Genomic DNA, 54785 nt, shown 5'->3' on the forward strand with positions numbered 1-54785 from the left:
GTGAGGAGCGCCGCCATCGCGTCAGGCGGTTATTTTATAATGGCTCGATTGCCCTTTCCGATTTCTCTCTTTTTCGGCGGATTTTCCGTGAAGTTTTTCACTGATTACACAAACCTTGTCCTGATCGCGATCGTCCTCATCTCCGGTGGGTTGCTGCTGTGGCCGACTATCAGCCGGCGCGGCCGCGGTGGCCTGTCGGCCGCAGCAGCCACGCAACTGATCAACCGGCGCAATGCGGCGGTGATCGATCTGCGTCCGTCGGCCGACTTCGCCAAGGGGCATCTGCCCGCGGCGCGGCACCTCGAATTCGCCGAGTTGCAAGCAAAGGTCGCGCAACTCGTGAAGAATAAGAACAACCCCGTGCTGCTGGTGTGCCAGACCGGCCAGCAGTCGAACAAGGCAGCGCGTATCGTGCAGGATGCGGGATATGCGGAAGTCCACGTTCTGGAAGGCGGCGTCGACGCCTGGCAGAAAGCCGGCATGCCAGTTGTGAAACAAGGAGTAGCCAAGTGAATAAAGTCATCATGTACAGCACGCAGGTGTGCCCGTATTGCCAGATGGCCGAACGTCTTTTAAAGTCGCGCGGCGTCGAGAATATCGAAAAAGTACTGATCGACAAGGATCCGGCCCGTCGCGAGGAAATGATGACCCGGACCGGTCGCCGCACGGTGCCGCAGGTGTTCATCGGCGAGAAGCATGTCGGCGGGTACGACGACCTCTCCGCGCTCGATCGCGCGGGCGGTCTGACGCCTCTGCTCGAAGCCGCCTGAGTTCTCGCGCCTTCGGCGCGCAAACCGGCGGGAGAAACGCAAGCCGGCGCATCATCGTCCCGCGAAGGGCGGGCGGCGCGCCGCAACTATCTGGCGGTCCGTGAGCTCATGGGCCGCCGCTACGCATATCTATCAGGGAATCACTTCATCATGTCCGACGACAATAACCAGCCGTTCTTCAACATCCAGCGCATCTATCTGAAGGACATGTCGCTCGAGCAGCCGAACTCGCCGGCGATCTTCCTCGAGCAGGAAATGCCGTCGGTCGAAGTAGAAGTCGACGTCAAAGCCGAGCGTCTCGCGGACACCGTGTTCGAAATTCTCGTGACGGGCACCGTGACGGCCAAAGTGTCGGACAAGGTCGCGTTCCTGATCGAAGCGAAGCAGGCCGGCATTTTCGATATCCGCAACATTCCGGCTGAGCAGGTCGATCCGCTCGTCGGCATTGCGTGCCCGACGATTCTGTTTCCGTACCTGCGTTCGAACATTGCCGACGCGATCACGCGCGCTGGTTTCCCGCCGATCCACCTCGCCGAAATCAACTTCCAGGCGCTCTACGAGCAACGCCTCGCGCAGATGGGCGGCCAGGACGGCGCAGCGCAAAACGGCGTCACGCATTAAGTGTCGCAGGCAGTGCCGGCTATGAAGGTTGCTGTCCTCGGAGCCGGCGCGTGGGGCACGGCCCTCGCCGGCCACTTGGCCGTCAGGCACGACACGCTGTTGTGGGCGCGCGAGCCCGCGCTGGTCGCAGATCTCTCCGCTTCGCATGAAAACGCCCGCTATCTGGCGGGCGTTGCTTTGCCATCGGCGCTTCGCTACGAAGCGGATCTGAATGCAGCGCTCGACCACGCGCTGGCCGACGACGCGTTATGCGTCGTAGCCACGCCTGTGGCCGGGCTACGCGGCCTATTCCGGTCGATGCGCGATGCGGGCAAAGTGCCCGCGCATGTCGTGTGGCTTTGCAAAGGCTTTGAGGCGGATTCGCAGTTGTTGCCGCATCAGGTGGTCGCGGCCGAGTTGCCGGAACATGGCAGCAATGGCGTCCTGTCCGGTCCCAGTTTCGCGCGCGAAGTCGGGCAGGGCTTGCCGGTCGCGCTGACCATCGCGAGTGCTTCGGCGGCCTGCCGCGAACGCACGGTGGCCGCGTTCCATCACGGCGCGATGCGCATCTACACCGGCGACGATATCGTCGGCGTGGAAGTGGGCGGTGCGGTGAAGAACGTGCTGGCTATTGCGACCGGCATCGCGGATGGCCTCGGTCTCGGTCTGAATGCGCGTGCGGCGCTGATCACGCGTGGACTCGCTGAAATGTCGCGACTCGGCGTGACGCTCGGTGGACGCGCCGAAACGTTCACCGGTTTGACCGGCTTGGGCGACCTGATTCTTACCGCGACGGGCGACTTGTCGCGCAATCGCACGGTCGGCGTGCAACTCGCCGCGGGCCGTTCGCTTGCCGATATTCTCGGCGGACTCGGCCACGTGGCCGAGGGCGTGCGCTGCGCACAAGCGGTGCTTTCCATCGCGCGTACTCATGCAATCGACGTGCCGATCACGCAAGCGGTATGTGCCGTGCTGTTCGATGGCGTAGCGCCCCGCGACGCCGTCAGCGCCCTGTTGCGGCGCGATTCGAAGGCCGAATAAAGCCGACCGAAGTTCTCTCGCGTTCTCTATCAGCCGTTGCGGCGCGTAACAACGCTGAACGGCTGCCTGCTCTCGCTGTCCACTGTCTATCGACCTTTCGGATCAGCGAGGTTCACATGCTCAGTATCGATCGTTGCACGCTCGAAGCGCGCGTGGCCGACATCACGACGCTCGATGTGGATGCCATCGTCAACGCAGCCAATACTTCGTTGCTGGGCGGAGGCGGCGTGGACGGCGCGATACATCGGGCGGCCGGCAAGGAATTGCTGCACGAATGCGAAACGCTGGGCGGCTGCGCGACCGGCGACGCGAAGCTCACGCGCGGCTACCGTCTGCCGGCGCGATATGTGATCCACGCGGTGGGCCCGGTCTGGCGCGGCGGTACGCACGGCGAGGCCGATTTGCTGGCTTCGTGCTATCAGCGCTCGCTCGAGGTGGCGCGCGAGGCGAACTGCGCGAGCATTGCGTTCCCCGCAATTAGTTGCGGCATCTACCGCTTTCCCGCCGATCAGGCAGTGCGGATCGCGATCGAAACGGTTATCGAAAATCTGCCGCGCATGTCGCAACTGGAACAGGTAATCTTCGCGTGCTTCGACCACGCGATGTTAGAGCGCTATCAGGCGGAGCTGAAGCGCCGTCAGGCGCCGCCTTCGAAGCCCGTTTGACGCCACGCTTCGAACACCACGATCGCGACCGTGTTCGACAGGTTCAGGCTGCGGTTGCCCGGACGCATCGGCAGCCGCACGCGCTGTTCGTTGGCGAATTGCTCAAGCACCGAGTCGGGCAGACCGCGCGTTTCCGCGCCGAACACGAACCAGTCACCCGATTCGAACGCGTGCTCGTGAAAGCGGCCCGAGCCGCGCGTAGTGAACGCGAACATGCGAGCCGGATCCGGCGATTCTTTCGCGATGAACGTGGCCCAGTCGGCATGCACATTCATTTGTGCGTATTCGTGATAGTCGAGACCGGCGCGGCGCAGCTTCGCGTCGTCGAGCGGAAAGCCGAGCGGCTGGATCAGATGCAGCCGTGCGCCCGTGTTGGCGCACAGGCGGATTACGTTGCCGGTGTTCGGCGGAATTTCCGGTTCGACGAGAACGACATTGAACATAAAGTGACCAGATAGAAGCTAGTTTTTCGGTGTGCGCAGCGCGATGAAGTTCGTAACGCGCCGCGCGCCGGCTGCCTTCAGCGTATGCGCGAGCGCTTCGAGCGTTGCGCCGGTCGTCATCACATCGTCGACGATGCCGACGTGCAGTCCTTCTACTTTCCGGGCAAGCTCGAATGCCCGCCCCACGTTGATCCGACGCGCATCCAGATGGAGCCGCGACTGCGGCGCCGTATCGATCACCCGGCGCAGCAGCGTCGCCTCGCCAGGCACCTTCAACGCGCGAGCCAGCGGTTTGCCGATCTGCCATGCCTGGTTGTAACCGCGCTCGATCAGCCGCCGGTCGGCGAGCGGTACTGGAGCGATTACATCGGGACAGTCGGACGGATCTTGCCAGGCGTCTTGCGCAAGACGCGCGAGCCGCCGCGCGAATTCGGGCGCGAGCATCAACTGCGCGCGAAACTTCAGGCCGACCGCGAGCACGTCGAGCGGCGGCCGGTAGTCGGCAAGCGCGAACGTTGCATCGAACGGCGGCTTTTCGGCGATGCAGTCCGCACAACAATAAGACGCATGGCCTTCTCTTCGCGCGAACGGCAGCGGCACTGCGCATACACGGCAACGCAAGGCGCCGTCATTCCAATAGGATTCGTCGCAAAAGGCGCATATCGTGCCGTGCGACAAATTGCCGCACAACGCGCAGCCGTTCGGCATTATCGCCTGCATTGCGTGCGGCCAAGCCGAATGCACGCCGCGCACGAATCGCGCGAACCGGCGGTCTGAAGACGAAAAATATGCTCGGAAGGACATGCACTGACGGCCGCAAAGGCCTTTCACGGTGAAGCGAAGGAAGCGAACGAGTATACTTCGGGCTCCACGCCAGCACGACATCCATGTCCCCAACTCCCGCTCAATCAGGCCGTCCGGCCTACGATTCCCGGCGCCTCAGGCGGATTTTCGACCGCCGTGCAACGACTTTCGACGACGTCGCCTTCCTGCCGCGCGAAATCGCGCAGCGCATGCGCGAGCGTCTCGATTACATCAAGGTCGCGCCGGCGAGCGTGCTCGACGCGGGTTGTGGTGCAGGCGAAGACATTCCGGCATTGCGTGAGCGCTTTCCTGAAGCGCCGGTGTTCGGCTCCGACCTGTCGCACGGCATGCTCACGCGCGCGCTGCGCCACGATTCGGGCGACACGAGCTGGCGGCGCTTCTTGCCGGCCTCGCTCGGCAAGGCGCTTGGCGCACGCGGCCCGCGCTTCGCGCAGGCCGACTTTTCCGCGCTGCCGTTTGCGGCGGGCGCATTCGAATTCATCTGGTCCAATCTCGCGCTGCACTGGCACTCGCGGCCCGATCTGGTGTTTCCCGAGTGGCAGCGCGCGCTGAAGGTCAACGGGCTGCTGATGTTCAGCACGCTCGGTCCCGATACGCTGAAGGAATTGCGCGGCGCCTATGCCGAGGTCGAAGCGGCGCATGGCGTCCCTTCGCGCAAGCATGTGATCGAGTTCGTCGATATGCATGATCTTGGCGACATGCTGGTCGAAAGCGGTTTTGAAATTCCCGTGATGGATCAGGAAACCATCACAATCACCTATAAGTCGCCCGAGTCGCTGCTTGCGGATGTGCGCCGTTGGGGCGCCTATCCGTTCCAGCGCGAAGAGTCGTCGGGCGCAGCGGCACGCCGGTTGCACAGAGCGTTGCTGGCAGCGCTCGAAGCTCGTCGGCGCGAAGACGGCACAATCGCTCTGACCTTCGAGGTGATCTATGGACACGCATGGAAAGCGGTGCCGCGCACGACTGCGGAAGGGCACGGCATCGTGCGAATAGAAGATATTGGGCGAGGCTCGTCAGGGAATCGCTAAAGCGGTAAAGAGGACATCTGTTATGTCTGAAATTACCGTTTCCAGACATGCCCAAAAGGTGCGGCAAAACGGCGCGGAGGCTTGTCGCGCCTGGCTTGGGAGGCAGTCCGGGCTTGCTTGTGGATGCTTTGGATCGCGCCTATAATGCGTCAGTTTGTCGCCCGGAGTTCCCACATTTGGGGCGGCAGGCCCGAGGCACTGGGCTGCAAGATGAGTTGACGCGGTGGCGGTCGGGTGGCCGGAACACGAGGTCGCGGTCGGCAATCGCAGGCGGTCGTTGTGAGGATCGGCAGGAGGCAGCGATGGAAGCATCAGATCTGCTGGCGGATTCAGAACCGGTCCTGAAGGACTGGACAATGAAACGCAACTGCTCGGTGTCGCCGCGGCAGTTCGTATGTTTCTACGTGTCGCTTGCGTTGTTCTCGTTGGCAATTGCTTTCATGCTGGTTCTGGTCGGCGCCTGGCTGGTGTTGCCGTTCACCGGCATCGAATTGCTGGCGGTGGGCGTCGCCTTTGCCATATATGCGCGTCATGCTGTCGATTACGAACGCATCCGGTTGTTCCAGAACCGGCTCGTGATCGAACAGGTGAGCGCCGAGCAGGTCACGCAGTTCGAGTTCAATCCGCGCTGGGTGCGGATCGAGGCTGGCGCAACACCGCGTGATCGGATCAGGCTGGTCTCGCGCGGCGAGACGATCATGATCGGGCAGCATCTCGCGCAGCACCGGCGCGCGCAGTTCGCCGGCGAATTGCGCATGTGGCTCGCGCGTTGTTAGAAGCGTCGAAGCATGCGGCGTTCAAGGGGAGCGCGGCCAGGCCGTCACGGGGTCAGCGGGCCAGCGGGGTCGAGGGTTTGAATGGAAATTTTGGGTAAGGAAGCTATGAAAACAATCAAGCGAGCGCTCATGGGCGTGCTGGCGATGAGCGGACTGCTTTTCGCCGGTGCCGCCCTGGCAGTGGGCGATGTTCCGGGCGGCCCCGCCGTCAACGAGATCAATCTCCAGCCGCCTGCGACGAAAATCGCTGAGGAGCTCTACAGCCTCCACACGTTCATGCTGATTCTTTGCACGGTGATTTTCATCGGCGTGTTCGCTGTGATGTTCTATTCGATCTTCGCTCACCGCAAATCGAAAGGGCATAAGGCTTCGAATTTCCACGAAAGCACCACCGTCGAAATCATCTGGACGATCGTGCCGTTCGTGATCGTCGTGTTGATGGCGCTGCCGGCGACCAAGACGGTCGTCGCGATGAAGGACACAACCAACGCCGACGTCACGATCAAGGTCACCGGCTACCAGTGGAAGTGGGGCTACGACTACGTGAAGGGTCCGGGCGAAGGCATCAGCTTTCTCTCCACGCTCGCCACGCCTCGCGCCGAAACCGATGGCCGTCAGCCGATTTCAACCACGTACCTGCAAGAAGTCGACAATCCGCTCGTCGTGCCGGTCGGCAAGAAAATCCGCATCATCACCACGGCGAACGACGTGGTTCACTCCTGGTACGTGCCGGCCTTCGGCGTGAAGCAGGACGCGATTCCCGGCTTCGTGCGCGACACGTGGTTCAAGGCTGACAAGATCGGCACCTTCCGCGGCTTCTGTACCGAACTTTGCGGCAAGGAACACGCGTTCATGCCGGTCGTGGTCGAAGTGCTCTCCAATGACGACTACGCGAAGTGGGTCGACACGCAGAAGAAGAAAATGGCCGCGGGTCAGGACGACCCGAACAAGACTTATACGATGGCCGAGTTGATGGAGCGCGGCGGCAAGGTGTACGCGGCGAACTGCGCAGTCTGCCATCAGCCGACGGGCAAGGGCGCGGGCGCATTCCCGGCGCTCGACGGCAGCAAGGTCGCCAACGGCGCGATCGCCGAGCATGTCGGCATCGTACTGAAGGGCAAGAACGCAATGCCTTCGTGGGCGCCTACGCTGAACGACGTCGAGATCGCTTCGGTCATCACGTTCGAGCGTAACTCGTGGGGCAACCACACCGGCGATATTCTCCAGCCGAAGCAGGTCGCAGACGCCCGCAACGGCAAGATGCCGGAAGGCGGCAACCATCTGGCCGACGCAGGTGCGGCGGCGAGCGGCGCGCAAGCGGCATCGGGCGCGGCGGCAGCTTCGGACGCATCGGGTGCGCAAGCAGCGGCGGCGGGTTCCGAAAGCGCGACGGCATCGCAAGTCGCGCTGCCGGCAAGCGTCTACTTCGACACAGGCAAGAGCACGCTGCCGGCCGACGCGAAAGCTGCGGTCGAAGCAGCCGCGGCCTACGCGAAGGCACATCCGGACGCGAAGTTCACGCTGTCTGGCTTCACCGACGCCACCGGTTCCGCCGACACCAACGCGAAGCTCGCAAAGAGCCGTGCCGAAGCCGTGCGCGACGCGTTGAAAGCAGCCGGCATCGCCGAAGACCATATCATTTTGAAGAAGCCGGAAACGATCACGGGCGGCAGCGACGCGAAAGAAGCCCGGCGTGTTCAGATCAGCCCGGCTGCCTGACGTGTCATGGTCAGCACCGCAGTATTCGCTTTAGGAGATTGTCATGTCTAGCATCGGACACGATGTAGTCGCGGGCCACGAGCACGTGCACGGCGACCATGCCCACGAAACGCCGCATGGCTGGCGTCGTTGGCTGTTCGCAACCAACCACAAGGACATCGGTACGCTGTACCTGATCTTCTCGTTCACCATGTTCCTCTCCGGGGGCGTGATGGCGCTGATGATCCGTGCCGAGCTGTTCGAGCCGGGACTGCAAATCATGCGCCCCGAGTTCTTCAACCAGTTGACCACCATGCACGGCCTGATCATGGTGTTCGGCGCGATCATGCCGGCCTTCGTCGGCTTCGCGAACTGGATGGTGCCGCTGCAAATCGGCGCGTCGGACATGGCGTTCGCCCGCATGAACAACTTCAGCTTCTGGCTCCTGCCGGTGGCGGCTGTTCTGCTCGTCGGTTCGTTCTTCTCGCCGGGCGGCGCGACCGCCGCGGGCTGGACGCTCTACGCGCCGCTGTCCACGCAAATGGGCCCGGGCATGGACTTCGCAATATTCGCGATCCACCTGATGGGTGCTTCGTCGATCATGGGCGGCATCAACATTGTCGTGACCATCCTGAACATGCGCGCGCCCGGCCTCACGCTCATGAAGATGCCGATGTTCGTCTGGACGTGGCTCATCACCGCGTACCTGCTGATCGCCGTGATGCCGGTTCTGGCTGGCGCGATCACGATGGTGCTGTTCGATCGCCACTTCGGCACGTCGTTCTTCAACGCGGCAGGCGGCGGCGACCCGGTCATGTACCAGCACATCTTCTGGTTCTTCGGGCACCCCGAGGTGTACATCATGATCTTGCCGGCGTTCGGGATCGTGTCGCAGGTGATTCCGGCGTTCTCGCGCAAGCCGCTGTTCGGCTATAGCTCGATGGTGTACGCCACGTCGTCGATCGCGATTCTGTCGTTCATGGTCTGGGCGCACCACATGTTCGCAACCGGCATGCCGGTGACGGGCCAGTTGTTCTTCATGTACGCGACGATGTTGATTGCGGTGCCGACCGGCGTGAAGGTGTTCAACTGGGTCGCGACGATGTGGCGCGGTTCGCTCTCCTTCGAAACGCCGATGCTGTTCGCGGTTGGCTTCCTGCTGGTGTTCACGTTTGGCGGCCTGTCGGGCCTGATGCTCGCAATGGCGCCGCTCGACATCCAGTATCACGGCACTTACTTCGTGGTCGCGCACTTCCACTACGTGCTGGTGGCCGGTTCGCTCTTCGCGCTGTTCTCGGGCTGGTACTACTGGGCGCCGAAGTGGACCGGCTGGATGTACAACGAAACGCGCGGCAAGATTCACTTCTGGGCGTCGATGTTCTTCTTCAACCTCGCGTTCCTGCCGATGCACTTCGTGGGTCTCGCAGGCATGCCGCGTCGTTACGCCGACTACCCGGCGCAGTTCACCGACTGGAACCAGGTGATCTCGATCGGCGCGTTCGGCTTCGGTCTCGCGCAGGTGTACTTCCTGTTCGCGGTTGCGCTGCCTGCATATCGCGGCGGCGGTGACCACGAAAAGGCTGGCGACAAGCCGTGGGACGGCGCCACGGGCCTCGAATGGACCGTGCCGAGCCCGGCTCCGTTCCACACGTTCGAAAACCCGCCGACCGTCGAGTGATCGTCGTTTAGCGAGGTGGCCGGTTCCGACGACGCGATCGCGTCGTCGCGGGAATCGGACAGCAGCGAAAGCGGGGCAATGGCAGTAACGAGGCATTCAGAAATCCGAGCATGACGCGCAATTCACAGGAAAGACGTACACCGGAGCAGATTCGAGCGAGCAACAGGCGGATAGGTCTAGTGCTGCTCGCGATCGCAGCGGTATTTTTCGCGAGCGTCATCATCAATCAGGGTTGGTTTTCCTGACGAAAGCGGGCCAGTTCGGGTTTGCAGGTTTGTTGAGGATTGAGATGTCGACGCAACCGCCGGCTCAGGCCGATCGCTCTTTTAACCGTTCGATGCTCGTCAAGCTGTTCGTCGTCGCGTTGATGATGTTCGGTTTTGGTTTTGCGCTGGTGCCGATGTATCGCGCGATCTGTCAGATCACCGGCATCAACAACCTGGTGCAGCGCGATGCGACGGTGCGCGAGGCGAAGAATACGCAGATCGACATGAGCCGCACGATTTCGATCGAATTCGATGCGAACGCGCGCGGCCCGCTCGGTTTCAAGCCGGAGCAGCGCAGCCTGGACGTGCATCCGGGCGAAGTGACGACAGTGTTGTACGAGGTAAGCAACGAGCAGGCGCGCACGATTCAGGCGCAAGCCATTCCGAGCTACGCGCCGAAGCAGGCAACCGAGTACTTCAAGAAGATCGAGTGCTTTTGCTTTACGCAGCAGACGTTGACGGCAAATGAGACAAAGCGGATGCCGGTCGTGTTCGTCGTCGATCCGAAGTTGCCGAAGGACGTGAAAACGATCACGTTGTCGTATACGTTTTTCGAGTTGAACACGCCGGCAACGGCGAAGGTCGGAAGCGCGGCGCTCCCGGCCGAAACGGCGGCAACTGCTGCCAATCCCGCCTGACGGCTCAGGCCGCGGGCGAAGGAAGATAACAATGAGCGATAACAGCGGCGGCCCGCGCAAAAGCAGTTTTGGCCAGTCGATGCGGGCGGTGTTCTGGTCGTTTTTCGGCGTGCGCAAGCGGCGCGATCTGGAAGCCGATGCCACGCAACTGAACCCGCTGCACGTGATTATCGCGGCGTTGATCAGTACCGCCATTTTCATCGGCGTGCTGATTCTGGTGGTGCGCGCGGTGGTGGGCTGACGCTGCTGGCAAGGCGCGCGCACGATGCAGTACCGGGCGTAGCAGCGCCCACGAATTAGAGTGAAGCGGTGCGGTACACACGCGCCGCCGAAGATACAGCCGGAGCTTTCCGGAACAACTGGACTGAAGTGGAGAATCAAGAATGAGCGGTCAAAACGAGAGCCCGTACTATTTCGTACCGCATCCGTCGCGGCATCCGATCAGCGCCGCCGTGGGGTTGCTGGTCATGCTCGCATCGCTTGCGGCGTGGATCAACGAACATGAACTGGCGCCGATCGGCGTTGTCGTCGGTCTGTTGTGGCTGCTCTTTACGCTGTGGCACTGGTTCGGCGACGCGATTGCCGAATCCGAAGGCGGCATGTACGGCAAGAATGTCGACAAGTCGTATCGCTGGAGCATGAGCTGGTTCATCTTCTCCGAAGTGATGTTCTTCGGCGCTTTCTTCGGCGCCCTCTTCTACGCACGCGCAATCGCGTTGCACGAACTGGCGAGCCTCGACTACAAGCTGATCTGGCCTGATTTCTCCGCGGTGTGGCCGAACAACGGTCCCGCGTCGCTCGTGTCGACGTTCAAGTCGATGACGCCGTGGCCGGTGCCGACCATCAACACGGCGCTGCTGCTCTCTTCCGGCGCCACGCTGACGGTCTCGCACCACGCACTGCGCGAAGATCATCGCAAGAAGGCGATGATCTGGCTGGCGGCTACGCTAGTGCTCGGCGTCTGCTTCCTGTTCCTGCAGGGCTTCGAATATTTCCACGCGTACAACGAACTGAACCTGACGCTGGCTTCGGGCGTGTACGGCTCGACGTTCTTCCTGCTGACGGGCTTCCACGGTTTTCACGTGTTCCTCGGCGGCACGATGCTGGCGGTGGTGCTGGTGCGGATGATTCGCGGCCACTTCACGGCGGAACACCACTTCGCGTTCGAAGGCGCGGCCTGGTACTGGCACTTCGTGGACGTGGTCTGGCTCGGACTGTACGTGGTCGTCTACTGGCTATAAGGCCGGTGGGACCGCGCCGGGGCCGGCTACGCCGGAACGTGCGCGGGCCGTCGCGCAGCGTGCTTCGGGACGCGGCGCACGAGCAGTGAGCAGGATTGATGCAGCGCCGCCCTCGACCCTGTCAGGGCGGCGTTTTGTTTAGGGCAGCGATGGTTCAGGGCAGCGATGCTTGCGCCGGGCTCAGCGCCCGTACGGAATGCCAGTCGAGTGAATCCAGCCCATCCAGTACGCAAACAGGATGAAGAGGAATAGCGAGATCGAAAGCCCGACGCGCGTGGCGAGCGACCAGACCATCCGCTTGGTTTTGCCCTTGTCATGCATCATGAAGTACAGCGCCGACACCATGCTGGCGATGATCAGGACAAAGGCGATGGGAACGAGAATGTGCATGGAATCTGCTGAAACGGAGAAGCGCGAAGGCAAGATAAGTATTATCTCACCGCGCGCCAGCGTTTGCCCTGCGTTCCCCGCGGCGCTCAACGCAGGCATGGAGTGTCGTCGATGAAAATCCGGCTCGTTCCCGCGTTGCTGATCCTGATCGTGGTCGCGGTGACCTTGCGGCTCGGTTTCTGGCAGCGTGACCGCGCGCATCAGAAAGAAGCGCTCGAGGCGCGCATCACGCAGTTCGAGAACGCGCCTGCGCAACCCGTCACCGGCGCGCCTGTGGCATTGAAAGACATCGAATTTCATCGCGTGAAGGCGCGCGGCACGTTTGTCGCGGACAAGGTCGTGTACCTCGATAATCGTCCGTATAACGATCAGCCGGGCTTTTATGTCGTGATGCCTTTTCAACTCAGCGACGGCGGTTATGTGCTGGTCAATCGTGGCTGGTTGCCGCGCAACATCAGCAACCGCGAGACGATCGCGCCGTACACTACGCCGCGGGGCGAAGTCGAGATCGAAGGCATTGCGCGAGCGGATGCGTCGCGCGCATTTGAACTGGGGCAGGGCGGGTCGGCCGCGCATCAGTCGATCCGCCAGAACCTCGATATCGCCGCGTACGCCGCCGAAACGGGACTGCCCTTGCAATCGTTCGTGATTCAACAATTGAGCGACGACGGCGACAAGCTCGTGCGCGACTGGCCGGCTCCAACCAGCGGCGTGGAGCGCAACTACGGCTACATGTTCCAGTGGTGGGGCATGGCGGCTGCGGCTTTGGCCTTCGGCCTGTACGCCGCGCGCCGCGCCGCCAGAAAACAGCAGGCGCCCAGCGTGTAATGCAGCGCGTGCCCGGCGCGGCTCAGCATGAGTCAGGCGAGCCGCACAATCATTGAAAGAGGTTATGTAGTGTCGACGCCATCTCCCCGTTCGCCGCAAGCCGGCAAACCCGCCACCGCGAAACCGATGCCTGGCCAGCCTAATGGCAAGGGCTCCTGGGAGCGCGGCCGCTGGATACTGCTGCTGCTCGCGATCGTCTGCGCCGCGCCCATCGCCGTGTCGTATTTCATGTACTACGTGGTGAAGCCGAGCGGCGGCAGCACGAGTTACGGCATGCTCGTCGAACCGCAACGGCCGATTCCCGAGTCGCTCGTCGTCACCGGCGAAGACGGCAAGCCGCTCAAGCTCGCCACGCTGCGCGGCCGCTGGCTGCTGATCTCGGTCGACGACACCGCCTGCGACAAAGCGTGCGCGACGAAGCTCTACTTCATGCGGCAAATCCGCGCGGCACAGGGCCCGGAACGCGAGCGCGTCGTAGAAGTGTGGCTTCGCACAGGTGCGGGCAACGTGGCTGACGTGATACAAAAGGCCTATCCCGATACCAACATGCTGCTTGCCGATCCGGCGCAGGTGTCGGCGTGGCTGCCGGCCGACAACGGCACCAAGGTCACCGACCATATCTACATGGTCGATCCGAACGGCAATCTGATGATGCGTTTCCCGAAAGATCCGAACCCGAGCAAGATCAAGGGCGACGTGACCAAGCTGCTGAAGTGGTCCAGCATCGGCTGATGCCGCAACCAGGGTAAGAGACGATGTTCGTACTGCAATTGGGCCTGATCGGCTTGTGTATCGCGTTGTTGCCGCTGTCCTACGTGTGGGTCAAGGCCGACGACAACAAGTTCCGCAAGCTCGTGTGGCTCACCACTTTCCTCACGCTCGACCTCGTGATGTTCGGCGGCTTCACGCGTCTGACCGATTCGGGGCTCGGCTGTCCGGATTGGCCCGGCTGTTACGGCACGTCGTCGCCGTTTATCGCGCACGCGGCAATTACCGCCGCGCATCAGGCGATGCCGACCGGCCCCGTCAGCATGACGAAGGCCTGGATCGAGATGATCCACCGCTACTTCGCGATGGCGATCGGCGTGCTGATCATCGCGCAGACGGTCATTGCATGGACCGCGCGTATCAAGCGACGTCCGCTGCACGTGTCGCCGTGGTGGCCAACTTCGCTGCTGCTGCTGATCCTCGTGCAAGGCGCGTTCGGCGCGTGGACCGTGACGATGAAACTACAGCCTGTCATCGTGACGACGCATTTGCTGCTCGGTCTCGCGCTACTGGGCACGCTCGGCTGGCTCGCCGCGCGGCAGACGCCGCTGCCCGCATACGAGCCCGAAGCCGCGCGCTGGCGCGCGGCCGCGATCGGGGGCCTCGTCTTGCTGATCACGCAAATCGCGTTGGGCGGCTGGGTCAGCACCAACTACGCAGTGCTCGCCTGCACGGATTTTCCGACCTGCAACGGCCAATGGGTTCCGCCGATGGACTTCGCCCACGGCTTCCATTTGTGGCGCGCGCTCGGCATGACCAGCAACGGCGACATGATCACGCAAGATGCGCTGGTAGCGATTCACTGGACGCATCGTACGTTCGCACTCGTGGTGGTCGCCTACCTCGTGTGGTTCGCGCTGAAACTGCGCCGTTTCGAGTCGCTACGGCGTCCGGCGACCGGCGTATTGCTGGTGGTGCTGATCCAGTTCATCACCGGATTGTCGAACATCGTGCTGCAATGGCCGCTGCCTATTGCGGTAGCTCATAACGGCGGCGCGGCGATCCTGCTGCTTCTGCTCGTTATGTTAAACTTTCGAATCGCTTATAGCCGTCCCGGCCGCGCCGTGTTTCCCGCGCGCGATGCCGCGCCAGCGTGACTCCACATGGACAGCACAACACTTCCCCAAACGCCCGGCAGCCGGATCTCGCAGTACATTGCGCTGACGAAGCCGCGCGTCACGCAACTCGCTGTGTTCTGCGCCGTCATCGGCATGTTCCTGTCGACGCCCGGCATGGTGCCCTGGACGGTTCTGATCGGCGGCACCGTCGGCATCTGGCTGTTGGCCGGTGCGGCGTTTGCAATCAACTGCCTCGTCGAACAAAAGATCGACGCGAAAATGCGGCGCACTTCGTGGCGTCCGTCGGCACGCGGTGAAATCACCACTACGCAGATTCTGCTGTTCTCGGCCGTGCTCGGCGGCCTCGGCATGTGGACGCTGTTCACGTTCGCCAATCCGCTGACCATGTGGCTCACGCTCGCTACGTTCGTTGGCTATGCCGTTATCTATACGCTGCTGCTTAAGCCGGCCACGCCGCAGAACATCGTGATCGGCGGTGCGTCAGGTGCCATGCCGCCGGCGCTCGGCTGGGCCGCCGTCACCGGTCAGGTGCCGGGCGACGCGTGGATTCTCGTGCTGATCATTTTCGTATGGACGCCGCCGCACTTCTGGGCGCTCGCGCTGTATCGCCGCAAAGACTATGAAAACGCCGGCTTGCCCATGCTGCCGAACACGCACGGCGAGAAGTACACGCGGCTGCACATTCTGCTTTACACAGTAATCCTGTTCGCGGTCACGATGATGCCGTTTATCTCCGGCATGAGCGGCGTGGTGTACCTTGCCGCGGCTGTGCTGCTCGGCGCAGTGTTTCTCGCCTACGCGTGGAAGATCTACCGCGAGTACTCCGACGATCTGGCGCGCCGAACCTTCCGTTATTCGATCGTCTATCTGTCGCTGCTGTTTGGTGCGCTGCTGGTCGACCACTATGTGCGCGTTGTGATCGGCGCGTAATACCATGCTCAATTCCCGCTTCGCGCGTGCGGCGCGTGCTGCTGTGATTGCCTGCGCGCTCGGCAGCGCGTTGTTCATGGCGGGCTGCGGCAAGCAGCAGCCAGCGTTCCAGAACCTCGACCTTACCGGCAATACACAATTCGGGAGCAACTTCTCGTTGCCCGATACGTCCGGCAAGATCCGCACAATGGCGGACTACAAAGGCAAGGTGGTGGTGCTGTTCTTCGGCTACACGCATTGCCCGGATGTTTGCCCGACGACGATGGCCGAGCTGTCGCAAGCGCTGCAACAACTAGGCCCCGAAGACGCGAAGCGCGTCCAGGTGTTGTTCGTCACCGTCGACCCCGAGCGCGATACAGCGGCGCTGCTTGCTCAATACGTGCCGGCGTTCAATCCGACCTTCGTCGGTCTGCGCCCCGCTGACGAGGCGCAATTGAAGAAGGTGACGAAAGACTTCCGCGTCTACTACGCGAAGGTGCCCGGCAAGACCCCCGACAGCTACACGATGGATCATACGGCGGCGAGCTACGTGTTCGACACCGACGGCAAGCTGCGCCTTTTCGCGCGCGACGGTCAAGGCGCCGCGCCGTGGGTCCACGACATCAAGTTGCTGCTCGACTGACGCGGTGGCCGCTTAGCGAGAGCGGGATCGATGCTGAGCGGATGCCGCATCAATGCCGCGCGAAGGTGGCACACTAGCCGCACAAACTCAAACCGGTATCGGCAGATTCAATCCTGGCGCGAGCCGTGTGGTCTTGAACTCCGTCACCTCATAACGCGCGAGCTTCTGCACGGCGAAGGGATCGGTTGCGAGGATTGCATCCAGCCTGTCGCGTTCGATGCGCACCGCCAGAATGATGCCGCCATCGCGCGGCACTTTCGGCCCAGCGGCGACGAATACACCTGCTTCGAATTGCGTCGTCAGAAACGCACGGTGCGCATCGAGCGCGTCGTCGATGCGCTCGAGCGGGGCGGTGTAGATCAGGTTAATTACATACATAGGCGTCCTCGCAGGCAATTGAACGTACCGCACGCAGTCGCGGCAACGTTTCGAATTATCGTGCACAGCGCGGCTTTTCACCGCCAATCCCGCTGCGCATACCCATATGTGATTGCGGTATTTCACATCTCGCGCGGCATATGAGACGATTTACGGTCCAGCCGGCTGCGCGCTGTTATCCCGCTGCTAACCGGGGTCATCAGTGCCCGCCTCCGGCTATCACCCGAATCCATTGCAAACGGACTCGATTAGAAACAGCGAGAATTACATGCAGCGCAGAAACATCCTCAAAGCCCTCTCCGCAGTGATCGCCGGCGCGGCGATCGTCACCAGCTTCGGCGCCTATGCCGACGACAAAGTCATCAAGGTCGGCACCATTGGCGGGCCGGATGCGCAGATCTGGGAAGTCGTCACGAAGGTGGCGAAGCGTGAAGGTCTGAACGTGAAGGTCGTCGAATTCAACGACTACGTGCAGCCGAACGCCGCGCTCGACGCCGGCGATCTCGACGCCAACAGCTTCCAGCATCAGCCGTATCTCGACAGCCAGATCAAGCAGCGCGGCTACAAGATCGTCAACGCGGGCCTTACCTATATTTCGCCGCTCGGCATCTACTCGAAGAAGCTGAAGTCGCTGAAGGATTTGCCGCAAGGTGCGAAAGTCGCGGTGCCGAACGATCCGTCGAACGAAAACCGCGCGCTGCTGCTCCTGCAAGCGCAAGGCGTGATCAAGCTGAAGGCCGGCGCCGGCACGAACGGCAATAACGCGACGGCGCTCGACGTCGCTGAGAATGCGAAGAAGATCAGGCTGGTCGAACTCGATGCAGCGCAATTGCCGCGCTCGCTGGCCGATGTCGACGCAGCCGCGATCAACACGAACTTCGCGCTGGCCGCCGGTTTGCAGCCGACCAAAGACGCGATTGCGCTCGAGGACATTCACAGCCCGTACGCGAACCTGATCGCGGTGCGCACGCAGGACAAGGACAAGCCGTGGGTGAAGAAGCTGGTTGCTGCGTATCAGTCGGAAGACGTGCGCCAGTTCATCAAGACGCAGTTCAAGGGTTCGGTGGTGCCGTCGTTCTGATGCGGCGGCCTACAAGCCTAGCTCCCATCGCTCGATCATCAGGTCCTTGCCGAAACGGCGCTCCGGCGCCGTGCTGACGAGCTGGAAACCGGCGCGCTTGCACAGGCGCCGCGGTTCTTCCAACGCGCTGGCCGTGGTCAGCGTCAGTCTCGTGTAACCCGCGCGCCGCGCGAACCGGGTCGCTTCGGTCATCAAGCGCGTGCCGATGCCAAGGCGCTGCAAATCCGGTTCGACCCACAAGAGGCGCACGCCGGCCACGGTCGTCGACACTGCGACGATGCACACCGCGCCCACCGCCATACCGTTCTGATCGGCGACGACGCACATTTCGCGAACGGTATCGTTGCGCTGTGTATAGTCCGCTACCACGCGCGCGAGCAACCCTTCGAACGACCCGTCCCAACCATATTGCGCCGCGAACCACTGCGCCTGCCGATGCACGAGCCAGCCGCATTCGCCGGGGCGCGGCGCGCGCAGTTCAATGGCGTCCTGCTGCGGCTTGTCGCCAAGCAGCCTTTCGATGACGTTCATCGCGGCAATCAACTGTTCCTGCGAGGCCGCGCTTAGGCCGCCCAGCAAATCCAGCACTTCTTCGACGGCCGCCGAGTCGAGCGGTGCATAGGCCGCGTGGCCGCTAGCCGTGAGCGCGATCAGCGACTGACGCGCGTCCGTCTCGGACGGGCGCCGGGTGATCAGATCGCGTCGCTCGAAATTAGTGAGTAAGCGGCTCAGGTAACCGCTGTCGAGTCCGAGGGCGCGGCCGAGCGCCGACGCCGTCTGCGCGTGTCCGCGCGACAGTTCGTGAAGCACACGCACTTCTGTCAACGAGAAAGTGCTGCGGGCCAGGTGTTCGTGCAGAGCGCCGATAAGCCGGGTGTAAAAGCGATTGAAATGGCGGACTGCCTGAGCCCGTTGCAGCGCCTCCGAATCGGTCAAATGCTGATCTCCGGATTTTTATGGATTCGCATACCACTATATTGGAACGCGCCCTCATTAACAAAAGCTGCGCGCTCGGGCGTGCGCCGGACTGGTATCAAAGAGGTACGAATGCTCAACCCGGCGGACAGCGTTACTGGTTCGCAATTGGGCCGTCGGTACGCTCGATTCTCGCAAATACGGGTAAATCCTGGGCTCGTAAAACCTGTCAATGAGGCGGCTCCATCGGCGTGTCAGGCTTGTACCATAAGGCATTTCGCAAGATTGTCCCGGGATGGAACCAGTTCGTTGACTGGTATTATATTGGCTATATAATGGGCTCTCGTTTTTGCAGGCCGAACTTTTCGCGACTGCCGCCGGAGCGCCATGAAAACTCGCTGGTCCGCACTGATGCCTGACGCGCTCAACGTCACGCCGCTGTATTTGCAGCTCGCGCGCAATCTGGCGACCGCGATTCATTGCGGCGAGTGGTCGGCGGGGGAGGCGCTGCCTTCGGAGCGCACGCTCTCGGACGCAATCGGCGTGTCGCGCATTACCGCGCGCAAGGCGATCGAATTGTTGGTCGAGCAAGGCCTGATCCGGCGTGCGCGCGGCGCGGGCAGCTTCATCACGCCACGCGTCGAAGACCCGTTGTCGCGGCTCACCGGCTTCACCAAGAAGATGCAACAGCGCGGCTTTCGTCCCGATTCGGTATGGCTCGAGCGCGATATCCGCGCCGCCCATCGCGACGAACTGGTGCATCTCGGACTGTCGCCCGGTGCGGCGGTGGCGAGCCTGCGCCGGCTGCGCCGCGCGGACGGTATCGTGATGGCGGTCGAGCATTCGGCGCTTCCCGCCGCGATCGTTCCCGATCCGCAGGCAATCGGCGTCTCGCTCTATAGCTATCTGGAGCAACGCGGCGCGGCGGTCGTGCGCGCGTTGCAGCACTTTCGCGCAGTCAACGCTTCAAGCGAGATCGCTTCACTGATGGATATCGAACCGCGCTCGGCGCTGCTTGTCATTACCCGTATCGGTTATAGCGCCGATCAGCGCGCAATCGAGTTAACCGACACCTATTGCCGCGACGACTACTACGACTTCGTCGCTGAATTGCGGACCTGAGGGCCGCATCCGGGTACACCGCGCCAGCCGCGCGAGTTGCGCTCAGCCGCCGCGCCGTCGAACGCAAAATTCAGCCACGCCCTGTATCACGCCTTGCAAGAGAGACTCATGCTGACCGGAAACATACTCACCACCGACGGGTGGATTCACGGCACGCTCGAATACGAACACGGCCGCATCACGGCGCTCACCGGCGAGCGCGTCGATCCTGCGACGAACGACGCGCCGTACATCCTGCCAGGCTTCATCGATCTGCACGTGCATGGCGGCGGCGGCGCGGACGTGATGGAAGCCGGCGACGCCATCGAAACCATCACGCGCACGCATGCGCGCTATGGCACGACGAGCCTGCTCGCCACCACGATGACCGCGCCGCGCGACGAACTGATGAGTGTGGTCGCCGGTCTCGGCGACGTCGCGCGCGTGCGCACGCCAGGCTGTTCGCGTGTGCTCGGCGTACATCTGGAAGGGCCGTACATCAACCCCGGCAAGCTCGGCGCGCAGCCGGACGCCGCCGTCTCCGCGGTGATGGACGAAGTGCTCAAGTATCTGTCCATCGCGCCGATTCGCGTGGTCACGCTGGCGCCCGAAATTGCCGGCCACATGGAGATCATCTCCGAGATGGCGGCGCGCGGCGTGCGCGTGCAGCTCGGCCATTCGCTCGGCACTTACGACGACGCCGTGGCCGCGCTCAAGCACGGCGCGTGCGGCTTCACCCACCTGTTCAACGCGATGTCGCCGCTGCATCACCGCAATCCGGGTCTCGTCGGCGCAGCGCTCGCGCACGCCGAGTTCGCCGAAATCATTCCCGACTTGCTGCACGTCCATCCGGGAGCGATCCGCGCCGCATTACGCGCGATTCCGCGTCTCTACGTCGTGACGGACAGCACGTCGGCGACCGGCATGCCCGATGGCGAATACCGCCTCGGCAGCCAACACGTCACGAAGTGTCTCGGCGGCGTGCGTCTCGCCGATGGCACGCTCGCCGGCAGCACCCTGACGATGGATCAGGCGCTGCGCAATCTGGTGTCGATCGGTCTGCCGATCGCCGATGTATCAAACCGTTTGTCGCGCTACGCCGCCGACTATCTCGGCATCGAAGACCGCGGCCGCATCGCGCGCGGTGCATGGGCCGATGTGGTCGTGTTCGATCGTGAACTGGCGTTGAGCGCGACATACGTCGAAGGAGAAGCAATTGTCGAATATGCTTAAAGAGGCGCTGGCGTCCGCAGAAACGGTCGCCGCGCAACTCATGGACATGTCGCGCGTCGAGGCATTGGCGGCCCGCCTCGCACAGCAACCGCGCCACGTTGCATTGACGGTCGCGCGCGGCAGCTCGGATCACGCGGCGAGTTACTTCGCATCCCTGACGATGAGCCGGCTCGGCGTGCCGGTCGCCTCGCTGCCGATGTCGGTCGCGACGCTGCAACAGGCGCCGCTACAGGTTCGCGATCAGCTCGCGCTCGCGTTCTCGCAATCGGGCAAGAGTCCTGATCTGGTCGGCACCATGCAAGCGCTGCGCGAGGCCGGCGCGTTGACTGTTGCCGCAGTGAATGCACCGGATTCGCCGCTCGCCGACGCGTGCGAGTGGCATCTGCCGCTCGTCGCCGGTCCGGAACTGAGCGTCGCGGCCACTAAAAGCTATATCGCAATGCTGTCGATTGCGGCCCAACTGGTTGCGCATTGGCAGCGTGATCCGGAACTGCTTACTGCGTTGAAAACGCTGCCCGACGCATTGCAGAGCGCCGGCAAGCTCGACTGGTCGAAGGCTGTCGACGAACTGCGCGACATCGAGCGCATGATCGTGATCGGGCGCGGTCTCGGTCTTGCCATTGCACAGGAAGCGGCGCTGAAGTTGAAGGAAACCTCCGGCATTCAGGCCGAAGCGTTTTCGAGCGCGGAAGTGCGTCACGGTCCGATGGAACTGATCGACCGCGACTATCCGCTGCTGGTGTTCGCACCGCGCGGCCCGGAGCAGGCGGGCCTGCTGCAACTCGCGCGCGACATGCAGGCGCGCGGCGCCCGCGTATTGCTCGCCGCTCCGTCCGACGTACCCGAGGCGACGCTGCCGCTCGCTACCACCGCTCACGCGGCGCTCGATCCGATCGCCGCCATCCTGTCCTTTTACGTGATGGCTGCGGGCCTTGCAGCCGCCCGCGGGCGCAATCCCGACGCGCCGCGCCATCTCAACAAAGTCACCGAAACTCACTGACGAGAAATCAGATGCGACGTGTCGAGGAGTCCCGTTTAATGAGCCATTCTGAAGGCCATATTGTTTTGCTCGCGCCGATGACCGGTCCGGTCGTGCCGCTCGCGAACGTGCCCGACCCGGTGTTTTCGGGCGGCATGTTCGGCGACGGCATCGGCGTCGATCCGCTCGAAGGCCGACTCGTCGCGCCGTGCGACGGAACCGTCACTCACCTCGCGCGCACAGGCCACGCCGTGACGCTGGCAACCGCGGAAGGCGCTGAGATTCTGCTGCATATCGGTATCGACACGGTCGAATTGAACGGCAAGGGTTTTGCGCCGATGGTCGAGCAGGGCGCCCACGTGCATGCCGGCGACGTGCTGATCGAGTTCGATCAGGATCAGGTTGCGTTGCATGCGCCGAGCCTTGTTTCTGTCATCGCGATTGCCAACTCGGACGCGTTCGAAATCGTCGAACGCGCGCAGGGCGGCATGCTGAAAGCGGGCGAAACGCCGCTATTGCTGCTGCGTCCGCGTGACGGCGCAGCGGCCGACGCGTCGCGTCAGATGAGCGCGACGAGCGTGACCGAGGAAGCGCGCGCGCAAGTCACGCTGGTTCACGCGGGCGGCCTGCATGCGCGGCCGGCAGCGCGTGCGCGCGAAGCGGCGCGCGCTTTCGATGCACGCGTCGAAGTGCGATACGAGGGGCGCAAGGCGGCAATCGAAAGCGTGGTCGGTCTGCTTGGGCTCGGCGCGGGTCAAGGTGCGACGGTCGAATTGCTCGGTGTGGGCCCGCAAGCCAAAGTCGCGGTCGATGCGATCGCCCAGGAATTGACGCGTGAAGCGCACGGCGAAGTCGAAGAGAAGCCGGCGCGGCAGATTTCTCCGGCGCCGCAAACGGTCGCGCCCGCCGCAGGCGAAGCGCTCGCGCCGAGCACGCTCGCGGGCGTATGTGCGGCGCCCGGCGTCGCTGTCGGCAAGCTGGTGCGCTGGGACGACGCGGAAATCGATCCGCCTGAACAGGCGAGCGGCACGTCGGCTGCGGAAAGCCGTCTGCTCGATAAGGCGATTGCCACTGTGGACGCCGATCTCGGCACGACGGTGCGCGATGCGTCGCAGCGCGGCGCGGTGGGTGAGGCTGGCATTTTCGCGGTGCATCGCGTGTTGCTCGAAGATCCCGCGCTGCTCGATGCCGCGCGCGATCTGATCAGCCTCGGCAAAAGCGCGGGCTTTGCGTGGCGCGAAGCGATCCGCGCACAAATAGGCATCTTGATCAATATCGAAGACGCGTTGCTCGCCGAACGTGCCGCCGATCTGCGCGACATCGAAAAGCGCGTGCTGCGCGCGCTCGGTTATACGAATGCCGCGGCGCGCACGCTGCCGGCCGAAGCCGTGCTCGCGGCTGAAGAGTTCACGCCGTCTGATCTGTCGTCGCTGGATCGTTCGCGTGTCACGGCGCTCGTGATGGCGCGCGGCGGCGCGACGTCGCACGCGGCGATTCTCGCGCGCCAGGCGGGCATTCCCGCGCTGGTGGCCGTCGGGGACGCGCTGCATGCGATTCCCGAAGGCACGCAGGTCGTGGTGAACGCGACCACCGGCCGGCTAGAATTTGCACCGACCGAGCTGGATGTCGAACGCGCGCGTCTCGAGCGCAGCCGTCTTGCGGGCGTGAGCGAAGCGAACCGCCGCACGTCGCAGCAAGCGGCGGTCACGGCCGATGGCCGCGCGATCGAAGTCGCCGCGAACATCGCCACGCTCGACGACGCCAAAACGGCCGTCGAAAACGGCGCGGACTCGGTTGGCCTGCTGCGTACCGAACTGCTGTTCATTCACCGCGCGGCCGCGCCGACCACGGACGAGCATCGGCAGAGCTATCAAGGCATTGTCGATGCATTGAGTGGCCGCACCGCGATTATCCGCACGCTCGACGTCGGCGCGGACAAGGAAGTCGATTACCTCACGCTGCCGCCGGAACCGAATCCTGCGCTCGGCTTGCGCGGCATTCGCCTCGCGCAGGTGCGCCCCGACTTGCTCGACGATCAGCTGCGCGGCCTTCTTGCGGTGAAGCCGTTTGGCGCCGTGCGCATTCTGCTGCCGATGGTGACCGACGTCGGCGAGCTCATCCGCATCCGCAAACGTATCGACGAGTTCACTCGCGAGTTGGGCCGCACCGAGCCGATCGAAGTGGGCGTGATGATCGAAGTGCCGTCAGCGGCGCTGCTTGCCGATCAGCTGTCGCGACACGCCGATTTCCTGTCGATCGGCACCAACGACCTGACGCAATACACGCTCGCGATGGATCGCTGTCAGGCCGATCTCGCCGCGCAGGCCGACGGTCTGCACCCGGCTGTGCTGCGTCTGATCGCGGCGACCGTGCAAGGCGCGAACCGCCACGGCAAATGGGTCGGCGTTTGCGGTGCGCTCGCGGGCGATCCGCTTGCGATGCCGCTCCTCGTCGGCCTCGGCGTGACCGAGCTTTCTGTGGACCCGGTGTCGGTGCCGGGCATCAAGGCGCGAGTGCGCAATCTGGATTATCAACTGTGCCGTCAACGCGCCCAGGATGCGCTGGCGCTCGAATCGGCGCAGGCGGTAAGAGCAGTAAGCCGCGAAACCTGGCCGTTGGACTGAAATCCCGCACGGCCCGCAACGCTACATAACTCAACGACGTCCGTCGACAACGAGACAAGGATTGGAGGTATCAATGGATGGGAATCCGTTTTTGAAGATTCAGCGCTTGGGACGCGCGCTGATGCTGCCTATCGCGGTGCTGCCGGTTGCCGGCCTGCTGCTGCGGCTCGGCCAGCCCGATGTGTTCAACATCAAGATGATCGCCGACGCCGGCGGCGCGATCTTCGACAACCTGCCGCTGCTTTTCGCCATCGGCGTGGCGGTCGGTTTCGCGAAGGACAACAACGGCGTGGCGGGTCTCGCGGGCGCGATCGGTTATCTGATCGAAGTCGCCGTGATGAAGGACATCAACGACAAGCTCAACATGGGCGTGTTGTCCGGGATCGTGGCGGGTATCGTCGCCGGCTTGCTCTACAACCGGTACAAGGACATCAAGCTGCCCGACTACCTCGCGTTCTTCGGAGGGAAACGCTTTGTGCCGATTGTCACGGGCGTGGTCTGTCTTGCGCTCGGCATTGTGTTCGGCTACGTGTGGCAACCGGTGCAGAGTGTGATCGATACAGCCGGCCATTGGTTGACCACGGCTGGCGCGCTCGGCGCGTTCGTGTTCGGCGTGCTGAACCGGCTGCTGCTCGTTACGGGTTTGCATCACATTCTCAATTCGCTGACGTGGTTCGTGTTCGGCACGTTCACGCCGCCGGGCGGCGCCGCGGTGACGGGCGACCTGCATCGCTTCTTCGCGGGCGATCCGACTGCCGGAACGTTCATGACGGGCTTCTTCCCGGTGATGATGTTCGGCCTGCCGGCCGCGTGTCTCGCAATGTTCCATGAAGCGCCGAAGGAGCGCCGTGCGATCGTCGGCGGCCTGCTGTTCTCGATGGCGCTCACGTCGTTCCTCACAGGCGTCACTGAGCCGATCGAGTTCAGCTTCATGTTCCTCGCGCCGGTGCTGTACGTGATCCATGCGCTGTTGACGGGTCTGTCGCTCGCGATCTGCTCGGCGCTCGGCATTCACCTCGGCTTCACGTTCTCCGCAGGCGCAATCGACTACGTGCTGAACTACGGCCTCTCGACGAAAGGCTGGCTGGCGATTCCGCTCGGCATCGCGTATTCGGTGGTGTACTACGGCCTGTTCCGCTTCTTTATCCGCAAGTTCAACATGGCGACGCCGGGCCGCGAACCTGCCGCTGCCGACGAACAAGCCGATTCGTGCGCGGCAGGCGGTTTAGTTTCGCCTGCTGCCGGCGCTGCCGTGCCGCGCGCGCAGCGTTACATCGCGGCGCTAGGCGGCGCGTCGAATCTGTCGGTGGTGGATGCGTGCACGACGCGTCTGCGTCTGTCCGTGGTGGACTCCAGCAAGGTATCCGAGAGCGAGTTGAAGACGATCGGCGCGCGCGGCGTGCTCAAGCGCGGCGCGACCAATGTGCAGGTGATCATCGGGCCGGAAGCGGACATCATCGCTGATGAAATTCGCGCTGCGATTGGGCAGGCTGGCAGCGATGCCGGTGCTGCGAGGCCGGCTGTTTCTGCTGTTGCTCCGGCTGCGGTTTCCGCTTCGACTGCGGTTGCCACGGGTGGTGCGTCGAGTGCCGCATCCGGTGCCGTAAGCGGTCCGCTCGATCCCGATCCGTTGCGCTGGCTCGCGGTGTTTGGCGGTGCAGGGAATGTGATGTCGCTCGACGCCGTCGCGGCTACGCGTCTGCGTATCGTCGTGCGCGATCCGTCGGCGGTGGATCGTCAGCGCCTCGCCACGCTCGACACGGCGTGGGTTTCGGCGGATACGTTCCATATCGTCGTCGGCGATGCGGCGCGGCGTTACGCTGAGACGTTGGCGACACGCATGCCGGCAAGCGGCGGCGCGGCGCCTTTGCCTGCGTGAGATCCAACGAGCGTGGCGGTGAAGCGCTTTATAGTGCTTCACCGCCACGCCGTCATGCGGTAAGGCCCTCAAGTGAACGGCGCAATGCGGCGCAAACGATTCGTTAGCGTGCCTTACGCCGAACCACATCGCGCGAGTGGCGCGATTCGAGCTACATCACGTGGATGACGGCAAACGCCAAGCGCTATGCTGATTCCCAGCCTTCAGCTGAAATCTCACATCGCAAGCTATTGTTAAACGCCAGGACGCCGCCGATCATGCCGGCTACCGGCGCGCGATCCACAATGGAGGCAACTCGTGGCTGGCGGGCCTTCCCCTGACGCGCCGACTGCGAGCAGCGCATAAAAAAGCCCCGCCGTCTTGCGAGGGCAGGGCTTTGCGGCTTGCAGCAAGCGCGCCGGATTAACCGGGCTTGCAGCGCGCCGATGAAACCGTCCGACAGAGACTTACGCGTATTCAGTCAGCGCACCGCGCATTTTCTTCATGGCGCTTGCCTCGATCTGGCGGATACGCTCAGCCGACACGCCGAATTCGTCCGCCAGTTCGTGCAGCGTCGAGCCGCCCGAACCGTCGTCTTCCACCTTCAGCCAGCGCGCTTCGATGATGCGGCGGCTGCGGGCGTCGAGTGCCTCAAGTGCCGTCGCGATACCGTCGCTTTGCAGCTTGTCGCGTTGACGCGAGGCCAACACAGCAGTCGGCTCGCTGTGCGAGTCGGCGAGATATGCAATCGGCGCGTACGACTCTTCGCCGTCTTCAACCTGGCCTTCGAGCGCAATGTCGCCGCCCGACAGGCGCGTTTCCATTTCGGCCACTTCTTCGCGCTTGACGTTCAGCTCCTTGGCGAGACCTTCGATCTCGTCCGGCGTGAAAGCGCCCAAGCCCTGCTTGTGGCTGCGCAGGTTGAAGAACAGCTTGCGCTGCGCCTTGGTCGTGGCGACCTTCACCGTGCGCCAGTTGCGCAGAATGTATTCGTGGATCTCGGCCTTGATCCAGTGCATGGCGTACGACACGAGCCGTACGTTCTGCTCGGGATCGAAGCGCTTCACAGCCTTCATCAGGCCGATGTTGCCTTCCTGAATCAGGTCGGCGTGCGGCAGCCCATAGCCGAGATAGTTACGCGCGATCGAGACGACCAGCCGCAGATGCGACAGCACCAGACGGCGCGCGGCCTCGAGGTTGTCGTGCTCGCGGAATTCTGTGGCGAACTGGCGTTCTTCTGCCGGCGTCAGCATCGGAATCCGATTTACGGCCTGGATGTAGGCGTCGATGTTGCCCAGTTGTCCGGGCAGCAGGGAGGAATGCGAGAGCGCCAGCGCACCTGCCGGAGCGGCCTTAGCCGACGACGGGCTCAGAGTACTCGGAAGGGTCAATGCATGGCTCACGTTGAAAACTCCTTTGGAATCAGGCGAAAGCTTGTTCAGGTAACGACTCCAGCGTTGGATGTTAGCACTCTCGTTTCCCGAGTGCTAATACTTAGAGCCCATAGGGGCTTCCAAGTTCCGTAATTTCCTATTGAATTAAAGTTTCAATAGCCATCATACGCGCCTTCCGCGACGGATGCAGGGCCCGTACAACTTACCTGACAAAGCGCCTTCAGAGTTATTTTCGACCGATTTTTTCGGTTTTTGATGTGAGTAATTGCGAAAATTTAAATTTCTTAACAGGAACCACTTATTCCTGATTAACCTTAGAATAAGCAAGACTGTTACAGATTGTTCAACCGTTGCTGCTTGGGTCTCAGATGAACAACAAAAAGAATGTCTTGCGTGGTCTGGCTCTAAAAAGCGCGTCTGCTGCTCTGCTACTCGGTATTTCCGGTCTCGCGGCGGCCGACCAGTTTGGGATTCAGGTCGCCGGAGGCCTCGGGGATCACCATGTCAAAAAACTGGACCTCGGCCTCGTGTGGGACCCCAATCTCACGTGGTGGCAGATTGGTGACTGGCACTTCGCGCTGATCGGCGAGGCGCACGTGGCCTGGTGGCATACGAACGAAGGCAATGTGCATGAGAACATCGGCGAGATCGGTGTAACGCCTATTATTCGCTTCATCAAGGGAACGGGATCGATCCGGCCTTTCGTCGAGGCGGGCGCGGGCGTGCGTCTGCTGTCCAGCCCGAGAATTTCTTCGACCTTCACGCTTTCCACCGCGTTCCAGTTTGCCGATATGGCTGGCGTGGGCGTGCAATTCGGCGGCCACCAGCAGTACCAGGCGGGCTACCGCTTCCAGCATGTTTCGAATGGCGGTATCAAAGAGCCGAATCCTGGTATAAATTTCCACCAGCTATATCTGCAATATAACTTCTGACGACCGTGGCCGCGTCCGGCTCACCGGTGCAAGGGGCTGAGCAATGGCGGCAAAGACAATCGAAGCGATTCGCGGGCTGGAACGGGAACGCTTCCGCGCGATGGTCGATGGCGACGGTCAATCGCTCGACACGCTGCTCGCGGAGAACGTGAGCTACGTGCATACCAACGGCAAACGCGAAACGAAGCGGCAGTTCATCGACGGCATTACCGCCGGGCGCCGCCGCTACCGGCAGATCGAGGTGCAGTCGCAAGACGTTTTGCCGGTGGGCCGGGAAACTTGCGTCGTCACCGGCCGCGCGTTGATCGAGATGGAAGCGAATAACGGCGCACTGCTCTTTCCCATTGCTTACACGGCGATTCACACGCAGGAAGACGGCCAGTGGCGACTCATTGCGTGGCAGGCCACGCGTTGCGCGATAGAGTGATTCATATAGTGCGGTAGCGCCGGTCCGCTCGCGTCCGGCCAATAGGCGCGTCAGCTTCCGGCGCGCGTATCATCGGCGCGAATAACTATTGCCAGGCGAGGTGCCGCACTGTCTTGCAGCGCGGTCTTGCCGCGGTCTTGCCGCGGTCTTGCCGCGGTCACGCCGGCGTTCTGGCGACATCCACGATCAACTCGATTTGCCGCTCGATGGCACTTGGCACCGGCGCTTCGCCCCGCAGCACCGCGCCGATCCATGCCGCTGTGGTCGCAGCGTCGCGCGCTTCGGGCAATTCGACTTCGGGTGCGTCGCGCGACGAGCGCTCATGCGGCACGCGCGTCTCGCAGATGCCGTCGTGCAGCCAGTCGACCTGTACCTGACGCCGCGTGTCGGCCACCGCTTCGCCCTCCGTGCCGCGCGCGAGCAAGGCGCCGCCGGCTGCCGCGTCGGGATGCGTGCTGAACAGCTGCGTGAGGCTGTCCCGATACGGCGGATGCGTGTAGTTCACGAGGCGCAGCCCAGCGGGCGCAAACGGCTGGAGGATTTTCACGAGCGTATGCGTCGAATTGCGCACGCCCATGCGTCCGCGCAGCGCCAGCAGACGCGCGAGCTTCGGCGCGAGTATGTCGATCGGCGCAAAGGCGAGCCGACGCTCCGCGAGGCCGTCTTCAATGTCGTCGTGCGAGTTCGCGTGCGGAATCCGCAGATGGGTGAAGATTTCGGCGCTTGTCACGCGGCCCGGATCTTCCGTGACGCCGTGCACGAGAACCGGAACGCCTTCACGCGCGAGCAGCAGCGCGAGCAGCGGCACGAGGTTCGGCTGCTTGCGCGCGCCGTTGTAGCTGGGGATCGACACGGGCCGGAACTCGCCGGGCGGCAGATGAACCGGCTCGAACGACGCATGGGCGCCCGCCAGCATTGCAGCGAGCTCGTCGGCGGTTTCGCCTTTCACGCGATAGGCGAGCAGGATCGCGCCTAGCTCAAGTTCGCCGACGCGGCCGTCGAGCATGGCGGTGTATAGCGCGCGGGTGTCCTCGGCGGTGAGCGCGCGGGCTCCGTTCGGCCCGCGGCCGATTTCCTTGATGAAGCGGGCGCACTGGAACGGGTTGGCGGTGTCGGCGGAGTCTGTCATGAGAGCAATTGACGTGCTGGCGTGCCGCCTTCGGGCCGGCCGCCACGGTATTCAAGGGACGTTATCTGGTGTGAGTATCGCATCTATAGCCGTCCGGCGAGACGCCGGCACCGGCGTGCCGCTGTCGCGAACCCATGCCGGACTGGCGCGCGCCGCCGTCTAGCGCGCGTTACACTCGCTGTTTTATCGCCGCACTGCGGCTTATATCGAAGAACGGAGAACCGGATGAGTTACGTCTTTGCACCGGCACCGGTGGTCGCAGTGCCGGTCGTGGGGTCCAGCGAACAATTCCCTGTGCGCCGCATCTACTGCGTCGGCCGCAATTACGAGGCGCATGCCCGCGAGATGGGACACGATCCCGACCGCGAGCCGCCGTTTTTCTTCAGCAAACCGGCGGATGCGGTTTTGTATGTCGCGCCGGACGAGACCGGCGAGCTTCCATATCCGTCGCTGTCGAAAAACCTCCACTTCGAGATGGAGCTCGTCGCGGCGATCGGCAAAGGCGGCAAGGACATCCCGGCTGACAGCGCACTGGATCACGTCTATGGCTACGCGCTCGGTCTCGACATGACGCGCCGCGACCTGCAGGCCGAGGCGAAGAAGCTGGGACGTCCGTGGGACACCGCCAAGGGTTTCGATCACTCAGCGCCGCTCGGCCCGATTTATCCTGTTTCGACAGTCGGCCACATCGCGAAGGGTGCGATCTGGCTGTCCGTCAACGGTGAAGAGAAGCAACGCTCTGACGTGTCGCAGCTTATCTGGTCGGTGGGCGAAACCATCGCCTATCTGTCGACGCTCTTCGAGTTACAGCCGGGTGACCTGATTTTCACCGGCACGCCAGAAGGCGTCGGCGCGGTGGTGCAGGGCGATCTGATGAAAGGCGGCGTGGACGGACTAGGTGAGTTCAGCGTGCGCGTCGTCTGAAGCGGTTTTCGGAGGAGACAACGACATGAAGCTCTACAGTTATTTTCGCAGCTCAGCGTCGTATCGGGTGCGTATTGCGCTCAACCTGAAGAAGCTGCCGTACGAGTATGTGCCCGTGCATCTCGTGCGCGACGGTGGCGAGCAGTTGAAGCCCGAATACCGCAAGGTCAACGTGGACGGCATCGTGCCTACGTTGATCGACGGCCACGAGGTGATGCCGCAGTCGCTTGCCATTATCGAATATCTGGAGGAAACGCATCCGGAGCCGCCGCTCTTGCCCAAGGCGCCCGCCGACCGCGCGTATGTGCGTTCGGTGGCGTTGCAAGTGGCCTGCGAGATTCATCCGCTGAACAATCTGCGTGTGCTGAAGTATCTGAAACACACGCTGTGCGTGGACGACGACGCGAAAGACGCCTGGTACCGACACTGGGTCGAAGCGGGCTTTGCGACGCTTGAGGCTCATCTGGGAGGCGACGCGCGCACCGGCAAGCTCTGTTTCGGCGACGAGCCGACATTCGCCGACGCGTGCCTGATCCCGCAGGTGTTCAACGCGCAGCGCTTCAAGGTCGATACGGCAAGATATCCGACGATCCAGCGCATCTACGATCACGCGATGCAAATCGATGCGTTTGCCCGCGCTGCGCCGGGCGTGCAGCCGGACGCTGAATGATCCGGACGGTGTTGTGAACAAAAAAGGGCACTGAGGAGTGACCTTTTTTGTGGCTTGTCGGTGGACGCTCGACGCTGGCGCTTGTGCCCGCTTAGGCCCCGCGTGTGAATGCAGTCTTGCGCGCCCCTCGCGCGTGATTTTCCGCGACCATGCGCCGCGCCCAGTTTCGGTCTAGCCGCCTAGCAACGCATCCGAAAACTCTTCCGCGCTGAAAGGCTGCAAGTCCTCGACCTTCTCGCCGACGCCGATGAAGTACACCGGAACCGGCCGTTGCCGCGCGATAGCCGCGAGAATGCCGCCCTTGGCCGTGCCGTCAAGCTTGGTGACGATCAGGCCGGTGAGGCCGAGCGCGTCGTCGAAAGCCTTGACTTGCGCGAGCGCGTTTTGCCCCGTGTTGGCATCGATCACGAGCAACACCTCGTGCGGCGCACCTTCCTGCGCCTTCCCGATCACGCGCTTGACCTTGCGCAGTTCTTCCATCAGATGCAGTTGCGTGGGCAGACGGCCGGCGGTGTCCGCCATCATCACGTCGATTTTGCGCGCGCGCGCGGCGCCGACCGCGTCGAAAATCACAGCCGCCGGATCGCCGCTTTCCTGCGACACCACCGTGACGTTGTTGCGCTGCCCCCAGATCGCCAACTGCTCGCGTGCGGCTGCCCGGAACGTGTCGCCGGCGGCAAGCAGCACCGACTGGTTGAAACTCTGCAGATGCTTGGCGAGCTTGCCGATGCTGGTCGTCTTGCCCGCGCCGTTGACGCCCGCGATCATCATGACCAGCGGTTGCGCGCGCCCGAGCATCAGCGAGCTTTCGAGTGGCTTGAGCAGGTCGACCAGCAACGTGCGCAGCGCCGTCTTGACCTGTTGCGGCTCCGTGAGACGCTCGGTGCGTACCTTTTCGCGTAGCGTTTCGAGCAGGAATTCGGTTGCGTCGACGCCCGCGTCGGACATCAGGAGCGCGGTTTCCAGTTCTTCGTAAAGATCTTCGTCGATCCTCGTGCCGACGAAAATGCCGGTGAGGCTCGAACTGGTTTTCGACAAGCCGGTTTTCAGGCGAGTCAGCCATGAGCGTTTTGCGTTTGCATCCTGCAAGGGCGGCGGCACGATTTCCACTGTTTCGAGCAACGATTCTTCGAAATCGGCCTCTGGCTGCGGTTCGGGCGCAATGACGGGTGCAATGACGGGTGCAATGACGGGCGCGGCGGCGGGCGGCGGCGCAATGGTTGCCGGCGCGCTGGCACTTGCAGCCGTCCCCGCAGTCTCAGCCACAGGCGGTGCGGCCGGCGCTTCGACAGCCGGTTCGTCAACCAGCCTCTCGGGCGCGGTTTGCGATTCGTCTGGCGCGTTTTCGGACTCTTTCGAACCCTTGAATCGTTTGAAAAAGCTGAACATGATCTGGCGTGGTGAGAGCGCGCGCCGATGCGCGCAGCCGGTACAGCACCGGCGGAAGCGGCAGACAGCGTTGCGATGCGGGATGCAAGGCGCTGGAAGCCGCACATTTTATCAGGCGCGCAGTCGCGCGTCGTATCGGCCGAACGGCCACGCTGGACGCGCCGCGCCCCTGTGGTAACGTTGGCGCTCCGGTCCGCTCGCGTCGACGAAGCGGACACTTTTACTAACATTATCGAATCTGCATGCCCCGTTCAGCATCTTCCCGCGCCCACGGCGCTTCGTCTAAAGGCGGCAAGCCGCGCGCCATCCGGATCATCGGCGGTGACTGGAAACGCACGCCGCTGCCTGTGCTTGACCTCGACGGCCTGCGTCCCACGCCTGACCGTGTCCGCGAAACGCTGTTCAACTGGCTCGGGCAACGTCTGGACGGCCAGCGCTGCCTCGATCTGTTCGCGGGTAGCGGCGCGCTCGGTTTCGAAGCGGCGTCGCGCGGCGCCGCGCGCGTGCTGATGGTCGAGCGGAATGCGCGAGCCGCCGCGCAACTGCGGGCAAACCAGGAACGCCTCGCGGCGCGCATGACCGAAATTGCCGAGGCCGACGGTTTGCGCCTTGCTGCAAGTCTGCCGCCCGGTTCGTTCGACGTGGTGTTTCTCGATCCGCCGTTTGGCGCAGATGTGCTGGACAAAGCGCTCGCGCTGGCCGCTCCGCTCGTGAGCAAGGATGGTTTTTTATACGTCGAGGCTGGCGCGGCGCTCGAGCCGGGCGCGAACGAAGCGCTTGCCGGTTGGGAAGTCTTGCGCCAAGGCAAGGCCGGCGCTGTCCACTTCCATTTGCTGCGGCGCGAAAATGAGGAATAATGCGCCTTCCATAACAAGCGCCGGGCGGTTTGCCGTCACGCGCGCGGCCGGTGCCAATGCGTCGCGTGGACGCTTTGACGTGCCCATCTGTCTGAAGAGAGGAGAAATCTCATGGTAGTCGCCGTGTACCCGGGCACGTTTGACCCGCTGACGCGCGGTCACGAAGACCTCGTTCGGCGCGCGTCGAGCATCTTCGACACGCTGGTGGTCGGCGTCGCCGATAGCCGCAACAAGAAGCCGTTCTTCACGCTGAAAGAGCGTCTGGATATCGCTCACGAAGTGCTCGGCCATTACCCGAATGTTCAGGTCATGAGCTTCAAGGGGCTGCTGAAGGACTTCGTGCGCAGCAATAACGCGCGAGTGATTGTGCGCGGCCTGCGCGCGGTGTCGGACTTCGAGTATGAGTTTCAGATGGCGGGCATGAACCGCTATCTGTTGCCGGACGTCGAAACCATGTTCATGACGCCGTCCGACCAGTACCAGTTCATCTCGGGCACCATCGTGCGCGAGATCGCGCAATTGGGCGGAGACGTGAGCAAGTTCGTTTTCCCGTCGGTCGAAAAATGGCTGAAGGAAAAGGTCGCGGCATTGGACCCGGACGACGGCGCATCTGCGGGGCAGCCGTAACCGGCGTAAACTGTCGGTTTGACGGATCAAAGCCGGCTGCGGCCGGCGTGAAGTGAGAGAAGTATGGCCTTGATGATTACCGACGAGTGCATCAATTGCGACGTGTGCGAGCCCGAGTGCCCCAACGACGCAATTTCGATGGGCCCGGAAATCTACGTGATCGACCCGAAGAAGTGCACCGAGTGCGTCGGTCATTTCGACGAACCGCAGTGTATCCAAGTGTGCCCGGTCGAGTGTATTCCGCGCGATCCCGAGCATATTGAAACGCCGGAAGGCTTGATGGCGAAGTACCACGCGCTGCAAGCGGCAAAGAGCGCGTGAGATCCTGTGCTCTGGATCAAAAAACGGTGAGGCGCGGGCCTCGCCGTTTTTTTTGTGCTGACGAGATTAGCCGGTCGACCGGTCAACCCACGTAGGCGCCGAAAATGTAGCGCAATGCGTCGAGGAGAATCTCGCACTCGGCGTCGGTCCCGACCGAAATGCGCAAATGCTGGTCGATTCCGGGTGCCTTGAAGTGGCGCACGAAAATTTCCTTCTCACGAAGCCGGGACACGAGCGTCGCCGCGTCGTACCCCTCGTGGCGCGCAAACAGCAGATTGGCCGCGGACGGCACTACGTCGAACCCGAGCGCGGTTAGCCCCGCGGCCAGCCGCTCGCGGCTAGCGATCACCTTCGCGCATGTGTCGCGAAACCACGCGTCGTCTTCGTACGCGGCGCGGGCGGCGGCTTGTGCAAGTCGGTCGAGCGGATAGGAATTGAAGCTGTCTTTCACGCGATTGAGCGCGTCGATCAATTCCGCATTGCCGAAGGCGAAGCCGACGCGCATGCCTGCTAGCGAGCGCGACTTGGACACTGTCTGCACGACGAGCAGATTCGGACAGCGGTCGATTAGCCCGATCGCCGACTCGGCGCCGAAGTCGACATAGGCTTCGTCGATCACTACGACTGAGTCGGCGGTTTTCTCAACCAGGCGCTCGATCTCGGCGAGCGGCAAAGGACGTCCGGTCGGCGCGTTCGGATTCGGAAACAGGATGCCGCCGTTGGGAACGGTGTAGTCGTCGACGTTGATGGCGAAAGTGTCGTCGAGCGGAATTGTCTGGTAGTCGACCTCAAAAAGCCGCGCGTAAGTGGGGTAGAAGCTGTACGTGATGTCCGGAAACAGCAGTGGCTTGTCGTGTTTCAGCAAAGCCTGGAAGGTGAGCGCGAGCACTTCATCTGAGCCGTTGCCCGCAAACACCTGATCGGCCTGGATGCCGTGATAGGCGGCAACTGTTTGGCGCAGGTTGAGCGCGGTCGGGTCTGGATAGCGGCGCAGCGACTCGCCGGCGTCGCCGAGTTCCTGGCGGATCGCTTCGAGCACGCGCGGCGACGGAGGGTAGGGATTTTCGTTGGTATTCAGCTTGACTGGACGCTCAAGCGGCGGCTGTTCGCCCGGCACATACGGCGTTAGGCGATGAACGATGTCACTCCAATATCGACTCAAAGTAGTCTCCTTTGTCGACCCGAGTTAGCGCTTTAGCGCTTACTCGGGTCCCATGCACAGCGGTCGACCCAGTTAGCGCTTTAGCGCTTACTCGTGTCCCATGCACAGCGGTCCCATGCATAGCGGTTGATCGGAGTTAGCGCTCTAGCTGTGGACTGGAGTCCGCGCCTAGGGACTTACTTCGACTTGACGCAAGGCGCTTACTCCTCTCTCGCACATACCAGCTACTGAAGAACCCAGACCGGACCATCTGCCCCGCTCCGCCCAAACCCGCGCCTCCGCCCGCAACACGAGCTACGAATTGCGATGCAGTTGCATCATCGCCCGCTCAAGCTCGCCTTTAATAATCTGCGGCATGACTGCCAACGCGCGCTCGATCGATGCGTCGATCACGTTCTGTTCTTCGCGCCGCGGCGGTTTCAGTACGTAATTGGCCACGTCCGGCTTCGCACCCGCACGTGCACTCTCGGGGATCAGGTCGCGCGGATGCCCAATGCCAATGCGCAGCCGCCAATATTGCTGCGACGACAAATGTGCGGTGATGTCTTTCAAGCCGTTATGACCGCCGCTGCCGCCACCCAGCTTCAGCTTCACGCTGCCGGGTGGTATGTCGAGTTCGTCATGCGCGACAAGGATCTCGTCGGGAAGAATCTTGAAGAACTGCGCCACCGCAACGACCGACTGTCCTGAGCGGTTCATATAAGTCTGCGGCTCCAGCAGGTGCACTTCCTCGCCATGGAGTCGTGCTTTTGCGTAGAAGCCGTGAAAGCGCCGCTCGTCGCGCAGCGTCGTGCCCGCTTCGCGTGCCAGTTGATCGACCAGCCAGAAGCCGGCGTTGTGGCGCGTCGCAGTGTATTCGGCGCCCGGATTGCCGAGCCCGACGATCAGCTTGATCATGATTGCGTGGGTCCATCTGGCCCGCGAACCAAACGCGGCCGGGCCGAAAAAAACCGAAAAAAAACCCGCCGGGGCGAACCTCGGCGGGTCACATCGATCGCCTCATTGAAACGGATCGAGAGGATTACTTGCTCACTGCGCGAAGTGCGCTTAGGCAGCCGGCGTTTCGCCTTCACCAGCAGCGGCGTCGCTTTCGGACACTGCGCCAGCCGGGATCGTTGCAGCAGCGACCACCGGATTTTCTGTTTCGACGTGAGCAACCAGCGACACGCCTGCCGGCAGCGGGATGTCCTTAGCGTGAACCGATTGACCCGCTTCGATCTTCGCCAAGTCGACTTCGATGAATTCCGGCAGTGCCGACGGCAGGCACTCGATTTCCAGTTCATTGACCACGTGCGAGATCACCGCGCTCGACAGCTTCACTGCCGGGTTGCTTTCCTGGTTCAGGAAGTGCAGCGGCACCTTGGTGTGCAGCTTCTTCGATGCGTCGACACGCTGAAAGTCCACGTGCAGCACGAGCTGACGGAACGGGTGGTATTGCACGTCGCGCAGCAGAACCTGTTGCGACTTGCCACCGACTTCCAGATCGAGAATCGACGAGTGGAAAACTTCTTTCTTCAGCGCGTGCCACAGCGCGTTGTGGTCCAGTTCGACCAATTGCGTTTCAGCACCAGCGCCATATACGATGCCCGGGGTCTTGCCCGAGTTACGCAGGCGGCGGCTCGCACCCGTACCTTGCAAAGAACGCTCGAAAGCGACAACTTTCATTTTGAATCTCCAATGCACTGTCCGCGACCAGACAGTAAAAACGGGGCCCGCAAGCCGTTATGGCTGAGGCCCCAGAGCTGCGGCATGAACCTTCGTTCGTTCACGCCGATTACGCAAAAGCGCGTGTGTCGCATCGAGCGATACGCCGCGCCTTCGCAAATACTTAACTTTCAGCGAACAGCGACATGACCGAATCGCCGCGGCGGATCCGCGAGAACGTTTCGGCCAGCAGACCGGCGCTGGTCAAGGAACGGATCTTCGCGCACGAGCGGGCTTCTTCACCGAGCGGGATCGTGTCCGTGACAACGAGTTCGTCGAGCGCGGATGCGGCGATACGCTCACCGGCGCCACCCGACAGAACCGGGTGGGTGGCATAAGCGAAAACCTGTTTCGCGCCACGTTCCTTCAGAACCTGTGCTGCCTTGCAGAGCGTGCCGGCGGTGTCGACCATGTCGTCCATGATCACGCAGGTCCGCCCTTCGACTTCGCCGATGATGTTCATCACTTCGGCAACGTTCGCCTTCGGGCGGCGTTTGTCGATGATCGCGAGGTCGCAATTGAGCTGCTTCGCCAATGCCCGGGCGCGCACCACGCCGCCGACGTCCGGCGAAACGACCAGCAGGTTCTCGTAGTTCTGCTTGCGCAGATCGCCGAGCAGCACGGGCGTAGCGTAGATGTTGTCAACGGGGATGTCGAAGAAGCCTTGAATCTGGTCGGCATGCAGATCCATTGTGATGATCCGCTCGACGCCCGCGATTTCCAGCATGTTCGCCACGATTTTCGCCGAGATGGCGACGCGCGCCGAACGGGGGCGGCGATCCTGACGTGCATAACCGAAGTAGGGGATGGCTGCGGTGATCCGGCCGGCCGATGCGCGCTTGAGCGCGTCGACCATGATCATCAGTTCCATCAGGTTGTCATTCGCCGGTGCGCACGTGGACTGCAGAACGAAGACGTCTTTGCCTCGCACGTTTTCCTGAATCTCGACTTGGATTTCGCCGTCCGAGAAACGGCTAACCATTGCTTTGCCGAGGGGAATACCGAGGATTTTGACGACTTCCTGTGCAAGCGCGGGATTTGCGTTGCCAGTAAAAACCATCAGGCCGTCATGGCTGCTCATCGTGCACCTGCTTCAGGCTGGGGGCGAGGGGAAATGCAAGAATTTTTGGCAGGGGAGAAAGGATTCGAACCTTTGCATGCCGGAATCAAAATCCGGTGCCTTAACCAGCTTGGCGACTCCCCTACACTAACTTTGAGCTCCGCCGAACGTGGAGTTTCGTTCGACGATGCAAAACTTATGACGCGAAGGCAAAGAGTGGATGCTGCTCTAGACTGGCGGCCACTGCGCTGTTCCATTCGCGGGGCAGTTTGGCTTGCGCCGCTTCTGCTTCAGCTTTGCTACGGAACGCTGCAAAGACACTTGCACCGGATCCAGACATCCGCGCCGGCGCGACGTTCTCAAACCATCGCAGCACTTGCGCTACTTCCGCGTACTTTCCGACGACAACCTGCTGCATGTCATTACGGCCAAAACTTTCTGGCCATTCAGTGTTGCAGCTAAGTTCTGCAGGAAAGTCCGTAATTGTGAGGGCTTTTGAGTCTCTTGTCAACGCTTTTTCGGAAAAAATCGCTGCAGTTGGAACGTGAACCCTCGGTGTCACTACCAGGAAATGACGCGGCGGCAATTGTACAACGGCCAAAGCTTCACCGACACCCTGGGCGAATGCATTTTTTCCGAAGACGAAAAACGGCACGTCGGCGCCCAGCTTCAATGCCAGCGCCTGCAATTCCAGCCGCGGCAAGTTCAACTTCCATAGCCGGTTCAGCGCGAGCAGCGTGGTCGCCGCGTCGGAACTGCCGCCGCCGAGGCCCGCGCCCATCGGCAGGCGCTTTTCAATTTCGATATCGACGCCTTCCGGCGAGCCCGTATGCGTTTTGAGCAAATTGGCGGCGCGCACGGTGAGGTCATGCTCGGGCGGCACGTCGGCGATTTCGGTGCTGCGCGTGATGAGTCCATCGTCGCGCCGCGTGAAATGCAGCGTGTCGCCCCAGTCGAGAAGCTGGAAGACCGTTTGCAGCGTGTGATAACCGTCCGGCCGGCGCCCGGTGATGTGTAGAAAGAGGTTGAGTTTCGCTGGTGCGAGGCAATCGCGCAGCGAGTCGGTTGTTTCGATCATGAGTCGAGGCTACATGCGCCAAGGCGGCGCCGAATAAGCGGCAAAAGTGCGCGCAGGCGCGCGTTTTACTGGTCCAGCACTAGCTTGATGTCGAGCGGCGGCTCCGAGCGCGTCAGATTCACGCGCTTTACGCCAGTGGCCGGCGCTTCCGCGTAGGCAAGATAGTCGATCGTCCAGCCGTCCTGTGTGATTTCCTTCAAGCGTGACGGTTGCTCCGGGTCCCTCTCCGTTTTGGCGCGCGACGTAGGCGCAGGCGAAGGCTGCAACCAGTAACGCAATCCCTCGACGGGCAGTGCGAACCCGAGGGCGTTTTGCATCAACGTGGAGACGTTATCGGCGGTGAGCGGCTGGCGGTTCGGCAATTCGAGCGTGGCCGAAGCCGGCGACGACGTCACGATTGCAAGCGTTTGTCCCAGCGGGTTGCGCAATTGCAAGGTCACGGTGTCGCCCGTTTCCTGCCAGGAGAAATTGCCGTAGGCATTGCGCTGCTGGCCATTCTGATCGTTGTACTGGACCGCGAAACGGCCCTGGTAAGCGCGGCTCGTTTGCGCAGTAACCGCGGTCGCGGCGTTCGACGTGGACGGCCCCTGCGGCTTGACGGACGCACAGCCGGCCAATGCGACGACGGCTGCCGCCGCGAGCCCGAGCGCCGCCCTGGGAAGAGATTCGAAACAGGAAATACGCATCAAAGATCGTTCACCTGAAGACGTTGCAGCGTTTTGACGAGCGTTTCGTTGTCGGGTTCGAGCTTACGCGCTTCGCGGAAAGCGGCGCGAGCCTGATCCTGATCGCCGGCTTTCCACAGCACTTCGCCGAGATGCGCGCCGATTTCGGCGTTAGGCTGAATGTCGTACGCCTTGCGCAGCAGTTTGATCGCATCCGACGTGTCGCCCATGCGGTACTTGACCCAGCCGACGCTGTCCATGATGAACGCGTCGTTCGGCGCAAGCGATGACGCCTTCTCGACCAGTTTGTCCGCTTCTGCGAGACGCTGATTGCGATCCGCAAGCGAATAGCCAAGCGCGTTGTAAGCCTGGGGATTGTCCGGCTGAGTCTGGATCAGCTTGCGCAATTGCGCTTCCATGACGTCGAAGTGGCCGTTCTTTTCGGCGGCCATTGCGTAGTCGTACGTCAGATCCGGTTCGTCCGGAAATGCAGCCGTGGCTTGTTGCAGGCGCGTTTCGGCTTCCGGGTAGCGCTTGGCGTCGAACAGGATCGCCGCGTCGGTACGTGCGACCAACGCCTGATCGCGCGGATCGGCCGGCCGCAGGTTGGCGAGCTGGCGCCGCGCGTCGTCAGGCTTGCCTTGCTTGGCGAGCAGTTGCGCGCGCGTGATCTGCGCGGGCATGTACTGCTGGCTCGACGGTGAAATCTTGTCGAGCCAGTCAGCCGCAGCCGCCTCGTTTTTCTGTTCGAGCGACAGCTGCGCAAGGTAGATGTACGCCTGACCGGCGTCCGCGCCAGGTGTTTTTTCGGCTTGCTGCGCGTACTGTGTGAGATACGTCTGCGCTTCGTTGAAATTCTTCTGTTGAATCTTGATGAGCGCGAGCGCCATGAGCGGCGTCAGGTCGTTCGCATTCGCCTTGTGCATGACCTCGAACTGTTTTTGCGCGTCGTCCAGGCGGTCGCTCGCCAGATACATTTGTGCGAGCGCGAGACGCGCGTCATGCGATTTCGGATTTTGCTGCACGTATTTTTCGAGCGACGCAATCCCTTCCTTGCGCTCCTCCGGTCCCATTTGCGACAGCGTCAGCGCGGCCGGCAAATAGTCCGGCTTGAGCGCAAGCGCCTGTTCGAGCGACTTGCGAGCACCCGGCGCGTCATTGGAAACCAGTTGCTGACGCGCGATGGCCAATTGCGCTTCGGGCCGGTTCATATCGTTCTTCAGCATGTCCTGCAACACATGCAGGCCGCCGATCCGGTTCGGTCCGCGCGAAAGCAGCAACTGAAGCGCCAATATCGCGCTGCCGCGATTCTCCGCCGGCACCTTCGCGAGCTCGCGCTCGAGCAGCGGCGCTGCGTCATCCGGCTTGCCCGACAGCACGAGCAGCGACGCGTCGAGTTGCGCGGCTCGCTCCGAGTTCGGCGCATACTGCTGCCACAATTGCGCGGCGGCCAGCGCGTCCGACGGGCTCTGCGCGGCTAGCGCAATTTCCGTGGCACGTTGCGCCATGCGCGGATCGTGCGTGTCGCGCGCGAGCGCGAGGTAGGTCTGATAGGCGGGCGCGGGCTGATTGCGTTGCAGCGCGACTTCCGCGGCGAGGACCTGGAATACGATCTGGCTCGTCAACTGCACATTCGGCAGCGCTTTCTGTTCTTCCGCCGAGGGCGGGCCGAGCGGATCGGCCAGCGTGGCCGACGTGTCGTCGGCGTCCGGCGATGGGTCCTGCGCGTGCGCGGGCACCGCAGCAAACGCCCACAGAGCCAGCGCGGCGGCACCGAGCGAGCGCCGGGCGGACACTGCGTGAGGCACGCGGGATGCGCTAGCCGGGCGCTTCAAAAACAGCTTCACGAAGGACAAGTTCATGGAAATCCGTTCAATGTTTCGGACGATTGTAACGCGCTCGCTACAATACGCGCACAACCACTCACGCAAGTTGCAGACCAGTTAGACATGCCAGAGCTGCCAGAAGTTGAGGTTACCCGACGGGGAATCGAACCGTATGTGTCCGGCCGCAAGGTAGAGCGCGTCGAGGTCCGTACGCCCGCGTTGCGGTGGCCGATTCCCGCCGACCTTGCGAAGACCTTGCGCGGACATGTCGTGCGCAAGGTCGAACGGCGCGGCAAGTATCTGCTGTTCGAAATCGGCGCGGGCTGGTTCATCGTGCATCTGGGCATGACGGGGACGCTGCGTGTATTGCGTCATGTGCCGCATCCGCCGGCCGCCGCGAAGCATGACCACGTCGACTGGATTTTCGACGACTTCATTTTGCGCTTTCGCGATCCGCGACGCTTCGGCGCCGTACTGTGGCATTCACGTGAAGCCGGTGACGTGCTCGAGCATCCGTTGCTCGCGAGTCTCGGCGTGGAGCCGTTTTCGCCGGCATTCTCGGGCGCGCTGATGCACCGGCTCACGCGCGGGCGCAAGGTATCGGTGAAGCAGGCGCTGCTGGCCGGCGAAATCGTGGTCGGGGTAGGAAATATCTATGCGTCGGAGAGCCTCTTTCGCGCGGGTATTCGGCCCACCACCGCCGCAGGCCGCGTCTCGCTCGTACGCTACGGCTTGTTGGCCGACGCTGTGCGCGTGACCCTCGCGGCGGCAATCGAGAAAGGCGGCAGCACGCTGCGCGATTTCGTCGGCAGCGATGGCGAAAGCGGGTACTTTCAGCTCGATTATTTCGTCTATGATCGCGCGGGGCAGCCGTGCCGCGTCTGTGGCACGCCGATCAGACAAATCGTGCAAGGCCAGCGCTCCACTTACTTTTGTCCTACCTGTCAGCGCTAAATTCTCAATGCCTTCCCGCTTGACTCCACACCCTGCGCAGCGTTCGTCACCGTCCGCTGTGCCCGTTGCATCCGCATCTCCATTGATGTCAGATTTTTCCACACGGCTGATCGCGTGGCAGCGCAAGCACGGCCGCCACGATCTGCCCTGGCAGAACACGCGTGATGCATATCGCATCTGGCTGTCGGAAATCATGCTGCAGCAGACGCAAGTGTCGACGGTGTTTCCGTACTACGCGAAATTCCTCGCGCGCTTTCCGGATGTTGCCACGCTTGCCGCAGCGCCAGTCGATGACGTCATGGCGCTGTGGGCCGGCCTCGGCTACTACACGCGCGCCCGCAACCTGCATCGCTGCGCGCAGGCGGTCGTCGAGCAGCACGGCGGCGCGTTCCCCGCTTCCGTGGATGAACTCGCGGAATTGCCCGGCATTGGCCGCTCGACTGCGGCCGCGATCGCGTCGTTTGCGTTTGGCGCCCGCGCGACGATTCTCGACGGCAACGTGAAGCGCGTGCTCGCGCGCGTGTTCGGCGTCGAAGGTTTCCCTGGCGAAAAGAAGGTCGAGAATGCGATGTGGACGCTGGCGGAATCGCTGCTGCCGTCAAATGCATCGGATGCCGAAGTCAGCGCATACACCCAAGGTCTGATGGACCTCGGCGCCACGCTTTGCGTGCGCGGCAAGCCTGACTGTTTGCGTTGTCCGTTCGCCGCCGACTGCGTCGCGAACGTAACGGGGCGTCAGCGCGAACTGCCGGTCGCGCGTCCGAAGAAAGCCGTGCCGACTCGTCGCACGTGGATGCTCGTGCTGCGCGACGGCAATGCGGTGATGCTCGAAAAGCGCCCGCCGTCCGGTATCTGGGGCGGCTTGTGGAGCTTGCCCGAAGCCGCCGACGAAGCCGCTCTCGCGACGCGCGCGCGTGAGTTCGGCGGCGACGGTGCGGTGTCGCCGCTCGCGCCCCTCACGCATGTCTTTACGCATTTCAAGCTGGACATCGAGCCGCGGCTTGCGGAGTTGGATCGCGATGTCGGCGCACTCACCGCGCTAGGCGATGCGGATACGGCTTGGGTGTTGCTGAGCGATCTCGATTCTTTCGGCGTGCCCGCACCCGTACGGAAACTGCTGGATGGTCTGCAGGGTTCGCTGATCTGACAGACCACGCGGGAGCGCGGCTGTTTACAGCAATTGATGCTGCTGCATATAGTGATGAACAACGTCGATACGCGCGCCGGCGTCCAGCATCTCCATCAGTTTCTGACGCGCCTTTAGCGCAATTGGCAGCACTTCGGCGAGACGGTTGGACACCCACGACGGATCTTCGAGTCTGAACGGCTCCGCGAACGGCAAACTGTCCGGGTCGCGCTCGCGGATCGTCGCGATGATCCGCTCGAGCACCTCCGCGCACGCGCCGAATTTGGCCAGTTGCTGATTGCCTTCAAGTGGCCGGTCCTCGCCGAGCGGCTCAGCCATGCCGACCAGCAAACCGCTGCTTTCCACGCGGTGCGACAGCAGACGAAAGCGCCGGGTGCCGCGTGCGCGAATCAGCAGCATGCCGAAGTCGTCAACGTCGCATTCGTCGATTTCGGCGAGGCACCCGATTGGTTCGGGCACCGAAGGCTCGTTTTCTCGCGCCACTTCCGCGCCGCTTTTCAGCAGGCACACGCCGAACGGCGTCTTTTCGCGCAGGCAGTCGCGCGCCATATCGAGGTAGCGCGCTTCGAAGATTTTCAGCGGCAGTATTCCGTCGGGAAACAGAACGGTATGCAGCGGAAACAGCGGCACATCGGCGAGCACAGTAGAAGTAGAGGACATGGCGCAACGCTTCGAGTTAAGGCCGCGCGATGCGGCCGGTTAAGCCACTAACTTCGATGACGCGCCGGCGTCGACCGGTGCATCGCGGTGCCGCACGATTACATTCGCCGCATTGGCGAGACGCGCGGCGAGCGTCTCTGCAATGAACACCGAGCGGTGCTGGCCACCCGTGCAACCAATTGCGACGGTCAGATAACTACGATTGTCGTCGCGGAAATGCGGGAGCCATTTGGCGAGAAACTTCTCTATATCGTCGATCATTTCATGCACGACCGGCAGCGCGTCCAGAAAATCGATCACCGGTTTGTCCAGACCCGTCAGCGGGCGCAATTCGTGATCGTAGTACGGGTTTGGCAGCGTGCGTACGTCGAACACGAAATCGGCGTCGAGCGGCACGCCGCGTTTGAAGCCGAACGACTCGAACATCAGCACGAGTCCTGCATGCTCCTGCTCGATAAAGCGTTTTACCCATTGGCGCAACACGTTCGCGCGCAGATTGCTGGTGTCGATCTGATGGCCGAATTCGGCGAGACCCGCGACGAGCTCACGCTCGCGTTCGATTGCTTCCGCGAGCGACGTGAGCAGCCCAACGTCGGCATCATGCGCGGTGGAGCCCGACAACGGATGGCGACGGCGCGTTTCCGAGAAGCGCTGAATCAGCGACTGCGTGCTCGCGTTGAGGAACAGCACCCGCACGTCGTGAGCGCGCGACAGGTCGCGGATCATCGCAGGCATGTCGTCGAGTGACGCGCTTGAACGGGCGTCGATCGCGACGGCGAGGCGGTCATGTCCGTCTTCGGCGAGATAGGACGCGAGCTCGGGCAGGAAGCGCGGCGGCAGATTGTCGACGCAGTAATAGCCTGCGTCCTCGAGCGCGTTTAGCGCGACGGATTTGCCAGAGCCGGATATGCCGGTGATGAGGATTATGCGCATGGAGTCGTGAAATCGGTCCGTTTCATCATAGCATCTGAGCGCTTTCGCGCGTACCCGAAGCCGGCCACTGGCGGGGGCTCAGAGTGCTCCACGTACGACTGACTCAGATCAGCTTGCCGGGAAACTGGCTATCCGGATCCTGCATGGCGAGGCGCTGGCGGTCCATGAAGTCGCGCAGTGTATCGATGCCGCGCAATTGCAGGATGGTGTTGCGCACGGCCGCTTCGACCAGCACCGCGAGGTTGCGGCCGGCCGCAACCTGAATTGTGACCTTGCTGATGGGCAGACCGAGCACGTCGACGGTTTGACTCTCCAACGGCAGCCGCTGGAACTCACCGTCAGGACGGCGTACCAGTTGCACGATCAGCTTGAGCTTCATTTTTCGGCGCACAGCGGTTTCACCGAAAATCGTTTTGATGTCGAGCAGGCCTAGGCCGCGCACTTCCAGCAGGTTTTGCAGCAGCGGCGGGCAGCGTCCTTCGACGAAGTCGGGGCCGAGGCGCACGAAGTCCACGGCGTCGTCAGCAACGAGGCCGTGGCCGCGGCTGATGAGTTCGAGGCCGAGCTCGCTTTTGCCGAGGCCCGAGTCGCCGGTCAGCAGCACACCCATGCCGAGGATGTCGAGAAACACGCCGTGCAGCGTGGCACGCGGCGCGAGAATGCGCGACATATAGAGGCGCAGGCTGTCGATCACCGCAGCCGCCGACATCGGCGTCGTGAAAAGCGGCGTGGACGAGCGCGTACAGCGCAGCACCAGTTCCGGCGGCGCGGCGACGCCGCCCGCCACCACGAGGAACGGCGGTTCCAACGCGATCAGTTCGGCCATGTGGCGCGAGCGGTCTTCGTCGGTTTGGCGCTTGTAGTAGTCGATTTCGGCGTCGCCCAGCACCTGGATCCGGTTCGGGTGGATCAGGTTCAAGTGGCCGACGAGGTCGGCGCTCGACGTGGCATTGGCGACGGATTCCGATGAAAAGCCGCGTTCCCAGCCTTCATGCCCTGTCAGCCAGCTGAGTTTCAGCGTGGCGGCGTTATCGTCGAAGATGCTCTGGGCGTTGATGCTGGACGTATCCATGAGTCAGTGACTCCAGTGTGGGCCGCTTGCCGGGCAAACCGCTGGCCGCGCTAACGCGGGCCGTGCGCTGTGCCTGGCTGTATCCGCGCGCGGGCAGTTGAACGTGCGGATAGGCGGCGTGCGGATGACCGCCGCTGCATCAAGGTTGCCACTGAGTGAGCAGGCGATGCAATGATTCGCGGTCTTCTTCCGTATGCAGGCGCTCGCGTGCCTCGCGATCGGACAAAAGCTGCGCGATTTCCGAAAGGATTTCGAGGTGCTGCTGCGTGGCCTGTTCGGGCACGAGCAGAAAGATCAGCAGCGAGACGGGCTGACCGTCGGGCGATTCGAAGGGAATGGGTTCGGCCACGCGGACGAACGCGGCGAGCGGCTGCTTGAGTCCTTTGATGCGGCCGTGCGGAATCGCGACGCCTTCGCCGAGCCCCGTCGATCCGAGGCGCTCGCGCGCAAACAGATTGTCTGTGACCGTGCTACGGGCGATGCCGTTCTGGTTCTCGAAGATGAGGCCCGCTTGCTCGAACACGCGCTTTTTGCTGGTGACCGATAGTCCGACGACGACGTTCTCGAGGGGAAGAAATTTGGCTAAACGATTCATGTTGACAGGCGAAAACGTGGCCTGGGTTCTCCTCGCTGGGGCATTTGATTGGCGTTCCATTCGTTTGATGCTCACGGCGGCGTACGTTGGAGTCCGAAAGCACAGGACTCCGGCAGACCGCCTGCATGCGAGCTAGACCCCGATGGTAACCGGAACATTATAGAACAGGGTGACGGCGTATGGTGCGGCGCGCCATCAATGCGCAATAGGTTCTTTCTTCGAGATCGTTCATGCCGCCCCAAGTCTTGCGAACCGGCAGGCGGGAATGGGAAAGCAACCGGAATCCCAATGAAAAACCGCCCGATTGCGGGCGGTTCAGGGTAAGCGATATGAAGGAAGCCTTCTAATTTCGCTTATTGCGGCGGCACGTCGAGTTGTGGCGCCGGTTGATACTTGATCGCTTCATGCTGATGGCCTTGCAGGCGATCCTTGTGGCGTATCACTTGCCGGTCGAGCTTGTCGATCATTAGATCGATCGCAGCGTAGAGGTCGCTGTCGCAACTCTCGACAAAAATGTCCTTGCCCTTCAGATGCAGGTTGATTTCAACCTTTTGCCGCTTTTCCTTTTCCTTGTGGTTGTCGACCGAGAGGACCACACTGCCGTCGATGACCTGATCGAAATGTCTTAGCACCCTATCCAGTTTGGTGATCACGTATTCGCGCAACGCAGGCGTTACTTCGAGGTGGTGTCCACTGATCTGCAGATTCATAGTGCTTCTCCAAGCTAATGGCCGCTTGTTCCGCACGATGACGAAGGTCCGGTCGATCTGTCGGCTTGCCTGAGTCGCCCCCCGGTGACTGACTTCTGGCAGGTCGCATCGGCCGGCCTGTCCGCCAACTTGCGGAGCGGCCGGTAAATGCCCGCCACGGAAGGCGACGGGCTACAGAGACTTGCGCAGGTTGACTGCCGGAATTCGGAGTGCTTCGCGATATTTCGCCACGGTGCGCCGTGCGACCACGAAGCCCTGTTCCGCCAGCAGTTCGGCTATGCGGCTGTCTGAGAGAGGCGTTTTTGCGTTTTCCGCTCCTATCAGTTGCTTGATGAGCGCGCGAATGGCCGTGGAAGAGGCCGCGCCGCCCGTGTCTGTCGAAACATGCGAGCCGAAGAAGTATTTGAACTCAAGCGTCCCGAATGGGGTGAGCATGTACTTACCGGTTGTCACACGCGAGACAGTCGACTCGTGTAGGCCCAGCGTATCAGCAATTTCCCGCAAAACCAAGGGCCGCATAGCAATTTCGCCGTGCACAAAAAAGCTCTTTTGACGCTCGACAATGGCTTGCGCGACCCGCAGGATTGTTTCGAAACGTTGCTGGATATTCTTGATCAGCCAGCGCGCTTCCTGTAGTTGCTGGCGCAAGGAACCGCTGCCGGGGTCGCCCCGGTTGTTGCGCAGAATATTGGCGTACAGGTGGTTGATGCGCAGCTTCGGCACCACGTCTGGATTGAGCTCGGCCTGCCAGCCCTGGGCGGTTTTACGCACCATAATGTCCGGCACCACATAGTCCGCTTCAGCTTTGCCGTACGCCGCGCCGGGGAACGGTTCGAGCGAGCGGATCAGCATGTGCGCGTCGCGCAGGTCGTCGTCGTTGACTTTCAAATGCTTGCGCAGACGCGTGAAATCGCGTGCGGCTAGCAGTTCCAGATAATGGGCAACGATTTCGAGCGCTAGCGTTCGCGTGGGCGAAGGCGGCAGCCGCAACAATTGCAGCTTCAGACACTCCGACGCGGAGCGCGCGCCCACGCCGGCCGGATCGAAGCTATGCAGCAGCGCAAGCGCCGCGCTCAGTTCGTCGACGTCGACTTCGAGTTCTTCGGGCAGGTCCGCGAGTACTTCGTCGAGCGTGGCGGCCAGGTAGCCGTCGTCGTCGAGCGACTCGATAAGGAACGTGATGAGTGCCCGGTCGCGCTGACCGGCCTGCGTGACGCGCAGTTGCGCCATCAGGTGATCGCGCAGCGATGTGCTCGATTCGTGAATTTGCAGCGGCGGCAGGTCGTCGTCGTCGGAGGCGTTGCCGGAGCGGCCGTAGTCGTCGAGATTCCATTGCGACGCGTCGCCGTTGCTGTCGCCCGAGAGGCCGTTGTACTCGTCCACGCCTTGCGGCTCGCCGTTTTCCGAGCGCTCGCTGCTGCTCGAAGACGATGACGACCCGTTGCCGCCCATCTGGTCGGGCGGCGCCGAGGAACCGGGCGTCTGCGCGATCAGAGAACCGTCGGAGGCCACGCGGAGGGGGCTCGCGATCCAGTCGTCCTCGTTTTCGAGGAGCGGATTTTGCGAGATCGCCGTTGCCACTTCCTGCTGCAGTTCGAGCGTGGACAGCTGAAGCAGCCGGATGGACTGCTGCAGTTGCGGGGTCAACGCAAGATGCTGCGATAGGCGGAGTTGGAGGCTGGCTTTCATGGCAAGTTCAGATTCATTGTAGAGAGTTTGCCACGACCGCGATACCTTGCGAATTCGCAATTACGCCTGCGCCCGTCCCGGCGACGCCGGGCGCGAGCCGCCCGCGTCAGGAATGCGCCCGGGCGCTTGCCGCGAAAGAACCGGCAGACGCACGCGGCGCCGCCGATTCCCGCGTGAGCTTACATGCGGAAATGCTCGCCCAGATAGACGCGCCGCACGCTTTCGTTTTCGATGATTTCGCTTGGCGCGCCGGCGGCCAGTACGCTGCCGTCGCTGATGATGTAGGCGTGATCGCAGATACCGAGCGTTTCACGCACGTTGTGATCGGTGATTAGCACACCAATATTGCGCTGCTTCAAAAATTTAACGATCTTCTGGATTTCGAGCACGGCGATCGGATCGACGCCGGCGAACGGTTCGTCCAGCAGAATGAAGCTCGGATTGGTGGCCAGCGCGCGCGCGATTTCCACTCGGCGGCGCTCGCCGCCCGACAACGACAACGCCGGATTTTCGCGCAAATGCGAAATCTGCAACTCGTCGAGCAAGGCTTCCACGCGGCTCGTGATGGCGTCTTTGGTGAGACGCTTGCCGTTGTCTTCGTGCTGCAATTCCAGCACGGCGCGAATATTTTGCTCGACGGAAAGCTTGCGGAACACCGAAGCTTCCTGCGGTAGATAAGATAAACCGAGGGAAGCGCGCTTGTGGATCGGCAGCAGGCTGATGGACTTGCCGTCCAGATCGATCTCGCCGGCGTCGAGCGGCACGAGGCCGACGATCATATAGAACGACGTGGTCTTGCCCGCGCCGTTTGGGCCAAGCAGGCCGACCACTTCGCCGCTTTTCACATCGAGCGAAACGTCTTTGACGACCGTGCGCGAACCATAACGCTTCTTCAGATTGCGTACGACGAGCGAACTGCTCGTGCCCGCCGGCTTGCGATTTGGGAGGGACGCGGAAGTGCTCACTGATTCGGCGCTCCCTGAATCGTGGTGGACGGCGCAAGCGTCGCCGACGCGCCGTTCAGCGGCGCCGCGCCGCCATTGCGCGGCGACAGCATCGCGCGCACGCGGCCGGTCGGATTGCCCGGGCCGGCGACATCCTTGCCTGCCTTCGCCGTGTAAAAGTCCTTCTGGCCGTCATAGGTGATGACGCTGCCGTGCACCTGATCCATCACAGTCGAGAGCCCTTGCAGGCGCTTGACGGTCGCATTCGTGGTGAGCGTGGTGAGATCCTGCTTGCCGTCGTAGTCGATGCGAATGGCCGTGCCTTCGATATATTCGTCGAGGCCTTCGCGCTTCTGGCGGAAATAGGACAGGTTGCCGCCACTCGACGTGCCGGTTGCATATTGATAGCCCTGCGGGTCTTGCGTCACTTCCACACGGTCGGCCTTGATCACGATCGTGCCTTTGGTCGCGACCACATGGCCGGTGAAAATGTTGACTTGCTTGAGGTCGTCGTAAGTCATGTTGTCCGCTTCGATGTTGAGCGGCTTGTCCTTGTCGGCGCGGTCGGCGTGCGCGAGCGGCGCGAAGCCGGCGAGCGGCAACGCGACGATGAGCGCAGCGAGTCCGGCGCGGCACGCGGACAGGGTGCGCGAGCGGCCGGTATCAAAACGGGGGAACGATTCGTTCATGCAGTCACGCCTGGAATGGATTTACCCGGGTTGCTTGGGCGAGCTGCCGCCGGCGTCGGACGCGGCGATCGCGCCTTTCACATTGCCGAAGAGCTGCATCACCCGGGTGACGTTGTTGTAGTTCATGCCGCTGGCAGTCATTACAGACATGCCGCGCTGAAGTTTAACCGGCTTTTCAGTCTCGATCACATCGTCGTTCACGAGCACGCGGAAATGCTCGGAATCGGCTTGCATCATCGGGTCGCCGTAGCCCGGCGCGCGCAGAATGCGCGCATTGCCGTACAAATCGACGATGGACGCGTCGCCGTTGACCTTGCCGGTGTCGCCCGTCGCGGTGACGACCGGCTTGCCGGGCTGGAACGCGCGCATTGCGGGTTTCACGAGATCGCTGAGTTCGTCGTCTTCGTAATGAATCAGCGACTGCGCGGTCAGGCGATATTGCGTTGAGCCCGACTGATCGAGTTCCGAAACGGAGAAGTTGTCCGCGAAGTAGTCCGGCGTGTGCTCCTTCGGACGCACAGCGCCTTCGTTTTGCCGCGGCAGCGTGGCTTGCAGAAGCCACCACGTGATGCCCGCCAGAGCGGCCATCGCGACGAGCGGAATCAGCGAGGTCAGGCGAAACTGGTTATTCATCCGACGAGGCCCCGCTGTTCGCCGCTACAGGCGGCCGCGAGCAGCGCCTCGTATTTGTGTTGCGCGCGCAGCAGCGTGTCGCAGACTTCGCGGGCCGCGCCGTGGCCGCCGCGCGCCTCGCTGACCCAGTGCGCACGCGCGATCACTTCAGGATGTGAATTGGCCGGCGCCGCCGCGAAGCCGACCTTCAGCATGACGCCGAGATCGACCCAATCGTCACCCATATAGCCGCATTGTTCCGCGCTCATGCCGGTTGCTTCGAGCAAGTCGGCGAACGCCTGCGGCTTGTTGTCGATGCCCTGATACACGTGCGTGATATGCATTTCTTTCGCGCGCGCCGCGACGATGCCCGACTTGCGCCCGGTGATGATCGCCGTTTCAATGCCGGCCTGGCGCAACAGCTTCATGCCGTGGCCGTCCATTGAATTGAAGCCCTTCATCGTGTCGCCTTCCGCCGTGAAGAGCAGGCGACCGTCGGTCAGCACGCCGTCGACGTCGAAAATCATCAGCTTCACGCGGCTCGCGCGTTCGGTAGCGGTAGGGGGCGCGACGGCCATCAGATCACCTTCTTCGAAAACAGGTCGTGCATGTTGAGTGCGCCGATCAGCTTGCCCGCTTCGTCGACGACCAGCATCTGATTGATGCGATGGCGCTCCATCAGTTCCACGGCTTCGACGGCGAGATGATCCGGACCAATGGTGCGCGGGTCGGCGGTCATGACAGACGCAATCGACAGCGCGCGAAAATCGCCGTCGCGCTCCAGCACGCGGCGCAAGTCGCCGTCGGTGAAAATGCCCTTCACACGGTCTTCGTTATCGACAATCGCAGTCATACCCATGCGCTTTGCCGTCAACTGGAAGAGCGCGTCGCGCACGGTCGCTTCAGGCGTGACCTTCGGCACCTGGTCGCCGGTGCGCATCACGTCGCTGACATAAGTGAGCAGGCGCCGGCCAAGCGCGCCGCCCGGATGCGAGCGCGCAAAATCGTCGCGGCCGAAGCCACGCGCGTCGAGCACTGCGACCGCGAGTGCGTCGCCGAGCGCGAGCGCGGCGGTGGTGCTCGCGGTGGGCGCAAGATTCATCGGGCAGGCTTCTTTCGCAACGGCGGAATTCAGATGCACGTCGGCCAGTTTCGCGAGGCTCGACGCCGGGCGTCCCGTCATCGCAATCAGCTTTGCACCGATCCGCTTGATGAGCGGCAGGATCGCGACGAGTTCTTCGGTTTCACCGGAATTGGACAGCGCGAGAAAAACGTCGTCGGCGGTGACCATGCCGAGATCGCCGTGGCTGGCTTCCGCGGGATGCACGAAGAACGCCGGTGTGCCGGTGCTGGCGAGCGTGGCTGCGAGCTTGCGGGCCACATGCCCCGATTTGCCGATGCCGGAGACAACCACGCGCCCACGGCACCCCAGGATGAAGTCAACCGCCCCGACGAAAGCGTCGTCGAGTTGATCGCGAAGCGCGCGCACGGCGTCCGCTTCGATGTCGAGCACGTCGCGAGCGAGCGCGAGTGCCCGGTCGCCATTGATTTTCGCTATCATTCGCGAAGTATAGCAAAGGCGCTTGTTCGCCGCGCCGGGCCTGCTGTGCAAAGCCGCTGCCTTCATCGCCCCTTTTTAAGGCCCCTCAACCTTGTCGCACGGCGTGTTGCGTGCGCGGTTCCGCTGACGAACGAGGACGCTTTACCCATGCGTTTTTGCCGATGATCTCCCCGCTGGAAATGACGCTGTTCCTGCTGCTGGCCTCGGTAGCGGGCGTGGTGATCTTTCGCTTTCTGAATCTTCCGCCGATGCTCGGTTATCTGAGCGTCGGCATCGTCGTCGGGCCGAATGCGTTGGGCCTCGTTCCCGATTCCGTGGGCGCGCAGAACCTCGCCGAATTCGGCGTCGTGTTTCTGATGTTCTCCATCGGCCTCGAGTTTTCGCTCGCGAAGCTGCGCTCGATGCGCCGCCTCGTATTCGGCCTTGGTCTGTTGCAGGTGATCGGCACGATTGCAGTTGCGGTCACGCTCGGGTTCGTATTCGAGCGCTGGGTGCATATCAAATGGCAGGCGAGCGTGGCGCTCGGCGGCGCGCTGGCGATGTCGTCGACGGCAATCGTCAGCAAGATGCTCGCGGAGCGGCTCGAGATCGAGACCGAG

At 62.5% G+C, this 54785-nt stretch carries 60 protein-coding genes and 1 tRNA gene (1 of these 61 only partly in view); 34 read left to right on the forward strand and 27 right to left on the reverse strand.

Annotation, left to right across the window (positions count from 1 at the left end; genetic code table 11):
• Positions 1 to 87 precede the first annotated feature (87 nt).
• From F759_RS0118475 to F759_RS0118495, 5 genes are all read left to right on the forward strand, one after another.
• The gene (locus F759_RS0118475; protein ID WP_027801188.1) at positions 88 to 513 is read left to right on the forward strand and encodes a rhodanese-like domain-containing protein; all 426 of its coding nucleotides are present in this window, start codon (positions 88 to 90) and stop codon (positions 511 to 513) included.
• Positions 510 to 770: a glutaredoxin 3 gene (gene grxC / locus F759_RS0118480; protein WP_006048078.1), complete on the forward strand. Its 261-nt coding sequence runs from the start codon at positions 510 to 512 to the stop codon at positions 768 to 770. Before F759_RS0118475 ends, grxC begins: the two co-directional genes overlap by 4 nt.
• A gap of 150 nt (positions 771 to 920) precedes the next feature.
• On the forward strand, positions 921 to 1391 hold the full coding sequence (gene secB / locus F759_RS0118485) for a protein-export chaperone SecB (protein ID WP_027801189.1): 471 nt from the start codon (positions 921 to 923) through the stop codon (positions 1389 to 1391).
• 21 nt (positions 1392 to 1412) lie between these two features.
• Positions 1413 to 2411 (forward strand): NAD(P)H-dependent glycerol-3-phosphate dehydrogenase, encoded by a 999-nt coding sequence (locus F759_RS0118490; RefSeq protein ID WP_027801190.1) that lies wholly within the window; start codon positions 1413 to 1415, stop codon positions 2409 to 2411.
• A 116-nt stretch (positions 2412 to 2527) separates the two neighbouring features.
• Positions 2528 to 3076 carry an O-acetyl-ADP-ribose deacetylase gene (locus tag F759_RS0118495; protein WP_027801191.1) on the forward strand — a complete coding sequence of 183 codons (549 nt, stop codon included), beginning with the start codon at positions 2528 to 2530 and terminating at the stop codon, positions 3074 to 3076.
• On the opposite strand, the gene trmL is transcribed toward F759_RS0118495, so the two are convergent.
• Positions 3049 to 3519 (reverse strand): tRNA (uridine(34)/cytosine(34)/5-carboxymethylaminomethyluridine(34)-2'-O)-methyltransferase TrmL, encoded by a 471-nt coding sequence (gene trmL, locus F759_RS0118500; protein ID WP_027801192.1) that lies wholly within the window; start codon positions 3517 to 3519, stop codon positions 3049 to 3051. The two genes, F759_RS0118495 and trmL, sit on opposite strands and share 28 nt — an antisense overlap.
• 18 nt (positions 3520 to 3537) lie before the next feature.
• Entirely contained in the window at positions 3538 to 4323 is a 786-nt protein-coding gene (locus F759_RS0118505) for a ComF family protein (protein WP_027801193.1), read from the reverse strand.
• 83 nt (positions 4324 to 4406) lie between these two features.
• Between F759_RS0118505 and F759_RS0118510 the strand changes: the two genes are divergently transcribed.
• From F759_RS0118510 to F759_RS0118540, 8 genes are all read left to right on the forward strand, one after another.
• The gene (locus tag F759_RS0118510; RefSeq protein WP_027801194.1) at positions 4407 to 5372 is read left to right on the forward strand and encodes a methyltransferase domain-containing protein; all 966 of its coding nucleotides are present in this window, start codon (positions 4407 to 4409) and stop codon (positions 5370 to 5372) included.
• Positions 5373 to 5674: 302 nt separating this feature from the next.
• Positions 5675 to 6148: a DUF2244 domain-containing protein gene (locus F759_RS0118515; RefSeq protein ID WP_027801195.1), complete on the forward strand. Its 474-nt coding sequence runs from the start codon at positions 5675 to 5677 to the stop codon at positions 6146 to 6148.
• 81 nt (positions 6149 to 6229) lie between these two features.
• Positions 6230 to 7867: a cytochrome c oxidase subunit II gene (coxB, locus tag F759_RS0118520; protein WP_027801196.1), complete on the forward strand. Its 1638-nt coding sequence runs from the start codon at positions 6230 to 6232 to the stop codon at positions 7865 to 7867.
• A gap of 43 nt (positions 7868 to 7910) precedes the next feature.
• Positions 7911 to 9524, forward strand: coding sequence for a cytochrome c oxidase subunit I (gene ctaD, locus F759_RS0118525; protein WP_027801197.1), 1614 nt, complete (start codon positions 7911 to 7913; stop codon positions 9522 to 9524).
• Between the two features lie 110 nt (positions 9525 to 9634).
• Positions 9635 to 9769, forward strand: coding sequence for a cytochrome oxidase small assembly protein (locus tag F759_RS43670; RefSeq protein ID WP_020067032.1), 135 nt, complete (start codon positions 9635 to 9637; stop codon positions 9767 to 9769).
• Between the two features lie 44 nt (positions 9770 to 9813).
• The gene (locus F759_RS0118530) at positions 9814 to 10428 is read left to right on the forward strand and encodes a cytochrome c oxidase assembly protein (protein ID WP_027801198.1); all 615 of its coding nucleotides are present in this window, start codon (positions 9814 to 9816) and stop codon (positions 10426 to 10428) included.
• A 31-nt stretch (positions 10429 to 10459) separates the two neighbouring features.
• Complete coding sequence (locus F759_RS0118535; RefSeq protein ID WP_027801199.1) at positions 10460 to 10669, forward strand: DUF2970 domain-containing protein; 210 nt, start codon at positions 10460 to 10462, stop codon at positions 10667 to 10669.
• 142 nt (positions 10670 to 10811) lie between these two features.
• On the forward strand, positions 10812 to 11669 hold the full coding sequence (locus tag F759_RS0118540) for a cytochrome c oxidase subunit 3 (RefSeq protein WP_027801200.1): 858 nt from the start codon (positions 10812 to 10814) through the stop codon (positions 11667 to 11669).
• 180 nt (positions 11670 to 11849) lie between these two features.
• On the opposite strand, the gene F759_RS0118545 is transcribed toward F759_RS0118540, so the two are convergent.
• Complete coding sequence (locus F759_RS0118545; protein WP_020067028.1) at positions 11850 to 12059, reverse strand: twin transmembrane helix small protein; 210 nt, start codon at positions 12057 to 12059, stop codon at positions 11850 to 11852.
• Between the two features lie 111 nt (positions 12060 to 12170).
• Between F759_RS0118545 and F759_RS0118550 the strand changes: the two genes are divergently transcribed.
• The 5 genes from F759_RS0118550 to F759_RS0118570 all read left to right on the forward strand — a co-directional run bounded on the left by F759_RS0118550 (position 12171) and on the right by F759_RS0118570 (position 16286).
• Positions 12171 to 12887: an SURF1 family protein gene (locus F759_RS0118550; RefSeq protein ID WP_027801201.1), complete on the forward strand. Its 717-nt coding sequence runs from the start codon at positions 12171 to 12173 to the stop codon at positions 12885 to 12887.
• Positions 12888 to 12956: 69 nt separating this feature from the next.
• Positions 12957 to 13619, forward strand: a complete 663-nt coding sequence (locus tag F759_RS0118555; protein ID WP_027801202.1) for an SCO family protein — start codon at positions 12957 to 12959, stop codon at positions 13617 to 13619.
• Between the two features lie 23 nt (positions 13620 to 13642).
• Positions 13643 to 14752: a COX15/CtaA family protein gene (locus F759_RS0118560; RefSeq protein WP_027801203.1), complete on the forward strand. Its 1110-nt coding sequence runs from the start codon at positions 13643 to 13645 to the stop codon at positions 14750 to 14752.
• Positions 14753 to 14758: 6 nt separating this feature from the next.
• On the forward strand, positions 14759 to 15664 hold the full coding sequence (gene cyoE / locus F759_RS0118565) for a heme o synthase (protein ID WP_027801204.1): 906 nt from the start codon (positions 14759 to 14761) through the stop codon (positions 15662 to 15664).
• Between the two features lie 4 nt (positions 15665 to 15668).
• Positions 15669 to 16286, forward strand: coding sequence for an SCO family protein (locus tag F759_RS0118570; RefSeq protein WP_027801205.1), 618 nt, complete (start codon positions 15669 to 15671; stop codon positions 16284 to 16286).
• Positions 16287 to 16373: 87 nt separating this feature from the next.
• On the opposite strand, the gene F759_RS0118575 is transcribed toward F759_RS0118570, so the two are convergent.
• A complete protein-coding gene (locus tag F759_RS0118575; RefSeq protein ID WP_027801206.1) occupies positions 16374 to 16664 on the reverse strand; it encodes a YciI family protein in 291 nt (96 codons plus the stop codon).
• A 268-nt stretch (positions 16665 to 16932) separates the two neighbouring features.
• On the opposite strand from F759_RS0118575, the gene F759_RS0118580 reads away from it, so the two are divergent.
• Entirely contained in the window at positions 16933 to 17745 is an 813-nt protein-coding gene (locus F759_RS0118580; RefSeq protein WP_027801207.1) for a MetQ/NlpA family ABC transporter substrate-binding protein, read from the forward strand.
• Positions 17746 to 17754: 9 nt separating this feature from the next.
• Here F759_RS0118580 and F759_RS0118585 read toward each other — a convergent pair whose 3' ends face one another.
• Positions 17755 to 18681 (reverse strand): bifunctional helix-turn-helix transcriptional regulator/GNAT family N-acetyltransferase, encoded by a 927-nt coding sequence (locus F759_RS0118585; RefSeq protein WP_027801208.1) that lies wholly within the window; start codon positions 18679 to 18681, stop codon positions 17755 to 17757.
• A gap of 366 nt (positions 18682 to 19047) precedes the next feature.
• Between F759_RS0118585 and F759_RS0118590 the strand changes: the two genes are divergently transcribed.
• The 5 genes from F759_RS0118590 (at position 19048) to nagE (ending at position 26476) form a co-directional block, all read left to right on the forward strand.
• A complete protein-coding gene (locus tag F759_RS0118590; protein ID WP_027801209.1) occupies positions 19048 to 19782 on the forward strand; it encodes a GntR family transcriptional regulator in 735 nt (244 codons plus the stop codon).
• Between the two features lie 108 nt (positions 19783 to 19890).
• Positions 19891 to 20994, forward strand: a complete 1104-nt coding sequence (nagA, locus tag F759_RS0118595; protein WP_027801210.1) for an N-acetylglucosamine-6-phosphate deacetylase — start codon at positions 19891 to 19893, stop codon at positions 20992 to 20994.
• Positions 20987 to 21994: an SIS domain-containing protein gene (locus tag F759_RS0118600; RefSeq protein WP_027801211.1), complete on the forward strand. Its 1008-nt coding sequence runs from the start codon at positions 20987 to 20989 to the stop codon at positions 21992 to 21994. Before nagA ends, F759_RS0118600 begins: the two co-directional genes overlap by 8 nt.
• A gap of 38 nt (positions 21995 to 22032) precedes the next feature.
• Positions 22033 to 24597, forward strand: coding sequence for a phosphoenolpyruvate--protein phosphotransferase (gene ptsP, locus F759_RS0118605; RefSeq protein ID WP_027801212.1), 2565 nt, complete (start codon positions 22033 to 22035; stop codon positions 24595 to 24597).
• Between the two features lie 73 nt (positions 24598 to 24670).
• Positions 24671 to 26476: an N-acetylglucosamine-specific PTS transporter subunit IIBC gene (gene nagE / locus F759_RS0118610; protein ID WP_027801213.1), complete on the forward strand. Its 1806-nt coding sequence runs from the start codon at positions 24671 to 24673 to the stop codon at positions 26474 to 26476.
• A gap of 446 nt (positions 26477 to 26922) precedes the next feature.
• On the opposite strand, the gene rpoH is transcribed toward nagE, so the two are convergent.
• On the reverse strand, positions 26923 to 27858 hold the full coding sequence (gene rpoH, locus F759_RS0118615) for an RNA polymerase sigma factor RpoH (protein ID WP_027801214.1): 936 nt from the start codon (positions 27856 to 27858) through the stop codon (positions 26923 to 26925).
• Between the two features lie 359 nt (positions 27859 to 28217).
• Between rpoH and F759_RS0118620 the strand changes: the two genes are divergently transcribed.
• Positions 28218 to 28781 carry an acyloxyacyl hydrolase gene (locus F759_RS0118620; protein WP_027801215.1) on the forward strand — a complete coding sequence of 188 codons (564 nt, stop codon included), beginning with the start codon at positions 28218 to 28220 and terminating at the stop codon, positions 28779 to 28781.
• Between the two features lie 43 nt (positions 28782 to 28824).
• Entirely contained in the window at positions 28825 to 29208 is a 384-nt protein-coding gene (locus F759_RS0118625; RefSeq protein WP_027801216.1) for a nuclear transport factor 2 family protein, read from the forward strand.
• Between the two features lie 157 nt (positions 29209 to 29365).
• Here F759_RS0118625 and ybiB read toward each other — a convergent pair whose 3' ends face one another.
• Positions 29366 to 30337, reverse strand: coding sequence for a DNA-binding protein YbiB (gene ybiB / locus F759_RS0118630; protein ID WP_027801217.1), 972 nt, complete (start codon positions 30335 to 30337; stop codon positions 29366 to 29368).
• Positions 30338 to 30562: 225 nt separating this feature from the next.
• Between ybiB and F759_RS0118635 the strand changes: the two genes are divergently transcribed.
• Positions 30563 to 31261, forward strand: a complete 699-nt coding sequence (locus tag F759_RS0118635) for a fumarylacetoacetate hydrolase family protein (protein WP_027801218.1) — start codon at positions 30563 to 30565, stop codon at positions 31259 to 31261.
• Between the two features lie 25 nt (positions 31262 to 31286).
• A complete protein-coding gene (maiA, locus tag F759_RS0118640) occupies positions 31287 to 31931 on the forward strand; it encodes a maleylacetoacetate isomerase (RefSeq protein WP_027801219.1) in 645 nt (214 codons plus the stop codon).
• 171 nt (positions 31932 to 32102) lie between these two features.
• On the opposite strand, the gene ftsY is transcribed toward maiA, so the two are convergent.
• Positions 32103 to 33320: a signal recognition particle-docking protein FtsY gene (ftsY, locus tag F759_RS0118645; RefSeq protein ID WP_027801220.1), complete on the reverse strand. Its 1218-nt coding sequence runs from the start codon at positions 33318 to 33320 to the stop codon at positions 32103 to 32105.
• A 242-nt stretch (positions 33321 to 33562) separates the two neighbouring features.
• Between ftsY and rsmD the strand changes: the two genes are divergently transcribed.
• From rsmD to F759_RS0118660, 3 genes are all read left to right on the forward strand, one after another.
• Positions 33563 to 34177, forward strand: coding sequence for a 16S rRNA (guanine(966)-N(2))-methyltransferase RsmD (gene rsmD, locus F759_RS0118650; protein WP_027801221.1), 615 nt, complete (start codon positions 33563 to 33565; stop codon positions 34175 to 34177).
• A 111-nt stretch (positions 34178 to 34288) separates the two neighbouring features.
• Complete coding sequence (gene coaD / locus F759_RS0118655; protein WP_027801222.1) at positions 34289 to 34804, forward strand: pantetheine-phosphate adenylyltransferase; 516 nt, start codon at positions 34289 to 34291, stop codon at positions 34802 to 34804.
• A gap of 63 nt (positions 34805 to 34867) precedes the next feature.
• The gene (locus F759_RS0118660) at positions 34868 to 35125 is read left to right on the forward strand and encodes a YfhL family 4Fe-4S dicluster ferredoxin (protein ID WP_027801223.1); all 258 of its coding nucleotides are present in this window, start codon (positions 34868 to 34870) and stop codon (positions 35123 to 35125) included.
• 82 nt (positions 35126 to 35207) lie between these two features.
• Here the strand turns inward: F759_RS0118660 and hisC are convergent, their stop codons facing one another.
• From hisC to F759_RS0118700, 8 genes are all read right to left on the reverse strand, one after another.
• Positions 35208 to 36287 carry a histidinol-phosphate transaminase gene (hisC, locus tag F759_RS0118665; RefSeq protein ID WP_027801224.1) on the reverse strand — a complete coding sequence of 360 codons (1080 nt, stop codon included), beginning with the start codon at positions 36285 to 36287 and terminating at the stop codon, positions 35208 to 35210.
• Positions 36288 to 36581: 294 nt separating this feature from the next.
• On the reverse strand, positions 36582 to 37184 hold the full coding sequence (pth, locus tag F759_RS0118670; RefSeq protein ID WP_027801225.1) for an aminoacyl-tRNA hydrolase: 603 nt from the start codon (positions 37182 to 37184) through the stop codon (positions 36582 to 36584).
• Between the two features lie 150 nt (positions 37185 to 37334).
• A complete protein-coding gene (locus F759_RS0118675; protein WP_027801226.1) occupies positions 37335 to 37952 on the reverse strand; it encodes a 50S ribosomal protein L25/general stress protein Ctc in 618 nt (205 codons plus the stop codon).
• A gap of 163 nt (positions 37953 to 38115) precedes the next feature.
• A complete protein-coding gene (locus tag F759_RS0118680; protein WP_006048037.1) occupies positions 38116 to 39072 on the reverse strand; it encodes a ribose-phosphate pyrophosphokinase in 957 nt (318 codons plus the stop codon).
• Positions 39073 to 39118: 46 nt separating this feature from the next.
• Positions 39119 to 39195: transfer RNA gene (locus F759_RS0118685), tRNA-Gln, on the reverse strand.
• Positions 39196 to 39247: 52 nt separating this feature from the next.
• Positions 39248 to 40129: a 4-(cytidine 5'-diphospho)-2-C-methyl-D-erythritol kinase gene (gene ispE, locus F759_RS0118690; protein ID WP_027801227.1), complete on the reverse strand. Its 882-nt coding sequence runs from the start codon at positions 40127 to 40129 to the stop codon at positions 39248 to 39250.
• A gap of 65 nt (positions 40130 to 40194) precedes the next feature.
• Positions 40195 to 40815 carry a lipoprotein insertase outer membrane protein LolB gene (gene lolB, locus F759_RS0118695; RefSeq protein ID WP_027801228.1) on the reverse strand — a complete coding sequence of 207 codons (621 nt, stop codon included), beginning with the start codon at positions 40813 to 40815 and terminating at the stop codon, positions 40195 to 40197.
• Positions 40815 to 42656, reverse strand: coding sequence for a tetratricopeptide repeat protein (locus tag F759_RS0118700; RefSeq protein ID WP_027801229.1), 1842 nt, complete (start codon positions 42654 to 42656; stop codon positions 40815 to 40817). The genes lolB and F759_RS0118700 overlap by 1 nt, the downstream gene beginning before the upstream one ends.
• An 87-nt stretch (positions 42657 to 42743) precedes the next feature.
• On the opposite strand from F759_RS0118700, the gene mutM reads away from it, so the two are divergent.
• A complete protein-coding gene (mutM, locus tag F759_RS0118705) occupies positions 42744 to 43574 on the forward strand; it encodes a bifunctional DNA-formamidopyrimidine glycosylase/DNA-(apurinic or apyrimidinic site) lyase (RefSeq protein WP_027801230.1) in 831 nt (276 codons plus the stop codon).
• A 7-nt stretch (positions 43575 to 43581) separates the two neighbouring features.
• A complete protein-coding gene (gene mutY, locus F759_RS0118710; protein ID WP_027801231.1) occupies positions 43582 to 44721 on the forward strand; it encodes an A/G-specific adenine glycosylase in 1140 nt (379 codons plus the stop codon).
• Between the two features lie 24 nt (positions 44722 to 44745).
• On the opposite strand, the gene F759_RS0118715 is transcribed toward mutY, so the two are convergent.
• From F759_RS0118715 to kdsD, 11 genes are all read right to left on the reverse strand, one after another.
• The gene (locus tag F759_RS0118715; RefSeq protein ID WP_027801232.1) at positions 44746 to 45381 is read right to left on the reverse strand and encodes an LON peptidase substrate-binding domain-containing protein; all 636 of its coding nucleotides are present in this window, start codon (positions 45379 to 45381) and stop codon (positions 44746 to 44748) included.
• Positions 45382 to 45420: 39 nt separating this feature from the next.
• Positions 45421 to 46314 carry an RNase adapter RapZ gene (rapZ, locus tag F759_RS0118720; RefSeq protein WP_027801233.1) on the reverse strand — a complete coding sequence of 298 codons (894 nt, stop codon included), beginning with the start codon at positions 46312 to 46314 and terminating at the stop codon, positions 45421 to 45423.
• A 103-nt stretch (positions 46315 to 46417) separates the two neighbouring features.
• Positions 46418 to 47386, reverse strand: coding sequence for an HPr(Ser) kinase/phosphatase (gene hprK, locus F759_RS0118725; protein WP_007179412.1), 969 nt, complete (start codon positions 47384 to 47386; stop codon positions 46418 to 46420).
• A 139-nt stretch (positions 47387 to 47525) separates the two neighbouring features.
• The gene (locus tag F759_RS0118730) at positions 47526 to 48041 is read right to left on the reverse strand and encodes a PTS sugar transporter subunit IIA (RefSeq protein ID WP_084534285.1); all 516 of its coding nucleotides are present in this window, start codon (positions 48039 to 48041) and stop codon (positions 47526 to 47528) included.
• A gap of 293 nt (positions 48042 to 48334) precedes the next feature.
• Positions 48335 to 48691, reverse strand: coding sequence for a ribosome hibernation-promoting factor, HPF/YfiA family (gene hpf, locus F759_RS0118735; RefSeq protein WP_027801235.1), 357 nt, complete (start codon positions 48689 to 48691; stop codon positions 48335 to 48337).
• Positions 48692 to 48862: 171 nt separating this feature from the next.
• Entirely contained in the window at positions 48863 to 50380 is a 1518-nt protein-coding gene (locus tag F759_RS0118740) for an RNA polymerase factor sigma-54 (RefSeq protein ID WP_027801236.1), read from the reverse strand.
• A gap of 179 nt (positions 50381 to 50559) precedes the next feature.
• Positions 50560 to 51345, reverse strand: coding sequence for an LPS export ABC transporter ATP-binding protein (gene lptB / locus F759_RS0118745; protein ID WP_027777803.1), 786 nt, complete (start codon positions 51343 to 51345; stop codon positions 50560 to 50562).
• Entirely contained in the window at positions 51342 to 52013 is a 672-nt protein-coding gene (gene lptA / locus F759_RS0118750) for a lipopolysaccharide transport periplasmic protein LptA (RefSeq protein WP_027801237.1), read from the reverse strand. The genes lptB and lptA overlap by 4 nt, the downstream gene beginning before the upstream one ends.
• Before the next feature lie 21 nt (positions 52014 to 52034).
• Positions 52035 to 52646, reverse strand: a complete 612-nt coding sequence (gene lptC, locus F759_RS0118755) for an LPS export ABC transporter periplasmic protein LptC (protein WP_027801238.1) — start codon at positions 52644 to 52646, stop codon at positions 52035 to 52037.
• Complete coding sequence (locus tag F759_RS0118760) at positions 52643 to 53203, reverse strand: KdsC family phosphatase (RefSeq protein WP_027801239.1); 561 nt, start codon at positions 53201 to 53203, stop codon at positions 52643 to 52645. Before F759_RS0118760 ends, lptC begins: the two co-directional genes overlap by 4 nt.
• Positions 53203 to 54186, reverse strand: a complete 984-nt coding sequence (gene kdsD, locus F759_RS0118765) for an arabinose 5-phosphate isomerase KdsD (RefSeq protein WP_027801240.1) — start codon at positions 54184 to 54186, stop codon at positions 53203 to 53205. The genes F759_RS0118760 and kdsD overlap by 1 nt, the downstream gene beginning before the upstream one ends.
• Positions 54187 to 54347: 161 nt before the next feature.
• Here kdsD and F759_RS0118770 point away from each other — a divergent pair, with 161 nt between their 5' ends.
• Positions 54348 to 54785: the 5' portion of a monovalent cation:proton antiporter family protein gene (locus F759_RS0118770; protein WP_027801241.1), read on the forward strand. Its footprint extends 1566 nt past the window's final position; only the first 438 of its 2004 coding nucleotides appear in the window; it begins with the start codon at positions 54348 to 54350; its stop codon lies beyond the right edge, outside the window.

Source organism: Paraburkholderia dilworthii (genome assembly GCF_000472525.1).
GTDB classification, from domain to species: domain Bacteria; phylum Pseudomonadota; class Gammaproteobacteria; order Burkholderiales; family Burkholderiaceae; genus Paraburkholderia; species Paraburkholderia dilworthii.

What these genes read in the sequence shown, in the direction of transcription:
- secB (WP_027801189.1), top strand. Translation starts at nt 921, where the DNA reads ATGTCCGACGACAATAACCAGCCGTTCTTCAACATCCAGCGCATCTAT.
- F759_RS0118490 (WP_027801190.1), top strand. Translation starts at nt 1,413, where the DNA reads ATGAAGGTTGCTGTCCTCGGAGCCGGCGCGTGGGGCACGGCCCTCGCC.
- F759_RS0118495 (WP_027801191.1), top strand. Translation starts at nt 2,528, where the DNA reads ATGCTCAGTATCGATCGTTGCACGCTCGAAGCGCGCGTGGCCGACATC.
- trmL (WP_027801192.1), bottom strand. Translation starts at nt 3,519, where the DNA reads ATGTTCAATGTCGTTCTCGTCGAACCGGAAATTCCGCCGAACACCGGC.
- F759_RS0118505 (WP_027801193.1), bottom strand. Translation starts at nt 4,323, where the DNA reads ATGTCCTTCCGAGCATATTTTTCGTCTTCAGACCGCCGGTTCGCGCGA.
- F759_RS0118510 (WP_027801194.1), top strand. Translation starts at nt 4,407, where the DNA reads ATGTCCCCAACTCCCGCTCAATCAGGCCGTCCGGCCTACGATTCCCGG.
- F759_RS0118515 (WP_027801195.1), top strand. Translation starts at nt 5,675, where the DNA reads ATGGAAGCATCAGATCTGCTGGCGGATTCAGAACCGGTCCTGAAGGAC.
- coxB (WP_027801196.1), top strand. Translation starts at nt 6,230, where the DNA reads ATGGAAATTTTGGGTAAGGAAGCTATGAAAACAATCAAGCGAGCGCTC.
- ctaD (WP_027801197.1), top strand. Translation starts at nt 7,911, where the DNA reads ATGTCTAGCATCGGACACGATGTAGTCGCGGGCCACGAGCACGTGCAC.
- F759_RS43670 (WP_020067032.1), top strand. Translation starts at nt 9,635, where the DNA reads ATGACGCGCAATTCACAGGAAAGACGTACACCGGAGCAGATTCGAGCG.
- F759_RS0118530 (WP_027801198.1), top strand. Translation starts at nt 9,814, where the DNA reads ATGTCGACGCAACCGCCGGCTCAGGCCGATCGCTCTTTTAACCGTTCG.
- F759_RS0118535 (WP_027801199.1), top strand. Translation starts at nt 10,460, where the DNA reads ATGAGCGATAACAGCGGCGGCCCGCGCAAAAGCAGTTTTGGCCAGTCG.
- F759_RS0118540 (WP_027801200.1), top strand. Translation starts at nt 10,812, where the DNA reads ATGAGCGGTCAAAACGAGAGCCCGTACTATTTCGTACCGCATCCGTCG.
- F759_RS0118545 (WP_020067028.1), bottom strand. Translation starts at nt 12,059, where the DNA reads ATGCACATTCTCGTTCCCATCGCCTTTGTCCTGATCATCGCCAGCATG.
- F759_RS0118550 (WP_027801201.1), top strand. Translation starts at nt 12,171, where the DNA reads ATGAAAATCCGGCTCGTTCCCGCGTTGCTGATCCTGATCGTGGTCGCG.
- F759_RS0118560 (WP_027801203.1), top strand. Translation starts at nt 13,643, where the DNA reads ATGTTCGTACTGCAATTGGGCCTGATCGGCTTGTGTATCGCGTTGTTG.
- cyoE (WP_027801204.1), top strand. Translation starts at nt 14,759, where the DNA reads ATGGACAGCACAACACTTCCCCAAACGCCCGGCAGCCGGATCTCGCAG.
- F759_RS0118570 (WP_027801205.1), top strand. Translation starts at nt 15,669, where the DNA reads ATGCTCAATTCCCGCTTCGCGCGTGCGGCGCGTGCTGCTGTGATTGCC.
- F759_RS0118575 (WP_027801206.1), bottom strand. Translation starts at nt 16,664, where the DNA reads ATGTATGTAATTAACCTGATCTACACCGCCCCGCTCGAGCGCATCGAC.
- F759_RS0118580 (WP_027801207.1), top strand. Translation starts at nt 16,933, where the DNA reads ATGCAGCGCAGAAACATCCTCAAAGCCCTCTCCGCAGTGATCGCCGGC.
- F759_RS0118590 (WP_027801209.1), top strand. Translation starts at nt 19,048, where the DNA reads ATGAAAACTCGCTGGTCCGCACTGATGCCTGACGCGCTCAACGTCACG.
- nagA (WP_027801210.1), top strand. Translation starts at nt 19,891, where the DNA reads ATGCTGACCGGAAACATACTCACCACCGACGGGTGGATTCACGGCACG.
- F759_RS0118600 (WP_027801211.1), top strand. Translation starts at nt 20,987, where the DNA reads ATGCTTAAAGAGGCGCTGGCGTCCGCAGAAACGGTCGCCGCGCAACTC.
- ptsP (WP_027801212.1), top strand. Translation starts at nt 22,033, where the DNA reads ATGAGCCATTCTGAAGGCCATATTGTTTTGCTCGCGCCGATGACCGGT.
- nagE (WP_027801213.1), top strand. Translation starts at nt 24,671, where the DNA reads ATGGATGGGAATCCGTTTTTGAAGATTCAGCGCTTGGGACGCGCGCTG.
- F759_RS0118620 (WP_027801215.1), top strand. Translation starts at nt 28,218, where the DNA reads ATGAACAACAAAAAGAATGTCTTGCGTGGTCTGGCTCTAAAAAGCGCG.
- F759_RS0118625 (WP_027801216.1), top strand. Translation starts at nt 28,825, where the DNA reads ATGGCGGCAAAGACAATCGAAGCGATTCGCGGGCTGGAACGGGAACGC.
- ybiB (WP_027801217.1), bottom strand. Translation starts at nt 30,337, where the DNA reads ATGACAGACTCCGCCGACACCGCCAACCCGTTCCAGTGCGCCCGCTTC.
- F759_RS0118635 (WP_027801218.1), top strand. Translation starts at nt 30,563, where the DNA reads ATGAGTTACGTCTTTGCACCGGCACCGGTGGTCGCAGTGCCGGTCGTG.
- maiA (WP_027801219.1), top strand. Translation starts at nt 31,287, where the DNA reads ATGAAGCTCTACAGTTATTTTCGCAGCTCAGCGTCGTATCGGGTGCGT.
- ftsY (WP_027801220.1), bottom strand. Translation starts at nt 33,320, where the DNA reads ATGTTCAGCTTTTTCAAACGATTCAAGGGTTCGAAAGAGTCCGAAAAC.
- rsmD (WP_027801221.1), top strand. Translation starts at nt 33,563, where the DNA reads ATGCCCCGTTCAGCATCTTCCCGCGCCCACGGCGCTTCGTCTAAAGGC.
- coaD (WP_027801222.1), top strand. Translation starts at nt 34,289, where the DNA reads ATGGTAGTCGCCGTGTACCCGGGCACGTTTGACCCGCTGACGCGCGGT.
- F759_RS0118660 (WP_027801223.1), top strand. Translation starts at nt 34,868, where the DNA reads ATGGCCTTGATGATTACCGACGAGTGCATCAATTGCGACGTGTGCGAG.
- pth (WP_027801225.1), bottom strand. Translation starts at nt 37,184, where the DNA reads ATGATCAAGCTGATCGTCGGGCTCGGCAATCCGGGCGCCGAATACACT.
- F759_RS0118675 (WP_027801226.1), bottom strand. Translation starts at nt 37,952, where the DNA reads ATGAAAGTTGTCGCTTTCGAGCGTTCTTTGCAAGGTACGGGTGCGAGC.
- F759_RS0118680 (WP_006048037.1), bottom strand. Translation starts at nt 39,072, where the DNA reads ATGAGCAGCCATGACGGCCTGATGGTTTTTACTGGCAACGCAAATCCC.
- ispE (WP_027801227.1), bottom strand. Translation starts at nt 40,129, where the DNA reads ATGATCGAAACAACCGACTCGCTGCGCGATTGCCTCGCACCAGCGAAA.
- lolB (WP_027801228.1), bottom strand. Translation starts at nt 40,815, where the DNA reads ATGCGTATTTCCTGTTTCGAATCTCTTCCCAGGGCGGCGCTCGGGCTC.
- F759_RS0118700 (WP_027801229.1), bottom strand. Translation starts at nt 42,656, where the DNA reads ATGAACTTGTCCTTCGTGAAGCTGTTTTTGAAGCGCCCGGCTAGCGCA.
- mutM (WP_027801230.1), top strand. Translation starts at nt 42,744, where the DNA reads ATGCCAGAGCTGCCAGAAGTTGAGGTTACCCGACGGGGAATCGAACCG.
- mutY (WP_027801231.1), top strand. Translation starts at nt 43,582, where the DNA reads ATGCCTTCCCGCTTGACTCCACACCCTGCGCAGCGTTCGTCACCGTCC.
- F759_RS0118715 (WP_027801232.1), bottom strand. Translation starts at nt 45,381, where the DNA reads ATGTCCTCTACTTCTACTGTGCTCGCCGATGTGCCGCTGTTTCCGCTG.
- rapZ (WP_027801233.1), bottom strand. Translation starts at nt 46,314, where the DNA reads ATGCGCATAATCCTCATCACCGGCATATCCGGCTCTGGCAAATCCGTC.
- hprK (WP_007179412.1), bottom strand. Translation starts at nt 47,386, where the DNA reads ATGGATACGTCCAGCATCAACGCCCAGAGCATCTTCGACGATAACGCC.
- F759_RS0118730 (WP_084534285.1), bottom strand. Translation starts at nt 48,041, where the DNA reads ATGGAACGCCAATCAAATGCCCCAGCGAGGAGAACCCAGGCCACGTTT.
- hpf (WP_027801235.1), bottom strand. Translation starts at nt 48,691, where the DNA reads ATGAATCTGCAGATCAGTGGACACCACCTCGAAGTAACGCCTGCGTTG.
- F759_RS0118740 (WP_027801236.1), bottom strand. Translation starts at nt 50,380, where the DNA reads ATGAAAGCCAGCCTCCAACTCCGCCTATCGCAGCATCTTGCGTTGACC.
- lptA (WP_027801237.1), bottom strand. Translation starts at nt 52,013, where the DNA reads ATGAACGAATCGTTCCCCCGTTTTGATACCGGCCGCTCGCGCACCCTG.
- lptC (WP_027801238.1), bottom strand. Translation starts at nt 52,646, where the DNA reads ATGAATAACCAGTTTCGCCTGACCTCGCTGATTCCGCTCGTCGCGATG.
- F759_RS0118760 (WP_027801239.1), bottom strand. Translation starts at nt 53,203, where the DNA reads ATGGCCGTCGCGCCCCCTACCGCTACCGAACGCGCGAGCCGCGTGAAG.
- kdsD (WP_027801240.1), bottom strand. Translation starts at nt 54,186, where the DNA reads ATGATAGCGAAAATCAATGGCGACCGGGCACTCGCGCTCGCTCGCGAC.